Annotated in this window: 55 protein-coding genes, 1 pseudogene and 1 riboswitch (1 of these 57 running past the window's edge); of the genes and pseudogenes, 24 read left to right on the top strand and 32 right to left on the bottom strand. The window is 38.8% G+C overall.

What is annotated here, in order from left to right; translation table 11 throughout:
* On the top strand, positions 1–732 hold the 3' portion of the coding sequence (locus WAA15_RS04365; RefSeq protein ID WP_337041258.1) for a CHC2 zinc finger domain-containing protein. The gene continues 312 nt to the left of window position 1, outside the view; the window shows 732 of its 1,044 coding nt (coding positions 313–1,044); the start codon falls outside the window, past its left edge; its stop codon occupies positions 730–732.
* Between the two features lie 93 nt (positions 733–825).
* Positions 826–943: riboswitch (SAM riboswitch) on the top strand.
* Between the two features lie 127 nt (positions 944–1,070).
* Positions 1,071–2,105: a homoserine O-acetyltransferase family protein gene (locus WAA15_RS04360; protein ID WP_337041257.1), complete on the top strand. Its 1,035-nt coding sequence runs from the start codon at positions 1,071–1,073 to the stop codon at positions 2,103–2,105.
* On the opposite strand, the gene WAA15_RS04355 is transcribed toward WAA15_RS04360, so the two are convergent.
* Entirely contained in the window at positions 2,102–2,692 is a 591-nt protein-coding gene (locus tag WAA15_RS04355; RefSeq protein WP_337041256.1) for a hypothetical protein, read from the bottom strand. The two genes, WAA15_RS04360 and WAA15_RS04355, sit on opposite strands and share 4 nt — an antisense overlap.
* A 19-nt stretch (positions 2,693–2,711) precedes the next feature.
* Positions 2,712–3,308 carry a DUF502 domain-containing protein gene (locus WAA15_RS04350; protein WP_337041254.1) on the bottom strand — a complete coding sequence of 199 codons (597 nt, stop codon included), beginning with the start codon at positions 3,306–3,308 and terminating at the stop codon, positions 2,712–2,714.
* Positions 3,309–3,658: 350 nt separating this feature from the next.
* Here WAA15_RS04350 and WAA15_RS04345 point away from each other — a divergent pair, with 350 nt between their 5' ends.
* Entirely contained in the window at positions 3,659–6,460 is a 2,802-nt protein-coding gene (locus tag WAA15_RS04345; RefSeq protein ID WP_337041253.1) for a M16 family metallopeptidase, read from the top strand.
* A 53-nt stretch (positions 6,461–6,513) separates the two neighbouring features.
* Here the strand turns inward: WAA15_RS04345 and WAA15_RS04340 are convergent, their stop codons facing one another.
* The 5 genes from WAA15_RS04340 to WAA15_RS04320 all read right to left on the bottom strand — a co-directional run bounded on the left by WAA15_RS04340 (position 6,514) and on the right by WAA15_RS04320 (position 10,575).
* Positions 6,514–7,704 carry a lipoprotein N-acyltransferase Lnb domain-containing protein gene (locus tag WAA15_RS04340; protein ID WP_337041252.1) on the bottom strand — a complete coding sequence of 397 codons (1,191 nt, stop codon included), beginning with the start codon at positions 7,702–7,704 and terminating at the stop codon, positions 6,514–6,516.
* 72 nt (positions 7,705–7,776) lie between these two features.
* Entirely contained in the window at positions 7,777–8,790 is a 1,014-nt protein-coding gene (locus tag WAA15_RS04335) for a LiaI-LiaF-like domain-containing protein (RefSeq protein ID WP_337041251.1), read from the bottom strand.
* 108 nt (positions 8,791–8,898) lie between these two features.
* Complete coding sequence (locus WAA15_RS04330; protein ID WP_337041250.1) at positions 8,899–9,375, bottom strand: PspC domain-containing protein; 477 nt, start codon at positions 9,373–9,375, stop codon at positions 8,899–8,901.
* 82 nt (positions 9,376–9,457) lie between these two features.
* Positions 9,458–9,676: a PspC domain-containing protein gene (locus tag WAA15_RS04325; protein WP_337041249.1), complete on the bottom strand. Its 219-nt coding sequence runs from the start codon at positions 9,674–9,676 to the stop codon at positions 9,458–9,460.
* Between the two features lie 296 nt (positions 9,677–9,972).
* Positions 9,973–10,575, bottom strand: a complete 603-nt coding sequence (locus WAA15_RS04320; RefSeq protein WP_337041248.1) for an N-(5'-phosphoribosyl)anthranilate isomerase — start codon at positions 10,573–10,575, stop codon at positions 9,973–9,975.
* 127 nt (positions 10,576–10,702) lie between these two features.
* Between WAA15_RS04320 and mnmA the strand changes: the two genes are divergently transcribed.
* Both mnmA and WAA15_RS04310 read left to right on the top strand, forming a co-directional pair.
* Positions 10,703–11,809 carry a tRNA 2-thiouridine(34) synthase MnmA gene (mnmA, locus tag WAA15_RS04315; protein ID WP_337041246.1) on the top strand — a complete coding sequence of 369 codons (1,107 nt, stop codon included), beginning with the start codon at positions 10,703–10,705 and terminating at the stop codon, positions 11,807–11,809.
* 126 nt (positions 11,810–11,935) lie between these two features.
* The gene (locus tag WAA15_RS04310) at positions 11,936–13,573 is read left to right on the top strand and encodes a S8 family serine peptidase (RefSeq protein ID WP_337041244.1); all 1,638 of its coding nucleotides are present in this window, start codon (positions 11,936–11,938) and stop codon (positions 13,571–13,573) included.
* Here the strand turns inward: WAA15_RS04310 and WAA15_RS04305 are convergent.
* On the bottom strand, positions 13,570–14,442 hold the full coding sequence (locus WAA15_RS04305; RefSeq protein ID WP_337041243.1) for a glycosyltransferase family 2 protein: 873 nt from the start codon (positions 14,440–14,442) through the stop codon (positions 13,570–13,572). The genes WAA15_RS04310 and WAA15_RS04305 overlap by 4 nt on opposite strands.
* Positions 14,439–14,981, bottom strand: a complete 543-nt coding sequence (locus WAA15_RS04300) for an NUDIX hydrolase (RefSeq protein ID WP_337041242.1) — start codon at positions 14,979–14,981, stop codon at positions 14,439–14,441. Before WAA15_RS04300 ends, WAA15_RS04305 begins: the two co-directional genes overlap by 4 nt.
* A 67-nt stretch (positions 14,982–15,048) precedes the next feature.
* On the opposite strand from WAA15_RS04300, the gene WAA15_RS04295 reads away from it, so the two are divergent.
* Entirely contained in the window at positions 15,049–15,930 is an 882-nt protein-coding gene (locus WAA15_RS04295; protein ID WP_337041241.1) for a DUF2911 domain-containing protein, read from the top strand.
* Between the two features lie 295 nt (positions 15,931–16,225).
* A complete protein-coding gene (locus WAA15_RS04290; RefSeq protein ID WP_337041240.1) occupies positions 16,226–17,011 on the top strand; it encodes a queuosine precursor transporter in 786 nt (261 codons plus the stop codon).
* Positions 17,012–17,022: 11 nt separating this feature from the next.
* On the opposite strand, the gene WAA15_RS04285 is transcribed toward WAA15_RS04290, so the two are convergent.
* The 4 genes from WAA15_RS04285 to WAA15_RS04270 are packed head-to-tail and all read right to left on the bottom strand — an operon-like array spanning position 17,023 to position 20,205.
* Positions 17,023–17,184 carry a FeoB-associated Cys-rich membrane protein gene (locus WAA15_RS04285; protein ID WP_337041239.1) on the bottom strand — a complete coding sequence of 54 codons (162 nt, stop codon included), beginning with the start codon at positions 17,182–17,184 and terminating at the stop codon, positions 17,023–17,025.
* Entirely contained in the window at positions 17,181–17,705 is a 525-nt protein-coding gene (locus WAA15_RS04280; RefSeq protein WP_337041238.1) for a YfiT family bacillithiol transferase, read from the bottom strand. The genes WAA15_RS04285 and WAA15_RS04280 overlap by 4 nt, the downstream gene beginning before the upstream one ends.
* A 50-nt stretch (positions 17,706–17,755) precedes the next feature.
* Positions 17,756–18,550, bottom strand: coding sequence for an inositol monophosphatase family protein (locus WAA15_RS04275; RefSeq protein ID WP_337041322.1), 795 nt, complete (start codon positions 18,548–18,550; stop codon positions 17,756–17,758).
* A gap of 29 nt (positions 18,551–18,579) precedes the next feature.
* The gene (locus WAA15_RS04270) at positions 18,580–20,205 is read right to left on the bottom strand and encodes a DUF4139 domain-containing protein (RefSeq protein ID WP_337041237.1); all 1,626 of its coding nucleotides are present in this window, start codon (positions 20,203–20,205) and stop codon (positions 18,580–18,582) included.
* A 215-nt stretch (positions 20,206–20,420) separates the two neighbouring features.
* Between WAA15_RS04270 and WAA15_RS04265 the strand changes: the two genes are divergently transcribed.
* Positions 20,421–21,494: an Ldh family oxidoreductase gene (locus tag WAA15_RS04265; protein WP_337041236.1), complete on the top strand. Its 1,074-nt coding sequence runs from the start codon at positions 20,421–20,423 to the stop codon at positions 21,492–21,494.
* A 4-nt stretch (positions 21,495–21,498) separates the two neighbouring features.
* On the opposite strand, the gene WAA15_RS04260 is transcribed toward WAA15_RS04265, so the two are convergent.
* Complete coding sequence (locus WAA15_RS04260; protein ID WP_337041235.1) at positions 21,499–23,241, bottom strand: gliding motility-associated C-terminal domain-containing protein; 1,743 nt, start codon at positions 23,239–23,241, stop codon at positions 21,499–21,501.
* 329 nt (positions 23,242–23,570) lie between these two features.
* Between WAA15_RS04260 and WAA15_RS04255 the strand changes: the two genes are divergently transcribed.
* Together WAA15_RS04255 and WAA15_RS04250 are read left to right on the top strand one after the other, a co-directional pair.
* On the top strand, positions 23,571–24,437 hold the full coding sequence (locus WAA15_RS04255; RefSeq protein WP_337041233.1) for a carbon-nitrogen hydrolase: 867 nt from the start codon (positions 23,571–23,573) through the stop codon (positions 24,435–24,437).
* A gap of 58 nt (positions 24,438–24,495) precedes the next feature.
* Complete coding sequence (locus WAA15_RS04250) at positions 24,496–26,394, top strand: ABC-F family ATP-binding cassette domain-containing protein (RefSeq protein WP_337041232.1); 1,899 nt, start codon at positions 24,496–24,498, stop codon at positions 26,392–26,394.
* A gap of 89 nt (positions 26,395–26,483) precedes the next feature.
* On the opposite strand, the gene WAA15_RS04245 is transcribed toward WAA15_RS04250, so the two are convergent.
* The 11 genes and pseudogenes from WAA15_RS04245 to WAA15_RS04195 form a co-directional block, all read right to left on the bottom strand.
* Entirely contained in the window at positions 26,484–26,834 is a 351-nt protein-coding gene (locus WAA15_RS04245; RefSeq protein WP_337041231.1) for a heavy-metal-associated domain-containing protein, read from the bottom strand.
* Positions 26,835–26,858: 24 nt separating this feature from the next.
* The gene (locus tag WAA15_RS04240; protein WP_337041230.1) at positions 26,859–27,899 is read right to left on the bottom strand and encodes a YncE family protein; all 1,041 of its coding nucleotides are present in this window, start codon (positions 27,897–27,899) and stop codon (positions 26,859–26,861) included.
* Positions 27,900–27,958: 59 nt separating this feature from the next.
* Positions 27,959–30,214: a TonB-dependent receptor gene (locus WAA15_RS04235; protein ID WP_337041229.1), complete on the bottom strand. Its 2,256-nt coding sequence runs from the start codon at positions 30,212–30,214 to the stop codon at positions 27,959–27,961.
* A gap of 64 nt (positions 30,215–30,278) precedes the next feature.
* Positions 30,279–31,028, bottom strand: coding sequence for a heavy metal translocating P-type ATPase (locus WAA15_RS04230; RefSeq protein WP_337041228.1), 750 nt, complete (start codon positions 31,026–31,028; stop codon positions 30,279–30,281).
* Between the two features lie 61 nt (positions 31,029–31,089).
* Positions 31,090–31,677 carry an AraC family transcriptional regulator gene (locus WAA15_RS04225; RefSeq protein ID WP_337041226.1) on the bottom strand — a complete coding sequence of 196 codons (588 nt, stop codon included), beginning with the start codon at positions 31,675–31,677 and terminating at the stop codon, positions 31,090–31,092.
* 114 nt (positions 31,678–31,791) lie between these two features.
* A pseudogene (locus WAA15_RS04220) lies at positions 31,792–32,259 on the bottom strand (HYC_CC_PP family protein); the annotation flags it as partial.
* 46 nt (positions 32,260–32,305) lie between these two features.
* Positions 32,306–32,650, bottom strand: a complete 345-nt coding sequence (locus tag WAA15_RS04215; RefSeq protein ID WP_337041223.1) for a tRNA-binding protein — start codon at positions 32,648–32,650, stop codon at positions 32,306–32,308.
* Between the two features lie 14 nt (positions 32,651–32,664).
* Complete coding sequence (locus WAA15_RS04210) at positions 32,665–33,267, bottom strand: M949_RS01915 family surface polysaccharide biosynthesis protein (RefSeq protein ID WP_337041222.1); 603 nt, start codon at positions 33,265–33,267, stop codon at positions 32,665–32,667.
* Between the two features lie 27 nt (positions 33,268–33,294).
* The gene (locus tag WAA15_RS04205) at positions 33,295–34,140 is read right to left on the bottom strand and encodes an HAD-IIA family hydrolase (protein WP_337041220.1); all 846 of its coding nucleotides are present in this window, start codon (positions 34,138–34,140) and stop codon (positions 33,295–33,297) included.
* Positions 34,141–34,161: 21 nt separating this feature from the next.
* The gene (locus WAA15_RS04200) at positions 34,162–35,205 is read right to left on the bottom strand and encodes a hypothetical protein (RefSeq protein ID WP_337041219.1); all 1,044 of its coding nucleotides are present in this window, start codon (positions 35,203–35,205) and stop codon (positions 34,162–34,164) included.
* 7 nt (positions 35,206–35,212) lie between these two features.
* Complete coding sequence (locus tag WAA15_RS04195; RefSeq protein ID WP_337041218.1) at positions 35,213–35,560, bottom strand: MmcQ/YjbR family DNA-binding protein; 348 nt, start codon at positions 35,558–35,560, stop codon at positions 35,213–35,215.
* Between the two features lie 165 nt (positions 35,561–35,725).
* Between WAA15_RS04195 and WAA15_RS04190 the strand changes: the two genes are divergently transcribed.
* Together WAA15_RS04190 and WAA15_RS04185 are read left to right on the top strand one after the other, a co-directional pair.
* Positions 35,726–38,467 (top strand): DUF1553 domain-containing protein, encoded by a 2,742-nt coding sequence (locus WAA15_RS04190; RefSeq protein WP_337041217.1) that lies wholly within the window; start codon positions 35,726–35,728, stop codon positions 38,465–38,467.
* Entirely contained in the window at positions 38,464–39,954 is a 1,491-nt protein-coding gene (locus WAA15_RS04185; RefSeq protein ID WP_337041216.1) for a DUF1501 domain-containing protein, read from the top strand. The genes WAA15_RS04190 and WAA15_RS04185 overlap by 4 nt, the downstream gene beginning before the upstream one ends.
* A gap of 52 nt (positions 39,955–40,006) precedes the next feature.
* Here WAA15_RS04185 and fumC read toward each other — a convergent pair whose 3' ends face one another.
* Positions 40,007–41,407 carry a class II fumarate hydratase gene (gene fumC, locus WAA15_RS04180; RefSeq protein WP_337041215.1) on the bottom strand — a complete coding sequence of 467 codons (1,401 nt, stop codon included), beginning with the start codon at positions 41,405–41,407 and terminating at the stop codon, positions 40,007–40,009.
* Between the two features lie 159 nt (positions 41,408–41,566).
* Positions 41,567–41,959, bottom strand: a complete 393-nt coding sequence (apaG, locus tag WAA15_RS04175) for a Co2+/Mg2+ efflux protein ApaG (protein ID WP_337041213.1) — start codon at positions 41,957–41,959, stop codon at positions 41,567–41,569.
* Between the two features lie 201 nt (positions 41,960–42,160).
* On the opposite strand from apaG, the gene ung reads away from it, so the two are divergent.
* Together ung and WAA15_RS04165 are read left to right on the top strand one after the other, a co-directional pair.
* Positions 42,161–42,826: a uracil-DNA glycosylase gene (ung, locus tag WAA15_RS04170; RefSeq protein WP_337041211.1), complete on the top strand. Its 666-nt coding sequence runs from the start codon at positions 42,161–42,163 to the stop codon at positions 42,824–42,826.
* A 106-nt stretch (positions 42,827–42,932) separates the two neighbouring features.
* Positions 42,933–43,334, top strand: coding sequence for a hypothetical protein (locus WAA15_RS04165; RefSeq protein WP_337041210.1), 402 nt, complete (start codon positions 42,933–42,935; stop codon positions 43,332–43,334).
* Between the two features lie 138 nt (positions 43,335–43,472).
* Here the strand turns inward: WAA15_RS04165 and WAA15_RS04160 are convergent, their stop codons facing one another.
* Positions 43,473–44,711 carry a dicarboxylate/amino acid:cation symporter gene (locus WAA15_RS04160; protein ID WP_337041209.1) on the bottom strand — a complete coding sequence of 413 codons (1,239 nt, stop codon included), beginning with the start codon at positions 44,709–44,711 and terminating at the stop codon, positions 43,473–43,475.
* Positions 44,712–45,708: 997 nt separating this feature from the next.
* Here WAA15_RS04160 and WAA15_RS04155 point away from each other — a divergent pair.
* A complete protein-coding gene (locus tag WAA15_RS04155; RefSeq protein WP_337041208.1) occupies positions 45,709–46,989 on the top strand; it encodes a DUF6515 family protein in 1,281 nt (426 codons plus the stop codon).
* Positions 46,990–47,031: 42 nt separating this feature from the next.
* Here the strand turns inward: WAA15_RS04155 and WAA15_RS04150 are convergent, their stop codons facing one another.
* Positions 47,032–47,814, bottom strand: a complete 783-nt coding sequence (locus WAA15_RS04150) for a DUF4344 domain-containing metallopeptidase (RefSeq protein WP_337041207.1) — start codon at positions 47,812–47,814, stop codon at positions 47,032–47,034.
* A 334-nt stretch (positions 47,815–48,148) separates the two neighbouring features.
* Here WAA15_RS04150 and msrB point away from each other — a divergent pair, with 334 nt between their 5' ends.
* The 4 genes from msrB (at position 48,149) to WAA15_RS04130 (ending at position 51,815) form a co-directional block, all read left to right on the top strand.
* Positions 48,149–48,715, top strand: a complete 567-nt coding sequence (gene msrB / locus WAA15_RS04145; protein WP_337041206.1) for a peptide-methionine (R)-S-oxide reductase MsrB — start codon at positions 48,149–48,151, stop codon at positions 48,713–48,715.
* Between the two features lie 78 nt (positions 48,716–48,793).
* Entirely contained in the window at positions 48,794–49,618 is an 825-nt protein-coding gene (locus WAA15_RS04140) for a helix-turn-helix domain-containing protein (protein ID WP_337041204.1), read from the top strand.
* 58 nt (positions 49,619–49,676) lie between these two features.
* Complete coding sequence (locus tag WAA15_RS04135; protein WP_337041202.1) at positions 49,677–51,326, top strand: serine hydrolase domain-containing protein; 1,650 nt, start codon at positions 49,677–49,679, stop codon at positions 51,324–51,326.
* Positions 51,327–51,392: 66 nt separating this feature from the next.
* Positions 51,393–51,815 carry a thioredoxin family protein gene (locus WAA15_RS04130; RefSeq protein WP_337041201.1) on the top strand — a complete coding sequence of 141 codons (423 nt, stop codon included), beginning with the start codon at positions 51,393–51,395 and terminating at the stop codon, positions 51,813–51,815.
* Here the strand turns inward: WAA15_RS04130 and WAA15_RS04125 are convergent.
* From WAA15_RS04125 to WAA15_RS04115, 3 genes are all read right to left on the bottom strand, one after another.
* The gene (locus tag WAA15_RS04125) at positions 51,812–52,189 is read right to left on the bottom strand and encodes a co-chaperone GroES (protein ID WP_337041200.1); all 378 of its coding nucleotides are present in this window, start codon (positions 52,187–52,189) and stop codon (positions 51,812–51,814) included. The two genes, WAA15_RS04130 and WAA15_RS04125, sit on opposite strands and share 4 nt — an antisense overlap.
* 149 nt (positions 52,190–52,338) lie before the next feature.
* On the bottom strand, positions 52,339–54,447 hold the full coding sequence (gene feoB, locus WAA15_RS04120; protein WP_337041199.1) for a ferrous iron transport protein B: 2,109 nt from the start codon (positions 54,445–54,447) through the stop codon (positions 52,339–52,341).
* A gap of 36 nt (positions 54,448–54,483) precedes the next feature.
* On the bottom strand, positions 54,484–54,729 hold the full coding sequence (locus WAA15_RS04115) for a FeoA family protein (RefSeq protein WP_337041198.1): 246 nt from the start codon (positions 54,727–54,729) through the stop codon (positions 54,484–54,486).
* 244 nt (positions 54,730–54,973) lie between these two features.
* On the opposite strand from WAA15_RS04115, the gene WAA15_RS04110 reads away from it, so the two are divergent.
* From WAA15_RS04110 to WAA15_RS04090, 5 genes are read left to right on the top strand one after another with little or no spacing between them, the layout of a single operon-like run.
* Positions 54,974–55,633, top strand: a complete 660-nt coding sequence (locus tag WAA15_RS04110; protein ID WP_337041197.1) for a heme exporter protein CcmB — start codon at positions 54,974–54,976, stop codon at positions 55,631–55,633.
* Between the two features lie 27 nt (positions 55,634–55,660).
* Positions 55,661–56,320, top strand: coding sequence for a cytochrome c biogenesis protein CcsA (ccsA, locus tag WAA15_RS04105; RefSeq protein ID WP_337041196.1), 660 nt, complete (start codon positions 55,661–55,663; stop codon positions 56,318–56,320).
* Positions 56,321–56,360: 40 nt separating this feature from the next.
* Positions 56,361–56,678, top strand: coding sequence for a CcmD family protein (locus WAA15_RS04100; RefSeq protein ID WP_337041195.1), 318 nt, complete (start codon positions 56,361–56,363; stop codon positions 56,676–56,678).
* Entirely contained in the window at positions 56,675–57,127 is a 453-nt protein-coding gene (locus WAA15_RS04095; RefSeq protein WP_337041194.1) for a cytochrome c maturation protein CcmE domain-containing protein, read from the top strand. Before WAA15_RS04100 ends, WAA15_RS04095 begins: the two co-directional genes overlap by 4 nt.
* A 5-nt stretch (positions 57,128–57,132) precedes the next feature.
* Positions 57,133–57,522 (top strand): thiol-disulfide oxidoreductase DCC family protein, encoded by a 390-nt coding sequence (locus tag WAA15_RS04090; RefSeq protein WP_337041193.1) that lies wholly within the window; start codon positions 57,133–57,135, stop codon positions 57,520–57,522.
* The last annotated feature ends 149 nt before the right edge of the window (positions 57,523–57,671 follow it).

Below are 57,671 nucleotides of genomic sequence, written 5' to 3'. Positions count from 1 at the left end.
AGTATCTATACGCAAAAACCAGTTGAAGAGAAACCATTTGTATTCAAAGAAATATATAGCCAAATATACGAAGATTTCCAACGCTTTTGTCTGAGTCAGCCAGCAACTGATTCGGCACGAAAAGCCGCCGACTATTTAAGAGGAAGAGGAATAGATGACTGGACAATCAAATATTTCAAGCTCTTTGTACTGAAAAATTATGGACAAGCCAATGATTACCTCAAAGAAAAATACGCCATTACTGACCTGAAAGAAAGTGGTATTGTTAATGAGAGAGGAAATCTGGTTTTCTTTATGCATCCTATTATTATTCCTTATTACAAAGACGGCCGTATTGTCTACCTGCAAGGCCGAGGTATTGGCCCCCCTCAGGATGGCTCAAGCAAATACCAGTTTTTAACGGGTATCCCCCGAACAATTTTTAATATTGATTCGCTCAAGAACCTTCGTAGTAATGCCGAGATTTATATTACCGAGGGTGCATTCGACTGCATGACCCTCGTCAGACATGGAATGGTGGCTGTGAGCTTGGGTAGTGCCAAAACATTCAAGAAAGAGTGGATAAAGTATTTCAGACGTTTCAGGGTCTGGATTTGGTTTGATAATGATGCTACCGGGCAGTCAGGCACGCGTGACCTGATGGAGGAACTGCATCTGGCAGGAATATCCGTCGGCAGGAAATACCTACCCGATGGTATCAAAGATATAAACGATTATTTTCTTAAGCGTTAAATAAAAAAGGAAATCAAAGTCTTGTTTTCTTAGAAATCTAGATTGATATTTGCACCGTCAATTCAATTATATACTTCACGTAATTAATGGATTGATTTATACAGACGAGAGGAGAGAATAGGCTCTATGAATCTCGGGCAACCTGTCCCGCTCTTTGCGATAAGGTGCCAAAACCTACCGGAAGGGTCAAAACCATTCGGACTTATAAACCAATCATAGACAAATCGTTTTAAAATTGGTTTTGTTTGCCGTATTACCGGAGGGTATGCGTTGTTGTATGGTTTGTTTTACTGCTTGCCAGTAAATGAACCCTAGATTTTGTTAAGTACTCTTTTAAAATGGAAAACCAAAAAATATTTCGCTACGACGAACCATTTAAGTTAGAATCAGGGCAGTGGCTTCCCGAATTTGAATTGGCGTATACAACCTTTGGCCAGTTAAATCCGGCTATGGATAATGTAATATGGGTTTGCCACGCTTTTACAGGAAATGCAAACCCGACTGACTGGTGGAATGGCCTCATTGGTGAAAAACGTCTTTATAACCCATCCGAACATTTTATTGTTTGTGCTAATATTTTGGGGTCACATTATGGCTCTACTAATGCCTTGAGTAAGAACCCTATTACAGGCGAGCCTTATTATCATGATTTTCCGTTTGTAACCATCCGTGACGTAGTCAGGTCTTTAGATATCCTACGGCAGCATTTGGGTATTTACAAAATAAATACACTCCTGGGGGGGTCGTTAGGCGGGCAACAGGCCCTTGAATGGGCAATTATACAGCCCGATTTAATCGAGAACCTTATTTTGTTTTCTACTAATGCGATTCACTCTCCGTGGGGTATTGCCTTCAACGAGTCACAGAGAATGGCAATTGCTGCTGACCCAAGCTGGACAGAACGCCATGCAAAAGCTGGTATGAACGGAATGAAGGTAGCTCGTTCGATAGCCCTCTTATCATACCGTAATTATGGTACGTATAATCGTACGCAATCAAGAGACGAAGGGCAGGTCGATTTTTTTCGGGCAAATACTTACCAGAACTACCAAGGCGAAAAACTAGGCAAACGTTTTAATGCCTTCTCTTACTGGACACTCTCAAAAATGTTCGACTCTCATGATTTAGGTCGTGGTCGAGGAAAAGTAGAGGACGTACTGGCAGGTATCCGTGCTAAAACGCTCGTTATTGGTATTTCATCAGATGTACTGTTCCCACCCGAAGAGCAAGCCTTTATAGCTAAGCATATCCCTGAAGCACATTACGCATTAATAGAATCATTATACGGGCACGATGGCTTCCTGATAGAGTTTGAAGCCATGACCGAAACCATTACTAACTGGAGTAAAACAAAGGTCTATAAAGAAAACTAAAAACTCTGAAAGACTCTCAACCGATAGTTTTCACGTAATTTTTTACTTCGTAGGGAATTCTGTAAAACAGTAAACAAGGGGCTAGCTGCGGTTAGCCCTGCGGCTAGTATAAGTTTTGAATTTTGCAAAGGATTTACATTCCATGCAGCCCATTCAATGAGCACATACCCAAACGGCGAAAAATTAGCTAGTCCAAAATGAAACTTCTTTTTTGGGTATTTATAAACACGCGTTACATCTTTTATTTTAATCTCGACGTACTCGTATCGGTTCATAACCTCATTCAGCGACGTAATTACAAACGATGAGTCGGTTATTTCATATAAATCATCTTCGTAATAAGTATCATCTTTTGTTTTAAACCTGAACACATCCCCCTTATAAAACCTTGTTCTTTTACCTGTTCTTAAGTTTTCAAGTACCAGAAATCTGTCTTTGGCAAACATACTTTTAGCTCTGGTGGGGTCTTTTTGGTAAAGAAGTTCTTCAACAGGTTTTGCTTCACGTTGATGAAAATCTTGTGTGTAGGCAAGCGTTGTTGCTACAAACAAAAGTGCAGATGATAAAAAAAGTCTTAGTAGCGTCATGAGGGCAAATAGTTTATTATTAATCTTTAATTGACACCCCCCCCGAAACAACCATTTTCATGATTTCGGCACTAGGTATGTCGAGCATCTGAATATTTTCTTTCGGTACAAGCACAAGCTCACCCGAAAACGCATAACTATGCGGAAAATACACAGCCACTAAATTATTAACGCCTAAATTACTCAAATCATTTTGAGTAATAAAGCCAATTTTATAAACCTGCGCTTCTTTGTTTATCAGTACAATTGCCCCTTGTGTAAACTTTCGTTTATCACCCACAAATGCCGATATCAGGTCTTTAAAGGCGAAGTAAAAAATTCTTACCAAAGGCAAATGCCTGATGGCGTTTTCTATGATATTCTGGATGGTTTGCGGTAAAATAACCGAAAAAATAAAGCCGATAAAAATAGTACCTGTAACAATAATGAGCGAACCTAAGCCCGGAATAATCAGGTCTCTGGAAGGGTCAGAAGTAGGAATCCTGATTCGAATAATGTTATCAATAAAATCGAACGCCCCCAGCAGAATAAAATAAGTAAAGCCGATAGGTGCTACAAACAGTAAGCCTCGAACAAAATAAGAAAATAAACGACGAATAATAGGCTTCAAATACATACAAAAGAAAAATAGAAGTGGTATAAGTAAGACGTAGCTTATTAAGGAAACGTTAATGGCCGCTTAAAAGTTTTCTGCTTTTATAAATATGCACACAACTCCAAGTTATTGGCTAAGGTGCGCCCGTTAATAAATAAACAAACCCATGTAATATTTTTATAAAGTTTGCAGTTTATGCTACATAATGACTAGCTTTTGTTTGATTTAGCCAAGAAATATTTTGAGACTCAACTGAAAATCTTTACTCTTGTAGAAAATAAGGCGCATATTGCTTAGCCAATAAACTTATTTGCTGCCATTAATGATAGTTATCACTAAACACAATACATTTTAATTTTCAAGAATTACTTATGAAAAAGATTCCCAGTATACTTCTGCTCTTACTTGTTGGTATACAAACTTTTGCGCAGAACCTGAACATCCCGATTCCGAATAACCCTGCTGTAAAAACGGGTACACTTAAAAATGGAATAAAATATTATATACTGCCCAATACTGAACCCAAAAATAGAATGGAACTCAGATTGGTAGTAAATGCGGGGTCAATTCTGGAAACCGACGAGCAACAAGGGCTGGCTCATTTCATGGAACACATGAACTTTAATGGCACCAAATCATTTCCAAAGAATGAATTAGTCGATTTTCTGCAAAAATCAGGGATGAAGTTTGGCGCAGACCTGAACGCTTCTACCAGTTTTGATGAGACCGTTTACCAATTGCAGGTGCCTACCGATTCGGCCAGATTATTTGAGCGTGCGTTCCAGATATTGGCAGACTGGGCGCATAATGCTACTTTAGACCCTACCGAAATTGATAAAGAACGTGGAATTGTACTAGAAGAAGAGCGCGCCAGATTCAAAAATGCACAAGGGCGTGTTCAGCAAAAACTATTGCCTTTGTTATTGAACAACTCGCGTTATGCCCAAAGAATACCTATTGGCAAAGTTGATATTCTGAATTCGTTTAAACCAGAGCAGATTATCAAGTTTTATAAGGATTGGTACCGCCCTGACCTGATGGCAGTAGTAGCCGTAGGTGATTTTGACGAAGCAAAGGTCGAAAACCTGATTAAGGAGAAGTTTTCGGATATTCCGGCAGCAAAAAATGCACCTAAACGCGTAAAATATGAAATTCCGTCAGAGAAAGGAACAAAAGTAGCCTTGCTCGTAGACAAAGAAATTCCGCAGAGTAGTTTTCAGTTATTAACAAAACTACCGCGCGAAAAAACAAAAACTCAGGCCGATTACCGTACAGATATTGCTGAAAATCTGTTTAATCAGATGATAAGTACCCGCTTGCAGGAAGCCTCTAAAAAGCCTAATGCTCCTTTTGTTTTTGCTATTATGGGGTATAGCCCATTTCTGGCAGGGCTTGATGCCTTTCAGGCTGTTGTTGTGCCTAAAAACGCAGAAGGGCTAGAGAACGCCATCAAGGCTATTATTGACGAACAGGAGCGTGTGAAGCGTTTTGGTTTTACCAAAGGCGAGTTGGAGCGCGCCAAAAAAGAATACTTTATAAGTGTTGAAAAATCGTTTAAAGAAAAAGATAAAACCAAGTCTACGGCTTTTGTAAACGGGCTTATCCAGAATTATCTGCAAGGGTCTGCATACACAAATGCCGATTTCAGATATGATTTTGCAAAAAAATACCTCGACGGCATCACGTTGCAGGATGTAAACGCCATAGCTGCCAAAGTAATAAAAGAAGATAACCGACTTGGCCTTGTAATTGGGTCTGAAAAGGATAAAGATAAACTTCCTACCGAAGATAAAATTCTGGCTCTGATTAATACCAAAAATCCTGACCTGAAACCTTATGAAGACGAAACCGTGGCGAATGCTATCTTAGAGCAGATTCCGGCAGGTACTAAAGTTGTATCAGAAAAGAAAATCGATGAGTTAGGTATTACCGAACTTACCTTTGGTAACGGCGTAAAGGTTGCCTTAAAGCCAACCAATTTCAAAAACGACCAGATTCTGTTTTCGGGCGTAAGTAAAGGAGGAACGTCTTTGTATAATGACACCGATTATTACTCGGCTGAGCTGGCTTCAACAGCCGTGTCTCAAGGGGGAATTGGCAAAATGTCGGATACTCAGCTAGATAAATTTCTGGCTGGAAAAATAGTGAATGTCTATACCTATATTGATGAATTAAACGAAGGTATTTCGGGAAGTACAAGCCCTAATGACCTCGAAACGGCTTTGCAACTGATGTATGGCTATGTAACACAGCCACGTAGAGACGATGAAGTAGTAAAAAGTTTCCTGAAAAACCAGAAAGAACTCATTGCCAATTCATTGAAAACCCTCACACCGGAAAAAGTTTTTAGCGATACGATTACTACAACCTTGTATCAGAAGAATTTCCGACGGTCACCAATAAAGCCAGAAGATATTGACAAAGTAAGCCTTGACCGTGCATTGGAAATATATAAAGACCGGTTCAGCGATTTCAGCGACTTTACATTTGTTTTTGTAGGTAACTTTGAGGTAGATAAAATCAAGCCTTTGCTAGAAAAATACATCGGGGGCTTACCTTCAAGTAAGCGTGTTGAGAGCTTTAAAGATTTGCATATTGATAAAGTAAAAGGCAAGGTTGAAAAAACAGTATATAAAGGGTTGGAAGATAAAGCCTCGGTTAACCTACAATTTAATGGTAATTTTAGTTTTTCAGAGGAAGACAGAACTAATCTGGATGCGTTGGCAGAAGTATTGGATATTAAACTGACTGAAAAACTCAGAGAAGAAGCCGCAGGTGTGTACTCGCCTAGTATTGAGGCATCTTACAGCAAACTTCCAACGCCTACCTATAACCTTACTATTTCGTTTGGTTGTTCGCCGGCAAATGTAGAAAAACTGATAAAAATATCGTTGGATGAAATTCAGAAAATAAAAACTAGTGGCCCCGAACTAATAGATATTGAAAAAGTAAAAGCCGAAGAAAAACGTTCGGTAGAATTGCAACTGAAAGAAAACGGTTTCTGGAATTCGTATTTGTCTGACCAGTATTTTTATGGTGAAGACCTGAATTATATTAATCGTTTCAATAAAGAATTGATTGATAAAGTAAGTGTTGAAAGCGTGAAAAAGGCGGCAAACCAGTTTTGTGGTGATAATTTTGCAAGATTCGTTCTGTTACCAGAAAAAAAATAAATGACTACTAACAACAATCGGCCAAATCTGTAAGAGATTTGGCCGATTGTTGTTTAGAATGACCTAAGTTTATTCCTTAACCGCCACCATACAAAAAAAGACCTTATGGCTAAAATGAGAACTACCGGAATAAGCGAATAGTTGATTTCCTGAGGTAGAAATTTCCAGCTCAATAATAAAAGAAGCTGAATAATACCGTATGCCAGAAAATGTTTAGATAACCATTGGCGCGAAGTGTCTTTTTTGAGGTACAAAGCAATAGGGAAAAGCAAAGGGTAAGCCCATATAATATTGAGGTTATATTCTGTTACGCCATGATTAGTGAAAAACCATAGAAAAACAATAACCCATCCGGCAATACCAGTTACACTGAAAAATATTTTATCAAATATAAAATTGGCACTATTACGTTTTAGCTGAGCGAAAGTCAGCAAGCTAACCGCAACGAACAAACTCCAGAATAACATATTGGGGCTAACAGGTTCATCTTCTTTTACTACTCCTTGCAATACATGGGGGTTTAGGTCCATTTTACGATACACCAGAGGCTGCCAGCTTCCATTACGTTTAATTTGTGCTTTATCGAAAGCATCTTTCAGGTTATCAGGTAAAAACATCGCTCCATTTGCGCCGGTAAGAGCATCAGACGGTGTGCCTATGGCTAAGTCCATACCAAAGTCGGCCCATAGTTTATGATTCAGGCGTGCATATTTATCAATCCACTGCCTGTAACTACTATCAGCATGCACATTGGTTTGTAAACGTAAGCTATCGCTACAAACTTTGGTCAGCACATCGCGCAAGCGGCTTGAACAATTGTCATAAAAAAACTTATAGGCATATTGGCGATTCTCGGGCAGGTAATTATTTAATAAAAAATTATAGACTCCCTGCTTTTGCTCGCGTGAAAGGTTTAGTACTTGTTCGGTTACGAGGCGTTTTTGATAGCTCCAAACATAAATTTCATCATCGAAATAGTTCATGCTTATCTGGTAAGGCAAAGTACCCCTCAGGAATTTCAGGTAAAAACCTTTGGTTCTGAAATCAAAAGCTCCATAGTTGTAAACAATATCAAGGGCCTGCATAGGGTCTTTTATTCTTATACCACTATGCCCGAATGTCGAATAAAGCTCGTCGCCCGGTGCAATAGTTAGCAGGCTTACCGTAGCATAAGGAGAAAGTGTCTGAGCAGTAGAAAGGTAAGAAGCAAAAATGAAAAACAGAACAGAAAGGTATTTTTTCATGCAGGATAATGTTTTCCTGCAAATTTAAAGTAAAACCTCACAGGTTTCAACAGCCTGTGAGGTTTATTTGAATTAGTATCTGATAATTTTTATAGAAGAAAGACCCGTATCGGCATCAATCTTGATTTTCTTGCTGGCTTTTTCATAGCCAGGGGTTTGCCATACGCCACTTTTTACTTTTTCAAAGCCATCAAGGTCTTTGGCATTAAAGGCGCCATCCATCCGAAACTCACAACCCACGCTTTCAGGTACACTTATTTTTACACTCGTAACACCCGAGTTAATATCTACCTGTACGTCGTCAAGTTTATCACCCAGTTTTACATCAATAGCGGTAGCACCAGTATTCATGTTAAGTTTTTTGACTTTGTAATCGCTAAAATCGAAGTCAACCTCGCCTGCACCTATACCCATGTCAATATTCCAGATAGGGGTTTTATTAAGTTTAATTAACACATCGTTATCGAAGTTGTCTCCGTCGTCGAAATGAATATCAAAGCCTTTTCCTTTTTTATTTTTGCTTTCAAACTCAATGGTTTTTACACCGTTTTCAAGTTTTTCATTTAGCTCATAGTCGCCTTTATATTGTAGCAGAGTAGTTGCTTCAAAAAGTCGTGTTGGAGCTTCTTCCAAGTCAAATTCTGCTGCCCCTCCACCTATTTTCAGGTTAGCTTCTTTTATTTCAGGATTCATTTCTACGGCAAAGTAGTTTTTGTGGCGGTCTCCTTTGGTGGTGTCCGATGCTGACCTATTGTTGTCGTCACTATCATCATTGTCATTATCATTGTCGTAATGAATGTTTACATCATCAAATTCATCTCGCCAGTTTTCAACTCCATCATGCACACAGGTAAAGATACCAAGCGGAATAGCAAAGGCAATAAGCAGGGCAGAAGTAGCATTGTAAATACTACGTCTTTGGTTGAAGAATACAGCAACACCCGCCAGAATAAGAAGCAGTGGCCAGAAACGTGCGATGCCTTCGAATGACCAGTTTAGACTAAACCAATTTAGATTAGTTCCGAGAAAGAGGATACCCACTACAACGAGTACCGCACCCCAGAAAATATTACTTTTTCTGTCCATTGTTTTAAAGATTTAATATCCCCATACTGTCAGTTAGTTTATTGAAGTATATGCCCTTTCCCATGTTGGGCGTTGCCTTTCATGAAAAAGGGTAGGGAAGTGGGGTTATTAAAGATTTGTGTCAAAATCGTTTTTAGGTGTAGGAGGGAAGGTATCATCTTTGCGGTCTCTAACAATTAACCATACACCCAAGCCTACCAGAATCAAAGGCCACATCTGACCTATGTATCTCCACAGGTTAATATGAAAGAAAGTTTTGAAAGAAAAAATAACACCTAGAATAATGAGGACGGCTCCTCCAACCAAATTGTTGTTTTGATTGCGACTGCTCATGGTAGTAAAATTTGAGGTTTCAGAATTAATAGTTTCGTTAAAATTAGCTGTACTAACATACCCGTATGCATCTTTTACTGGTAAAACTATCCACAAAAGCACGTAGGTAAATATCGACGGAAACGGAGTAAAAAACAATAGTACAAAAACTACCCGAATTAATGTTACATCCAGATTAAAATATTCGGCTAAACCTTGTGCTACTCCTCCGAGCGTCTGGTTTTGTCTGATTCTATAAAGTCTCTTTTCCATTTTTTTGTCTTTTGTGGGGTAAGCTACTCGCTTACCCCGTTTATATGTGTTAAATTAGGTTCTGGTGTTGCGCACTCAATTACTAATTTACGATGATGTTATTATTCGACGTTAATGATTCTTTTGTTGGCATTATTGCCCAAAGAACAATATAAGGAATAACCGCAGGGATAGGAGCAAAAAAAGCTACTACAAATAATACCCTTACAAGAGTTACATCAATATTGAAATATTCAGCAAGGCCGGCAGCTACACCACCTAACATTTTGCTACTTTTAATTCTATACAATCGCTTTTCCATTTTCTTAAATATTTATTGTTGTTTAGTTTTTTTTCTGTTTTCAACCACTTCTGTGTGATTGATGAAACAAAGATATAGGCAAAAGACGGTACTATGTATAGCAAACTACACGAATGGAAAAATTTGATGTCAAAGGGAAAAATTATAGGACGGCTCCTGTCAGCAGGAGGCTATATTTTTCTATTTAACTACTTTGGAGTTACCTTTTGTATAACAAAGATACTATAAAATTTGGGGTTTAAAATATTAAAAACCTGACTATCAGTAGGTTAATAATGCTGTATTTGTGTTGCCAGCTATTCTGTTTCAATGGCTTCGAGTATTTCGCTCAGTTCATCGTAATCTTTATAACCCGGGCGTAATTCCTGCGAGCCTTTTAAAGCTATACCCTGAATAGGAGTTTCGCCAAGAAGCTGATGAATATTATGGGCGTTAATGCCAAAACCTAAAATAACAGGATAATCGGCAGCGTATTCTTTTAGATGATATAAAAAGAAGTCGGTTAATTCCTGACCTTCAATTAAAAAATAGCTTACAAACTGGCTATATAATTTAAGGCTTTCTTCCAGATAGGCACTATCGGCATCGAGTTTCAAAATAATAGGTTTACCTAAATGGCTGATTGCTGGTAAAAGTGATGCCTCTGAAATTTGAAGTATATCAATTTCGTAAGATTGCAAGAGGGTTGCTATTTCGTCATAATCTGCCGACTGGGTTTCGCCAACTATCTGAACTCCGGCAAGCCATGATTGAATTTCCTTGAGTTTTTCCGAGGGTATATAGTCATCAGAAAACTTATCTATCACAAAACCCACTAAATCAACGCCCATGCCAGCACAATATCTGGCATCCGATAAATTCGTAATATTTCCTACCTTAACAAGTGTTTGTAGCGCCATGCTATAAAATTATATTCAGTTTTGGCTTCAAAATTAGTTCAGAACTATTCAGAATCAAATTCTGTTCACTAATTTTGTATTTTAATTCACTAAAACGGTAGACTTTGAATCTACGGCGGTTACAAAAATGAGCAAACACGGACGTATTTTAGTCGCCATGAGTGGCGGCATCGACAGCTCTCTTGCGGCTGTTCTTCTTCACGAGCAAGGATATGAAGTAATTGGCATGACCATGAAAACATGGGATTATGCTTCATCAGGCGGAAATAAAAAAGAAACAGGCTGTTGTAGTCTTGACTCTATCAACGACGCCCGAAACATTGCAGTTAGTTTGGGTTTCCCTCATTACATTCTGGATATAAGGGCTGAATTTGGAGATTATGTGATTGACCACTTTACTGGCGAGTATCTGGCAGGGCGTACCCCAAACCCTTGTGTATTGTGTAATACACATATCAAGTGGGACGCGCTGCTACGTAGGGCCGATAAACTGGACTGTGAGTACATAGCTACTGGGCATTATGCCAATATCAGGCAAGAAAATAACCGCCACATTATTTCTAAAGGAGTAGATACTTGGAAAGACCAGAGTTATGTGCTGTGGGGTGTATCACAAGAAAGTTTATCACGCACTAAATTACCATTGGGGCATCTGAAAAAAACAGAAATACGTGAAATGGCTACCAAAAAAGGCTTTTTCGATTTAGTAAATAAATCAGAGTCGTATGAAATTTGTTTTGTGCCTGATAACGATTATCGCGGATTCCTGAAACGTAGAGTAGAAGGGCTGGAAGAAAGTGTGAAGGGTGGAAATTTTGTAATGCAGGATGGCAAAGTAGTTGGTACACATGAAGGATACCCTTTCTATACAATAGGTCAGAGAAAAGGCTTGGGCATTGCTTTGGGCAAACCTGTATTTGTTACTGAAATCAGGAAAGAGACAAACGAGGTTGTATTAGGGGAAGAAAAAGATTTGGAAAGAGACGGAATGATGGTAGGCAAACTGGTAATGCAGAAATATGAAAACCTGATTGACCGCCCCCTTGAAACTGTTACTAAAGTTCGTTACAAACATGAAGGTACACCCGCAGAAATTGTGCAAGAAGGCGATAAAATGAAAGTAATCTTTCATGAGCCAGTAAGCGGTATTGCACCCGGACAGGCTGCTGTATTTTATGAAGGTGACGATGTAGTAGGAGGTGGCTGGATTCTGAAAAGTTTCAAACAAAATTAAGCCAATACAAAATGTCAGATATTCAAAGGTGTGCTGGTTGTAAAGAACAGCACACTTTTTTTGTCAGAAAATAACATTTCAGAAAGCATATCGTTATATTTGGTGTAGGTAAAAAAGCGGTAATCAATGAAGAAGAATTTACTAGTATTTTTATTTTTTTTGTTAGAACTAACGGCGTATTCTCAGAGCGAATATCTGGTCGTATTTAAAGATAAGGCCAATTCTACTTATTCGGTTAATCGTCCGCAGGAATTTCTCAGCGAGCGTTCCATTCAAAGAAGAGCTAGGCAGAATATTACTATCACAGAACGTGATTTACCTCCAAACGTAAACTACCTGAACGAAATCAGAAAAACAGGAGCCAAAATCTTGTATAAATCTCGTTGGCTAAATGCAGTACTGATACAGACAGATGCCAATACCTTGAGTAAAATACTACAATTGCCTTTTGTTAAGGGCCTTGAAGGCACAGGCGATTTAAGATATGCCCGTACTAATGGTACGGAGGCAACAGGTAAAACCCGTAATAAATTTGCTACTGAAGAAAATGTTAACAACGGTCTTTCTCAAACTCAGTTAGAAATGTTGGGGGCAGATAAAATGCACCAGAAAGGGTTTCATGGAGAAGGAATGCTTATTGGTGTGTTGGACGGAGGCTTTGAAAAAGCAAACCAATTGAGCTTTTTTAAAACGCTATTTAATGAAAACAGAGTTGTTGGTACTTTTGATTTTGTTGCTAATGAAAAAAATGTATACAACGATCATTATCATGGCACCAACGTGTTATCATGTATGGCTGCTTTTGAGGAGGGTAGCATTGTAGGTACAGCATATAAGGCCAGTTACTTATTACTACGCACCGAAGATGTCAATTCTGAAACCAGAAGAGAAGAAGCTAACTGGCTTTTTGGTGTAGAAATGGCTGATAGCGTTGGCGTTGATGTCATTAATACGTCACTAGGGTATACCACATTTGATAATCCTGCACAAAATTATAAATACTCAGATATGAACGGTGACCGCGCCTTGGCTACACGCGCCGCTGACTGGGCTGCTCAGGTGGGTATTCTGGTTGTGGCTTCGGCAGGTAATGAAGGAGACGACCCCTGGAAATATATTGGAGCCCCAGCCGATGCTGACTCTATTATTGCAGTAGGAGCCGTAGATGCCAGTAGAAACGTAATGAATTTTAGTTCCTTTGGCCCTTCGGCCGATGGTAGAGTAAAGCCCGAATTAGCCGCGCAAGGTGGTGCTACGGTAGTTGGGTATCCGAGTAATTTCGTGGGTACAAACAACGGAACCTCTTTTGCATCGCCTTTACTGGCCGGATTTTCCGCTGCTTTCTGGCAGGCATTTCCCGAGCTAACTAATATGCAGGTAAGATCTTACCTGATTCGTTCGGCAAGCCGCTATGAAAGCCCGAATGACAGGGTAGGATTTGGAATTCCGAATTTTGACAAAGCCTATGAAATGGCTGAACTAGACCGCCTAGTTGCTTCGCTAAAAAAACAAGGTAAAGATGTAGTGGCATTTCCTAATCCTTTTAACGAGGCACAGGCCATGAAGGTATGGGTATTGAAAGATGATGCCGGACAAAATTTCGATTACAAACTCATTGACATGACAGGAAAAGTAGTGTGGTCGTTAACTACAACCGAACGAAACATTACTTTACCCGCTCAGGTAGACTACTGGCAAAGTAATTATATACTAAAAGTATCCGCTGAAAATTTGAAGTTTACTACCAAAGTAGCTCGGAATTAAAGAATCTTATAATTCTTATATTCACCAATGCGCCAGCCTGTAAGGTTTTCTATTAAAAACAGAATTTTGTTTTTAATAGAATAATGTTTTTCGACTACATTAAAACTAAAATTCCAGAAAGCCTCTGCAATTCGTTTTTGCATTACTTGCGGATGCGTTCCGGTAAATACTTTCAGAGAGTCTATTTTTGAATAGTCGAACTCAGTATCTTGTGGTAACATTTTTTCTATTTCTTCCGGTGTGTGCCATAAAGCACTAAAATCGCGAATTTTCTCAGCCATAGTTTTGGGAGGTCTTACCCAGCCGTAATGGTATATGTGTGCTTCAATTGGTTTTACAAATAGTTTTGTATTATCTTTCTTCCTGAAACCTTGTGCATCTCTGTACGAAACTACCTGCTGGGTATGCCTGAAAATCCTTATTTCGTTTCTGTACCATTTCCTTGAGTCTGCTACATAATTGAAAGAGCCATAAAAATGGGTATATTTGAAAAGTAAACCCTCAACAGCCGGTGTATTTTCGTACTGTTTCATGGCTTGTCTGATTACCTCATGGTATTTTTCATGAACTACTTCATCGCACTGTATATAAAACGCCCAAGTGGTATCAGCACTAATGGCTGCAATAGCTTTATCTGTTTCAACGGCTAGTACCCTTCCTCCTGTTCTGAGAGTTTCATCCCATACGGTTTCAATAATCCGTATTTTATCCGATTTAATTGATTGAATCAGGGCTAAAGTATCATCTTCTGACTTACCTACTGCCACCACAAATTCGTCACATAAAGGTAAAACCGAAGTAATGGCTTCTACGGCTGGATAATCATATTTAATAGCATTACGGACGATGGTGAATCCTGTTACTTTCATGAAGGTATAAGTGTTTTTCTAACCATTCTCATAATTGAGTCCGAATTGTTAAGTTTTTCTACCTCAGAGAGCGCAACCCAAGCTAAATCGTTCGACTCATCAGTAATTTGTAAAGGTAGGTTCTTATCAGCTTTCAATAAAAAACGTATGTCATAATGCAAATGAGCCGGAACACCCTTACGCTCCGGTATTGGGTGAACATCAACATCAAAAATAGTATCGCTTACAACTTCAATCCGTTCAAGACCTGTTTCTTCCAACGCCTCTTTTAGAGCCACGTTTAGCACATCGCTATCGCCGTCACAATGCCCACCGGGCTGAAACCACTTATCTAGCTTCCGGTGATGTGTCAGTAACACATACTGCCCTGAATTGTCAAGAATCCATGCCGAACCTGTTACATGGCCAATCAGTAGTTCTCTGTCAAAGCAATTCGTATAGGTATTTACAAAGTCGATGGTTTGTTGAGCCATATTTACCTCATTGGTATCAACTCCGTTATGTTTATTTAGCAGGTCTAGTAATTTTTTTCGGTGCATACTTCAACAATTATTATTAATTTGCGACGAAAATTAGTTTATTAAAACAACGAAATATCACAATTAAATGAAAAAAATTACATGTCTTATTGTAAGTTGTTTACTGTCAACAACTTATACTTTTGCTCAGGTTGCTCCAGCACCAAGCCCAGCAGCAACAGTTACACAAGTGGTAGGTACAACTAAAATTACTATTGACTATTCACGTCCGGCATTGAGAGGTCGTGAGATTTTCGGAAAATTAATTCCTTTTGATAAAGTGTACCGCACGGGTGCCAATGCTTCAACCAAGATTGAAACAACTGGCGATATTACAGTTCAGGGTAAAACATTGAAAGCAGGTAAATATGCTATTATGTCTATTCCTACAACTACTAACTGGACAATCATTTTCAGCAAAGACCTTAACGTAACTGAGCAAAATTACAGCCAGTCGAACGATGTATTGAGAGTAACTGCGCGTCCGCAGGATGTGCCAACCGTTGAATCATTTACAATTGATTTTTCAGATATAAAGGATGATGCCGCTACTTTGAATATCTCATGGGAGAAAACCAAAGTTTCATTAGCTATTGGAGTAGATAATATTTCAGCAATGGAAACAGCATTGGCGCAGAAGAACAACGATGCTTCAGGGGCGTTTCAACAAGCGGCTGAATATATGCTTGCCAAAGGACTTGACCTTAACAAGGCTTTGTCGTTAGTAGATAAATCGTTGGCTTTGCGTGAGAACTTCCGTAATAACTGGATTAAAGCACAAATTCTTGATAAATTAGGCAAACCGTCAGAGGCTCTAGGTTTTGCTTTGAAAGCACAAACATTAGGCGATGGCGACGGTGTTTATCCGTTCTTTAAAGATGCTATCGAGAAAGGAATCAGTGATTTGAAAGCTAAACTTCCTGCGGCTGCCCCTGCTACAACAGCACCAGCCAAGAAAAAGAAATCATAAAATTTATAGCTTTTTGCTAAACAAAAATCCCAGATAGATTGTATTTCTATTTGGGATTTTTGTTTTTCAGCGAGATTAAAAAACGTGTTTTACCTTACGAAAATTCTTTAATTATTTGAAAATACCCATATTAACGTTTAATTTTAAATAAAATAGCACCTTTATGCACCAGCATCAAACCTAAAACAGTAATCATGAAATTTTGCAGATAAATAATTAATCATCAGATTGGTGTATCTGGAAACTTTATTATCTGACATGATTTGTCTATCACTTTAATCACTAAATACTATCCATGGCGACAGATTCCATCAGTTCAAAAAAACAAACACTTTACCTCATTTTGTGTGGCATTTTTCTGACAAATGCCATTATTGCAGAAATAATTGGCTCGAAGATTTTTTCTGTGGAACAAACACTGGGCATTGCACCTATGCAACTACCTCTTTTCGGGCAAAAATTTGACTTTAATATGTCGGCAGGGGTATTAAACTGGCCTTTCGTGTTTATTACTTCTGATATTATTAATGAGTATTTCGGAAAAAGCGGTGTCAGGAAAATCTCATACCTGACAGCTATCCTGATAGCCTATGCCTTTATTATTATTTATATTTCAACCATAGTTACACCAGCAGATTTCTGGGTAAACCATAATAATAAAGATTTTTCGGGAAAATCGTTGAATATCAACGATGCCTATAAAATTATCTTTCGTCAGGGGTTAGGTATTATCTTAGGCTCAATTACAGCCTTTTTAGTAGGGCAGATTCTCGACGCTACGGTTTTTCATTGGTTACGTAGATATACCAATAACAAGATGATTTGGCTACGGGCTACGGGTTCAACTTTGGTTTCGCAGTTGATAGATAGCTATGTAGTTGTATTTATTGCCTTTTATGTATTTAACAACTGGACAATAACCGAAGTTTTTACCACAGGTACCAATAACTATATTTATAAGTTTGTAGTAGCAGTATTACTGACACCAGTAATTTATCTGGCACATAACCTGATTGACAAATATCTAGGTAAAGAGCACGCCCACAAAATTATTGATGAGGCTACCTTTACCCCTATGTAAAAGAGCAATAATTATTGCTCTTTTACTGTTGGGAACTTCGACATATCAACCTGACATGTACCACAGCCTTTGGCGCAACCTGCGCTTTTGGCTGTGAATTGTTTTCTTACCATGTTGCCGAGGTAAACCAAGGCTCCAAGAAATACAACACCGATTATAATATTTTCTATCATCTTTTCCCTAAGGCTTGTAAAATGTGTTGATAATGATGCTCCGAATGCCAAGCATATAGCGCAATAACTTCCTGAATCTCAAACGATTTCTGATACCCGTTATGATAATAAGTCTTTTTTAAGGCTTGCTTGTCGAGACTTTTAAACAAATATACCATTCGCTTATGTACGCCTTCAATAATTTGTAAAGAAGGCTTTACGGGCATTTGGTGGTCGGGTAATTGTGCCCATGCTCCTTCATCATAACCTTTTATTGGCGGATTTTGTTCAGTTAAAGCAAACCTGATACGTGTAAACATATTAATGTGGCTATCGGCTATATGATGTACAACCTGACGGACCGTCCAGCCCTCAGGGCGGTACGGAGTATCAAGTTCGGTATCATTTAAGTTTGATGTGAGTGCTTTCAGCCTTTGAGGTAGCTTTTCAAGAGTTTTAATATGAGCTTTGGTATCACGTATTGAATATTTCTTGCCATATTCAAAATCACCTATGGGGTATTTCAGTTGTTCGAGATTCATTTCTGTTGGGTAATGATAGTGAATAATTAATAAAATGTGATGTGCATGGCTTATGCGTACCAGTAACGTTGTATTTCGGCCAACAGTTCTGCATGAACAGCCGAACCTGCCACTACGTCGCCCCTGAAAAGGTGTTCGTCAGTTCCTGAAAAATCTGATACCACTCCGCCTGCCTCTGTAATCAGAAGTATTCCAGCCGCCATATCCCACGCATTCAGGTTGTATTCATAAAATCCATCAAAATATCCACAGGCAACATAAGCCAAATCAATGGCAGCCGACCCCATACGTCGTAAGCCATGCGTTTTTTGCATGAGTGATTCCAGTATTTTTAAATATTTGTCCTGATTATCGAATTTGTAGTAAGGAAACCCCGTAGCTAGTAAACTTTCGCCTAAGTGTTTATTAGCCGAAACACGCATCCGTTCGCCGTTTCTGAAAGCTCCTCCGCCTTTTGTAGCCGAGAAGGTTTCTTGCGTACATACATTATAAACTACCCCAGCCAGTGCATCTTTGCCTCTTGCTAATGCAAGGCTTACCGAATAGTTAGGTAGGCCATGTATAAAATTGGCGGTGCCATCCAAAGGGTCAATAATCCAGTTAAGGCCTTCTACGTCGTTGGTTTCGGCGGTTCCTTCTTCGGTAATGAAACCAGCGTCCGGCAAAATCTGTGCTAGTTTATTTACAATAAGTTTTTCAGTTTCTTTGTCAACATACGAAACAACGTTATTTACCGCTTTGTATTCGACCGATGCTGTGCTGAATTTCTTTGCTTCGGTAGCTATAAACTGCCCTGCTTCTTGTGCTACCAGTATAAGTTCCTGACAGATTTTCTCTAGGTTCATCATTTCTTTGGTATAATCAATTATGTGCTTTATAAGCCCTGTATATTTGTCCCTTTTGGGTATTTTACGCTGTATTTTACCGTAATTTCTTTGTTTTCGAGTGGTTGTAAGGTTAATCGCCAAGTAAGTTTCCCCGTTTCTTTATTCAGTTCTGCTCCTTGTAGGTCTTCGGCTTCAACACTAATTCGGCTATCCTGAGAGACAGGAATCAGGTCTTCAACAATAATATCAATAGGTTCATTTTTGGTATTTCTCAAACTTATTCGATTCCCAAACGATTCCTTGATATTAGAACCTATGTTGCGTCTTGATTTAAAAGCCTCTATGGTTTCTCGTTTGGTAATTATTTTTTTGTCCCTACCTAACGAAACCAGCAAAGAATCTTTTGCATTGTTATCAATATTTGTAGTGCCTATAAAAGTGCTTTCAAAGTATACGTTGGCCGTGCCCGGTAGCAAATTATATTTTTCCCAGTTTGTAATAATAGCCGTTAAAAAAGCATCTTTGTCGTATGCCGGAACAACATAATATTTATAAGTAGCAGGTATTGAATGATTTTGGATGTCGACTAACTCAGGGTTACCGCCAGAAATAATAGTATATGGAACAGAAATATCGAAACTTACAGATAAAGTTGTTTGAACAGTATTGACAAAATTGGCTGTTGAAGCAAAATTATCAGCCTCAAGAAAAGTAACAGCCGTACTATCTGGTGCTATTTCTTCCATTGATGATAGTACTTCTTTTACATTTATATTGTTACGTCTGTTCGATTTTAAAGATGCTCTTGGTTCAAAAATACTCAAAAAGTTAGGGTATATATCTGGTTTATTTCCACCTTCGGCAGGGTTAAGCGTTGATAAACTTAACTTTACGTTTTTCCAATCAATGCCCGTGCTCTGAAATACATTGGCACGGTAAGCCCAAGCTAAATCGCCTCGTGCCTCTTTGGCGCGTATGTCATAAACAGGAGTCCAGCCTGCTTCATTTGCTACATAACTCAGGTTAATATCAACGGTAGTGTTTGCTTTGGCTGCAACAGTAAGTTCTATTTCGCCAGCAGGTTGATTAATATTTGCACCTTGTGTAATGAGTTGTTTTTGTAAGCTGGTGAGTTTGTCCTGCGATTCTTTTAACTGGCGCGACAATTGTAATTGTCTGGTGCCGATTTCCGTTAGTTTAGTACGGAAAAAATCAAGCATTTCTTTTAAATCTTCTGGTGTTACACCATCTTTTTCACTTTTAACGTTCGAGTTCGCCATTAGCATATTGCGTTCGTTATCAGCTACTTTTAGAAGCATTTCAATGGTTTCTACCTCGGTTTTTGTTATTCTGATTGAGTCTTCAAGAACATGCTTTTTTTTATTGCCCAGATAATTCTGCTTGAATTTTACACCCATAATAGTTGCATCACCCTTGCCACCTACCTGAATACTGTTCGGGTCAGTGGTTGAAGCCACATTCGTAATAATTATTTTAGTGTTTCCGGCTTGCACGTTGGCTTTTGCTTTGGCGTCAATCTGCGCACGGTTCAGAAACACAGTAATATGCTGATTGCTAGCTTCTGTCCGAATCTGATTCTGAGAAAATACCGAGATATGCAATCCAAATAATAGGCTAAATACTTGAATGCCACAGAAAAATATTTTTTTCATGGTGATTTTTTGATTAAATATTGTAGTTGAACTTTTGTTATTAACGCAAACGCTTAACTGAAAATTTAAGCGTTTGTGATGACAATTTTAAGAAAAAATATTTGCTTTGCCGTAGTTTTATTTTCCTTTGCCAAAAAATAATTCTGTTACAGTATGTAGGTGAAATTAGTAATGGAAAGAGAAAGGCTTATTAATGATTGATTGATTTGAGAAAAATGAAAATTAAAGAAAAAAGATTAAGAAACTTTACTGAAAAAATATTTAAAGCACTAGGATGCTCACCTAAAGATGCCCGACTAGCAGCTGACGTTCTTATATCGGCAGATCTCCGTGGGGTTGATTCTCATGGAACAGCCCGACTGGCTGGCTATGTACGCCTGTACGATAACGGGCGGCTGAACCCAACTCCGCAAATAAAAATTGTGCATGAAACACCTTCAACGGCTGTTATTGATGGCGATAAAGGCTTAGGGCTGGTAGTAGCTCCGTTTGCTATGCAAGTGGCTATGAAAAAGGCCAAAAAGTATGGTTCGGGCTGGATTTCCGTACAAAACTCTAACCATTTTGGTATTGCGGGGTATCATTCAATGCTGGCGTTGCAAAATGATATGATAGGTTGGGCCATGACCAATGCCGCACCGCTGGTTGTACCTACCTTTGCTACCGAGAAAATGCTAGGAACCAACCCGATTGCGGTTTCGGTCCCTGCCGGAAAACAACCGCCTTTTGTTGCTGATTTTGCTACCACTGCGGTAGCTTACGGAAAACTTGAGATATTGCAGCGCAAAGGCTTACCCGCACCAATTGGGTGGGTTCAGGATGCACAAGGGCAAGCAACTGACGATTCGAATGCTATCAAGAATGGGGGTGGTTTATTACCCTTAGGAGGCGACAGGGAACACGGCAGCCATAAAGGCTATGGACTTGGGGCTGTGGTCGATATTTTTTCGGGTGTTTTGTCTGGTGCTAACTTTGGGCCGTGGGTGCCGCCATTTGCTACGGCGGGGTTTCATGGGGTGGCAGCCGAGCAGGTAGGCAAAGGTACAGGGCATTTTTTGGGAGCGATGCGAATTGATGGTTTCCGGCCTAAAGAGGAGTTTAAAGCAAGTATGGATACATGGATTGAGCGGTTCAGAGCTGCCAAACATATTGACGGGCATCCTGTATTAATACCGGGAGACCCCGAACGTGAATTGGAGCAAATCAGACGTTCGGAGGGTATACCTTTGAATGACAAAGTAGTGGAAGATTTAAAAGGCTTAGGCGAAAGATTTGGTGTAAAATTTTAAATATTTATCGTAACAGCGTTACTGTGCCCAGATTTTCGTTTATTGTTCCATCGCTTAACTGAATAAGTACTTTATAGGTATAAATTCCGGCAGGTGCTTTTTCAGAGGCATAGGTGCCATCCCACCCATGAGTTACGTCAGAGGGTGGGATGTTCTTTTTAGAAAACATAATCTCTCCCCAACGATTATAGATATGCAATTCTGTTATTTCTCGCACACACCGCGCGCCATAGATAAAAAATATGTCATTTACATGGTCTTCGTTAGGCGAAAAAGCCTGTGGTGCATAAATGGTGCTGCAAGTATTTACCATTATCCGAAAAGCATCTTCTTTTTTGCATAAATCGTCGGTTACCATCACTTTATAAGTAGTGTTGTCGAGGGGTTTAACCCATGTTCGGGCGCAGGTGTAGCAATTAACGGTATTGTTATCTGGCAGCCACTCATACGTGTAATTACCAACCGGACTAGCCGCGGCATTGAGTTCAATGCTGTCGCCAAGCATCAGGGTAAAGTCATGGGGTTGTATAGGTAAATCGAAATTTCTGATACTGAGATGCGTTGTAACGATGCTGTCGCATACCGACGGGTGCGACACACGCGTGGTATAGGTTCCGGCCACCGAATAGTTCATGGTGCCTACTTTATACATATCGCCCTTACATATTGTAATATCCTCTGTGTGTCGGGTTAGGGGCTTTATCGAAAGGTTTAAGGTAACGGTGCTGTCACAAAGTCCGTAGCGGTTAATGTTCTTGACATACTGCCCCGCGGCGGTATAATCTTCGTCTTCTACCCTGAATTTCTCACCTTCACAAACAGAAATGTGTAATTCACTGCTTCCACGCTGATATTTGATTGTATAATCGAGCCGTAACTGGCAGTCATCGCTGATACTTCCCAAAGGCACAACTTTTACATAGTACGGGTCGCCTAATTTAGCTTTTACTTTAATAGTAGGGCCTGTTTCGCCAGTATTCCATGTGTATTTTTTAAAACCATCGGGTGCTTTCAGGGTAAGATACCCGTCAGGGTCGGGGCATATTGAAGTAGCCGTAATTTCAGATTTCAGACATTGCGCATCAAAGTAAGCATAGCCCTCATGTGAACGTTCGGTACAACCATGAGCCGTTACCTCAACCGTGATGGTTTGCCCCATATAATCTCTTAAATCAATTGCTCCGGTTGTCCAGTTTTTATATTGGTAAAGTCCTTGAGACTTGAATCCGTCAGCACTGCCATCAGATAATAACTGTACATCGAATGAGTTACAGACTAGTTCCTGATTACGTTCATTTTTTACAATAATAGTAAAGCCCGGTTTCTGGTAGGCGGTATGCCCCGACTGGTCGTTTTCAAGAACAATCGCAAATTTATATTGGAATAATGTATTGTCAGGATTCACAACAAAAGAGGTGCGGATACGAGCAAAACGGCTTCCTGTTTCGGTATTTCCTATTCTGATGGAGTGTGTACTGCCCGGAGCAACCATCGGAATAGCTTCATTTTTAATTTTAGGGTCGTTTCCATCACTAAGGCTTGTAACGTAATGGTCTTTATCACGGGTACCCGGGTTCTCAAACCCATAATAAAATTTTTGATTCAAGTCATACACCGTTCCATACGATAAGCCCCAGCCTTCAGAAGTGCCTGTTTCAAAACCGATATTTGAGCAATTAGCTATTTGTGCGTAGCCTGCCCATAGCCTACAAAACAGAAAGAATAAAACGGGTACTATTCTTTTCATGGCAATATATAGGTTTGAGTAAAAATCTAATTCATACTGGTTTTTTATGGGTGTAGATAAGGAGCGTGTTTTGCCTTGAAAGCATACTGGTTATATAGACGAAGAATTGTTATAATTCGTTGGCTATAAGTTGCTTTGTAAAAATAATAATTTTTTAAAATAGTAAACACGCTTACAGTAAATGCAAAAGATAGCTAGCCAGTACAGAATTGGCCAATTGAAAGCACATAGAAATCATTTCCAATAAGTTTCAGCATTAGCTGCCTTATATATCACTGAAATAATATGATATTTTTTTGTAATTTTGCAGTTCACAGAATACAAAATACATGAAGAAAATCAAAGTTGGCTTAGTACAGATGTCTTGTACGGCCGATGTTGCAGGAAATATAAATAAAGCCATTGAAGGAATAAAAAAAGCGGCTGAGAAAGGTGCAAATATTGTTTGTCTGCAAGAGTTGTTTACCTCGCTTTATTTTTGTGACGTAGAAGACCACAACAACTTTAATCTGGCAGAGGCTATTCCGGGGCCTACTACCAGTACGTTGGCAGAAGTAGCCAAAGAACACAACGTTGTAATTATAGCTTCTTTATTCGAAAAAAGAGCTGCAGGCTTGTACCATAACACCACAGCCGTAATTGATGCCGATGGGAGTTATCTGGGTAAATACCGCAAAATGCACATACCCGACGACCCGGGCTATTACGAAAAATTCTACTTTACTCCGGGTGACTTAGGCTATAAGGTTTTTGATACAAAGTTTGCTAAAATAGGTGTACTTATCTGCTGGGACCAGTGGTATCCTGAGGCTTCGCGTATTACAGCATTAATGGGTGCTGAAGTTTTGTTTTATCCGACAGCTATTGGCTGGGACGTAAACGAGGGTGAAAGCGAAGTGAACCTTGAGCAATATAATGCATGGCAGACTATCCAACGGAGCCATGCCGTAGCTAATGGCGTGCATGTGGTATCGGTTAACAGGGTAGGGCGTGAAGCTGAACAGCAATTCTGGGGTGGTAGTTTTGTGGCAAATCCTTTCGGCAGTTTGCTATATCTGGCATCGCACGATAAAGAGGAGGTACATGTTCAGGAGATTGATTTAGGGCTAACAGAAAAATATCGTACAACATGGCCTTATCTAAGAGACAGAAGAATTGACAGCTACGAGCCAATTTTAAAGAGGTTTATAGATTAATAACACTATCCAGAGAAAAAAAAACATCGGTTTGCCGATGTGTTAATAAAACCGTTAAATGCTTACAATTAATAATTTATCGTTCTTTTTTGGCGGAAGAGCCATTTTTGATGGAGCGAACTTACAAATAAAACCAAAAGATAAAATTGGGCTGATTGGTCTGAACGGGATGGGAAAATCTACGTTATTAAGACTAATCGTTGGGGAATATCAGGCTGATGGTGGAAGCATCACAAAAGCTGGTGATTGTACCATTGGTTTCCTGAATCAGGATTTACTTTCTTACCAAACCTCAGATTCTATTCTGGCGGTAGCCATGCAGGCTTTTGAGCGTGAGAACTATCTCCAGACTGAAATTGATAAGATATTGCACGAGATGGAAGTTAACTACCGTGATGAACTGGTTGATAAACTGGGGCATTTGCAGGAAGAGTTCGACCACCTCGGAGGGTATACTATTCAATCGAAAGCAGAAGAAATCCTTGAAGGGTTGGGTTTCAGAACAGAAGAACTACACAAACCCCTAAAAGAATTTTCGGGTGGGTGGCGTATGCGCGTTATGCTGGCTAAATTGCTGTTGCAAAAACCCGCATTGTTATTGCTCGATGAGCCTACCAACCACCTTGACTTACCTTCGATTCAGTGGGTTGAAAAATATATTGTTAACTATGAAAACGCTGTAATAGTTGTTTCGCACGACCGTGAGTTTCTTGATAATGTCTGTAACACAACCGTAGAAGTAACACAGAACAAACTGTGGTCTTACTCGGGTAATTATTCGTTCTTTATTGAAGAAAAAGCTCTTAGAAACGAAATTCAGAAGAGTGCCTTTGAGAACCAGCAGGCACAAATACGCCAGACAGAACGCTTTATTGAACGCTTTAAAGCAAAAGCGTCAAAGTCACGGCAGGTACAGTCAAGGGTGAAAGCACTCAATAAACTCGAACTGATTGACGACGTAATTGATGCAACCGCCCGCGTACATTTCAAGTTTAAGTTTAGCGTTAATCCGGGGCGTCATGTAATGGCACTAGAGCATATTAATAAGGCTTACGGCGACAAAGTTATTCTGAAAGACTCAACCATAAGCATCGAAAGAGGCGATAAAATTGCTTTGATTGGGGCCAATGGTAAGGGTAAATCAACCTTATTAAGAATTATTGCCGGAACTGAACCAATAGATGGGACCAGAAAACTAGGCCATAACGTAAACTTCTCATTCTTTGCCCAGCACCAGTTAGAGTCGTTGCATCTGGATGAAACCATTCTGGAAGAGCTTAAATATGCCGATTCAAGTAAAACTGAGGCAGAGTTACGCTTGGTATTAGGATGTTTTCTATTTCAGGGAGAAGATGTATTCAAAAAGATTAAGGTACTTTCAGGAGGTGAAAAATCTCGCGTAGCATTAGCTAAGGTGTTAATTTCTGAAGCAAACTTCCTGCTACTCGATGAGCCTACCAACCACTTGGATATGCAGTCGGTAAATATTCTGATTCAGGCCCTTGACCAATACGAAGGTACTTACGTAGTTGTTTCTCACGACCGTCACTTTGTAAGTCAGGTTGCTAACAAAATCTGGTATATTGAAGACTATCAAATTAAAGAATATCCGGGTACTTATGACGAATATGAAACATGGGTGGAAGAAAACAAGGCTAATCGCCAGTCGGCTCCTGTTGCACTACCCGTAAAGAAAGAGGAAAAAACTGTTCAGGTTGTTGAGAATACAAAAAATCAGAACCAGCAAAAAAAACTAGAACGTGAAATTGAAGAAATAGAGGCAAAAGTTACTGAACTGGAAAAGCAAAAATCACTTCTGGAAGAAAAAATGGCTGACCCTACTATTTTCGGAGATAATGCAGCTTTACAAAAAGCAAATGCCGAATACGAGCAAACCAAAGCAGAATTAGTAAAGCAGAACCAGCTTTGGGAAAGCAAAATGATGGAAATAGCTTAAAAACTATCTAGTCTTTTAATAAAACAAAACCTTCTGTAAGTACAAAAGCTAACAGAAGGTTTTTGTTTGTATATATTCCTAAAATACTATCAGTCTTTGTGTGCTTCAGCAGTTTTTTGACAGCAGCTTGGCAGCGCATCGTGCGACTTCTGGTCTGCCACAACTTCATCGGCATCATAGCCAATTTTTGAAATGGCTTTTTTGATTTTCTCAGGATTTGTCTTTTTCGGATTATAAGTAACAGTCACCACCTTGTCGTCCAGATTAAGGTTTGAGTTAACAATTCCTTTGGTTAAGCCGAGGTCACGTTCGATACGTTTTTTGCACATCCCACATATAGCCGAAGTCTTGATTTTAACTTCTGCCGAGCCGGGAGGGTTTGCAAAGGCTAATCCGTTGATAATTAAAGCGAAAAATAAGATTAAAATGGAGTTTTTCATTGTATGTACTATTTAGTTGTATAATTATTCTTCTTTTAAAACAATTCCATTAGGATTTAGCCCTACTGGTATATCTTTGATTTTTTGGTGTGTACTGGTATTGATAACTGAAACCGTATTACCCTGTTGATTTACTACATAAGCAGTTTTTTCATTTTTTGAAAAAGCCACTGCATGGGCATCAGCATTGGTAACGATGGTATATTTTAATACCCATTTGTTCGATTTACGCTCAAAGCAAGCTACTTTGTCTTCTCCAGCCTGACAAATCCAGAGTTCATTCAAAGACTTGTTATATGCCATTTGACCGGGTTTGAAATTCAAATCAATAAACTCTTCAACATTTAGGGTTTCAGCATCTACGATACTTACTGTTTTCAGGTTTTTATTTTCTACATATATTTTACCATCGCTTAAAGCCCATACATTAGTCGGGAAGGGGTCTACCTTAACATATTTTTCAATTTGTTTTACTTTGGTGTTTACTGCTACTATAAAACTACTTTCACCCAAAGCTACTATGGCGTATTTACCATCTTTTGTAAAAACTACCTCGGTGGGGTCAGCACCTAAAGCGATAACAGATTTTTGCTCCCCTGTATTAGCATCAAAAACATGTATTTCGCCTGAATGATTGGTTAAAGCCGTCCAGATTTCAGAATTATCAGCCGAAAAAACTGCATTAAAATTTACCCTGTTGAGCGGTATTTTAAGTAACGATTTGCCATTCAGGGCATCAATAACTGCAATTCCACCCTTCTTATCATTAGACTGGTGCAGTATGTCATGATTTTGTGTAAAGTCAAATTCTGGCAAAGCTACTGATAACTTTTTGCCATCGGGCGACAAATGAATATGATGAGGAAATCTTCCTAAATCAGTTAACTGAATGCTTTTCTTCACAACATTTTCATTCAAATCAATCACCGAAATGGTGTTACTTGCCCCATTCACCACATAAGCTGCCGGAAAATTAATATTTGCTTCAACGAACTTCTTCTGTTCTTTGCACGCAGTAGTTAATAACAGCAATAAAGAATAGCCAAGTGCTAAATAAATTTTCATTATTCAAAATTTGTTTTCAATTGTAACGCTCAAAGAATGTACCGAGTATGTTTGTGGTACTAAATCCTTCCCCCAAGTTTGTACCTTGTACCGAAATAAATAATGCGTCCAACAATTGGTCCCCAGGCACTTCCGGCATCAAACCGAGAGCCAAATGGAGTTTCTGGTGTTACAATCGGATCTTTCTGAGTAAAGTTATTCAGATTTTCTCCGCCCAGATATAAGTCCCAACGCCGAAACGAGCGTGATACCTGTGCATTAATATTCACAAATGCCGGAGCGTATTGTATCGGCATACTTTCATAACTCGTATGCTGGTAGCTTGGCGATAAATTAGGTACACGCCTTGTGCCATTATATTGTATGGTTAAATCCCATTTCCATTTTTCATAGGGTAGGGCATAGCCCACATTAAATAGCACTCTATCTCTTGGAATAAACATCTTCCTGATGGTAATATCTTGTTTATAAGGCTTACCTAAAGTTTGCCATACATCGGTGTAACGATAAGCAATTTTAAATTCAAGTCGGTTTGCTGGCACCAGATTTAGCTCAATCTGGGCTGAGGTTGCATAATTCCGTTTGGTATTCCAACTGCCCTCTGAATTGTAAAAATATAAAAACTGAGGATGCTCGGTATCTGCAATTAACTGATTTACAAAATGTGTTCGGTACACATCAAGAATTACATTCGATTTGCCAAAGTGTCTTGTATAGCTAAGGCCAAAGTTCCAACTGATTTCGGGTTTTATTTTATCTAGGAACCTGACCGTTCTCGAACTTACAAGGTTTCCAAAGTATTCGGCAAATGGGTTAGGAGTTCTGAATCCTTTCCCTGCCGAAACCCGAAGTGCATTATCTGGATTTATATTATATAAAACATGGAGTCGTGGTGTAAAAATGGTTCCGTACATATTATGGAAATCAGTTCTGGCACCTGCTACTGCTGTAAATTTATCCAGATACTTATAGGTATATTCAAAAAATGCTCCCGGCACTATTTCGGTTCGGGTCATGAGTGTATCGGCAAATCTTTCTCTGAAATCATCATACAAAAAGCTAATACCTGTTTTATAAGTATGATTCGTATTACCTATGATGTCCTGATAAATCAGATTTCCATAGACCGTGTTTTGCCTGCCGTCATAAGGTCGGAACCCAAATTGTGATTTTGAATCATGAATAACGCCGTTTAGTATGACTCCTAAACCACGGTATGGTTTGTTCGGATACAGTTTGGCAGTTTTAGAGAAAAACTCCACACGATTTGTATTATTGGTAAAACGATAGATGATGCTGTTGAGGTACAATGGATTTTGGGTAATTTGACCTCCCAGTCGGTCTTCATGCAAAAACTTAACCCCAAACTGCGCCATCATTTTATCGGATTCGTACTTCCAGCGATTGATAAAATTTGCTTGCGTATATTTAGGCAAATCATAAAAATTATCGTTGTTTTTATCGATACTCGTCTGCAAGGTAGAGCCATGCGTTAACAGACCAACCGACCATTTGGGTTTACCTTTGTCAGACTTCAATATTTTAGCCAGATTGAGGTTTACTTCTCCACGGCCGAGGCTGTTTACGTAAGTATTCAGATAAACTTTTTCGGCTAAATCAGGTTTTTGTAATTCTACATTTATCTGACCTGTCATCGACTCATAACCATTAATAACCGACCCTGCTCCTTTGCCTATATCAATTGATTGTACCCACGTGCCGGGTATATAATTCAGCCCGAATGTTGTAGCCAGACCCCTAAGCGAAGGTACGTTTTCTACATTCATTTGCACATAAGTACCCGCCAGCCCTAGCAATTGTATTTGTTTGGCACCAGTAACTGCATCGGAATAACTTACCGAAACTGAGGCATTGGTTTCAAAACTTTCAGATAAATTACAACAAGCTGCTTTGGCTAACGCTTTTGTGGTAATAATTTCTGTCTGATGCGGCAATAATCGGTCAATGGCGGTTGACCCACTCTTTACGACTACTTCCTGCAATTGGTTTTCTGATTTCAGATAGACTTTCAGGTCAGTTTCATTCGTGATAGTCAACGTATCGGTTTTATAGCCTACAAAACTGATAATAAGCTGCGTTGATTTAGTGCGCGGAATACTAAATTTACCTTCTACATCTGTTTGAGTAGCTACTTTAGTACCTGCCCAATGCACTGTGGCCCCTATAATAGCCTCTTCTTTTCCGTTGCTGTTATCAAGCACTATACCGGTTACGTTTTGCGCAAAACCAGTAAATGTCAATAGCACTAATACGAAACAGAAAACAATATTTTTTATTTCTTTTAAATGGTTCATGTGGTAATATTTTCAGGGGCTGCGCCCTTTACTTTTATCACTGGCCGAAGCCTGACTTTATTATTTATATTGCTAACATTGCAGCTGCCATAGCTACCATTAATAAATCTTCAATAATTGTTACGGTGCTCATAGGCAAGTTAAAAACGGCTCCGAGGCACGCACAACGGATTTTTTTATTATCTAATACGCTCATGATAACGCCAATGGAGCTAAAACCCATGACTACAATTGTAGCTATGTTGGTTGTAACAGGCTGAAAATTTACCAGATAGGCTATTCCCAAAGCCAACTCAATAAATGGGTAAACATAACCGTAGGATGGTACTTTCATTGCCAGTAAATCATACATGGCGTAGCTTTCAGCAAACCCTTTGAGGTTAAGCAATTTAAAGAATGAGAAAACCAGAAAAAAGCCAGCCATAAAGTGGTTCATGAAGTGCATGGCACTAAAATGAGCTATCTCGAAAATACCTGCATGGAAAGCTGTAATGACTGACACCCCCGTTATAAAAGTAAAAATCAATAGCAAAGGCTTGTAAGTAGCTAGCCAACTTTTAGGTGCTTCCTCTTCAAATGCCATTGTGTGTGTAGCGGGTAGATCAACTTTTTCACTAATTGTATATTTCGGATATGGCTTTAATGCCTCCTGAAATCTGGAAGTTGGAATGTGCTTATCCATTTCAATAGTGGCAGCATTATTAGTTCTGTCTGGCGTAACTGATTTTACCCCTTCAACATTCGATAATACATGTTGTATTTTATATTCGCAGGCTTCACATGTCATGCCTGTAACTTCATAAGTATGTGTCATTTTGGTAATTATTTAATGATACAAAGGTAATAGCTGTATTTGGGTACAGTATTACAGAATTTTACAGAACAGTTACATGATTTTTGACTGAGTCGATAGAGACGCGTGTATTCTGGTTGAGCCGTTTGAACTCGCTGGGAGTTATCCCTTCAATCTGCTTAAACTGATTAGAAAGGTGCGCTACACTGCTGTAACCAAGTAGCCAAGCAATTTCAGAAAGACTGGTTTCACCATTAAGCAACAAGGCTTTTGTACGCTCAATTTTCTGAGCTATAATATACTTTTCAATAGTGATTTTTTCGGCAGATGAAAACAGACTACTCAGATATGAGTAGTCGTAACCTAATTTTTTGACAAGAAAATCGGAGAAATTCTGTGAACTTAATTTATTTCCTTTATTATGATGAATTTCATCAATAATCAGGTGCTTGATGTTCTCAATAATACCAGCTCGGTGGTCTTGTATAAGTTCAAAGCCTTCTTTTTCAAGAGTATATTGAATGAGCTTGTATTGACCATTATCAGGCGACAAACTGATGGTTGCTATTCCTAATTCTACTTTAGAAACACTAATGCCGATTTTTTCTAGTTCTTCACGTACAACACGAACACATCGGCTGCAAACCATATTTTTGATTAATAGTTGCATAAAACCTTATTTGATATGAATAGAATAAAGTCATGGCTTATTTACCGATACCGGAAATAAACGCAAAAGCCACAAATCACTAAATAATTTGCGGTTAGTTATTCTACAACAATATCAAATAAGGAATGATTGCTTGGCAGTAATGATTTCTCGCCCATCATGAGCGGGTGGAGAAGCGGTAAGAGCCAATGAAGATTGCTGACTTTCAAAGATTGTCTCGATGATAGTCCTCACAAGTTCACGGACGGTAGACTTAAACCAATCTAAAGCGTTTTGTGTGAATTTGGCTACAAGTTGAGAGACAGACGAAGAGTATTCAACATTTTCATATTTTTCTTCTTCGGTGCAGCATGATGCTTTTTTGAGCGTTGCATCTTTACTGCTTAGCGGGAAACGCTTAGTATCTTTGGATGCGCAACACAACTCACCTTTTTTGTGAAGAGATTTACTTCTTCCTTTAACAATACATGAATGCTCAACAAATCCAAATCCAGTGCTACTTAGCAATACTACTACTGCCATCATAACATTAAATAATTTGAACAATGTATTTTTCATTACCGTTTTCAGTGAATTATGTACAAATGTAAATAATTAAAACCAGATTACCAAAATATTTCTGTATTATTTAAGCTAGCTTGCTGCCATTAGGCACTTTTCTTTCAGATTGTGCCAGTACCACCTCCCCATCTTCCAGAATGAAACCCGTCGTTAAAACCTCCGACATAAAATCGGCAATTTGTCGGGGTGGAAAATTAGTTACACAAATAACCTGTTTGCCAAGTAATTCTTCTTTTGAGTACAACTTCGTAAGCTGTGCCGATGAGCGTTTAATGCCTATTTCTGCGCCTAAGTCAATCAGAAGTTTATAGGCAGGTTTACGTGCTTTCGGGAAATCGTCTACCTGAATAATAGTGCCAGCCCTTAGCTCGACTTTTTCAAATTCCTCCCAACTGATAATACTTTGTTCCATACATGAATGGGTGTTTAATATTCTTGTTCAAATTTGCTCCACAAACTTTGGGCTTTATTTTGTACAATTGCAGGCAGCTTTCGGAAAGCCGAATCCATATCTTTATCCTGAGGGAAATTAAACCCTTTAATCACAGTTTTGCCTCTTATTGCCGCTTTGTTGCCGTTTTCAAGCACCATGAGTTTAAGCCCTGAAGGGCTTACATCTCCTTTACAACCCGTTGTATACAAAAAAATAATTTCGTTATAACCGTTTTTATCCAAATCGCCTATTGTCAACGAATTTTCAAGCAGATTTAACTGGTTATCAACTGGGCAATCTCTTTCAAAATCAATAATTTGCCTGATAAGTATTGGTTGTTTATTTGGCCCATCCTTGAAATGTTGCACCAGAAGCGTTTTAGAATGATAATCGTCTTTACTCGCTTCTTCCATCGTGATAAGCAAATAATTTGTACCGTTTTTATCAGCGAACTGCACGCTTTTTAGCACTGTTGTACCGAAGGTGTTGAATTGCTTCATTGTTTCTTCGGGAATGTTTTTTATTATTGTTTTCTGGCCCGAAACTGTAAAAACAAAAACAAGTTGTATCAGAAAAATAGTCAGTGAATCCTTCATCCTAAAGGTGTTTGAGTATAATTTTGCCTATTCAATAACGGCCGATTCGCAAAGATAAGTAGGAATAATACCTGTACTTTTGATGTTTACCTCTACATCTTCGGCTTGTGTATTGCCACTCAGAACTAGTACAGTGTCAAGTCCGAACTTATTACCCCCGAGAATATCAGTGTGTAAAGTATCGCCAACCATCAGAATATCTTTTTTTTCGATAGACTGGCTCTTGATATGTTCATAAGCGAATATAAACATCTGAGAGTCTGGTTTGCCAAAGCCAACAAATTGTTTGCCCACAATGGCTTCTATCATTTCAGACAAACCTCCCATAGCAATGGCTATTTCTTTCTTTGACACCGGATAGGTGGCATCGGTATTGGCTACAATAACAGGTATATTTTTGCGCCGTAAAAGATTGATAGTTTTATTAAGGTCGGTTTTCCAGTCGAAACCCTCATCATCCAGAAAAGCCAGCGCATTTACATCAGCAATATTATTGAGGTTAAGGTTGCTGATAGGCACAGCTTCCAACCCAAGTGTTTCAATGTAATAGGCAGAGTCTTCGGTACCTAAAAAAACAACCTGCCCGCCTTTAACTTTTTGTTTAAGATAGTCCATTGCCAGCATTCCCGAAGAAATGATGTTCGATGGCACAACATCTGCTATACCAAGTTTATGGTACGAATCAGCCAGTTGTTGGGGTTTTCTTGAGGCATCGTTAGTTAAAATATAAAACTCCTTATGGTTTTCTTTCAGGTATTTAAATGTTTTTTCTATACCGGGAATCAACCCGTTATAATTTTTAAGCACTCCATAGGCATCGAAAAAAATAACTTTGTATTGGTCAACTACTGCTTTGAAATCGTGAATCTGCATGTGTAAAGGTTTGGGTTAAGATTAAATATTTAAAGCACTCAGAATTTTGTCTGCATCAAATTCTTTTTCGATTGACGGAAAATAGATTTCGTAGGCTTCTCTCTGAAGTTTGGTTGCGTAGGTTCTATGAAAGAAATACCGGCCATACTTGATTACATAATTCAGTATAAAAAAACGATAGGCTTCTTTCATGAAAAGCACCTCGTTTTCGCTGAGCGGATACACCTTGTGGTATTCCTGTAAAAACATAATAAAACGGTCTTCCATGAGTGGCCCTATATAGTAGCTAAATACGGTTCTATCGCCAATGTCCGAAACTACACGGCTAAAGAAATAAAAATCCATCACCCGATAGCTTATTCGGAACCAGTCATAGTCCCAACGTGAATATAATTCAAGATTTTTAGTAACCGAAAAATTGCCTATGTTCCAATCCATAAATACAGGCATGGTTTCTACACTTTTTGCCACAAGTTTCTGACGGTTTTCCAGAAAAATCTCGCATTGTTCTCGCAGGTCATCAATGTGCATTCGGTGTTCAAACTGTCCCACTTCTGTATCCAGAATACCCAGTAGGTCCTGAATGTCAGAGCGTAAGGTTTTAGAGGCTTTCGGCAAAACTGTGCTTACTCTGGCACAGGCTTTATGAAATTTGGCTATTTCGCTACCTAGTTTTCGGATATGTTCTTCATCCAGCCGTCGGGGTAACCTGTGCAAACTCCTGATAGGATTATAAAATACTACCCAAGCATCTATTGTACCATCGTTGTACCGATACGTGTATACTTCATTGTCTTTTACCAAAGACTTCGCCAGCACGTTCTCGAAAGGATATAGCAAATTATTAGAAAGAGCATGAATAATCTGGTGGTCTTCCTTGAAATGCTCATACGTGCCGAAGTAAGATAACTTGGCAATAATCATATCGTCATTATCAAATTTAACCCTGAAAACATGGTTGGTTGACACCTTTGCGCTAATATCTTCGATTGACTCGATGCTCTTGGAGGCATCGAAGTTAGCCCATGCTATTTTTATTATACTAGGATAATCTATTATTCTCATGATATACTTATTTCGGGCTTGAGTTACGCTTACGGTAATTAGTCTTTTTTACTACTTCCTGATAAGCCGTGCTGAGTGCATCCTGAATCAGGTCTTTATCAATCTCTGCCAAAGCAAAAAGCGTCCAGCCTTGTTTTCCCCATTTATTGGCAACAGGGTATATAACAGACTGCTTAAAGCTGCAAAACACCGATTGGTCAATTACCGAGAGTTTCAGACAGGCACGCTGCTCGTAAGTAGATAAAGTAGCAAAAATTTTGCCTCTGATTCGAAAAGATTTTTTTTCAAAATGAGGTTCTTCAACCACTTCTGGAAACGAAAGAGCTATTTCTCTGAAAGTTGCTTCATTTACCATATAAGCGAGTTTTATATAAGACTTTCAAATATACTCAACAGTCATAAATATAAAAGTGTATAATAATGGTAGTTTTTTTGACTCCTGCCGTATAATGATAAAAAAACTTGTATTCGTACTATTTTTTGATGAAATTACAAAAGATTTTTCAAGTAAAGTGAAATAATGAGTTATCAGAAATTAACCTGGATAAGCCTGAGTATAGCTGTTATTATTGCGGCAGTATCTGTTTTTCGTTTTAGCCGTGAAAAAATCAGCTATAATGAAGAAATACGGCCTATTTTTAATAAAAAATGTATTGTTTGCCACGGTGGAGTAAAAAAAAGCGGAGGTTTCAGTTTGCTTTTCAGAGAAGAGGCATTAGCAAAAGCTAAATCGGGTAAGTTTGCCATTATCCCTTATGATGCCGATAATTCAGAGCTGGTTAAACGCCTGAAAACCCATGATAAAGAAGCTCGAATGCCACTGGATGCAGACCCCCTCAGCAGCGACGAAATAAGCAAGATAGAAAGATGGATTAATGAAGGTGCAAACTGGGAAGAACATTGGGCCTATATTAAACCTGATAAATCTATCAGGCCGCCTGAGCTAAACGACAAATGGGTTGTGAATGACATAGATAAGTTTGTTCTGCAAAAACTAAAGCAGGAAGGTCTAAGCCATTCAGCCGAAACAGATAAAGCCGCTCTCTTACGCCGTTTAAGTCTGGATTTGATAGGGTTACCACCTACAATCGAAGAAACGCAGGCTTTTCTGAGAGATAATAGCCCTAATGCCTACGAAAAACAGGTTGATAGGCTGCTCAAATCATCTCACTTTGGCGAGCGTTGGGCAGTAATGTGGCTTGATTTAGCCCGATATGCCGACTCTAAAGGCTATGAAAAAGACCTTGACCGGAGTATCTGGCAATACCGCGACTGGGTAATCAGAGCCTTTAATAACAATATGCCTTTCAACCAGTTTACGATTCATCAACTGGCAGGCGATTTACTGCCTAAACCAACAAACCTGACTGCCAGAGAGCTGGAAAACCGGCTAATAGCTACGGCTTTCCATCGGAATACAATGGCTAATGATGAGGGCGGAACCAACGATGAAGAATTCAGAAACATGGCTTTGTTTGATAGGGTTTCTACCACATGGGAAGTATGGCAGGGAACCACCATGGCTTGTGTACAATGCCACAGCCACCCATACGACCCATTCAGGCAAAAAGATTTTTATCAGTCATTTGCTTTTTTTAATAATACACAAGACCGTGACCTTTATAACGATAAGCCCTTGCTCAGAACGTATTCGGCTGAAAAAGAGCAGGAACTAAAAAAACTACTTGGCTGGCTGAAAAGCTTTGAAAAAAAGCAATTGCCAGTAGCGGCTGATATTCCTTTAGATATACAAAAACAGGATTATCTGAGGCGTATGGGTATTTACCGAATTGAGGCAGAAGACTTTGATAGCACCAGTAGGCATATTGAGCTATGGAATAACCAAAAAACAATTATGCAAACTACTGAGGGTGCTTATACTGTTTATGAAGATGTTGATTTAACTAATATTACTCAGGTAACTTACCGGTATCAGAGTGGAGCAGCAAATTCATTTATTGAGATGCGTCTGGGTAGTTCGGACGGAGAGTTAATTAGTAGAGTTGAAACCAAGTGTAGTGAAACCGAAGTTAATGAACGTTGGTATAGTTGGAAAGACTACACCACTTCAACTGGAAGTGTGAAGCCTACAAAAGGAGTGCATGATGTGTATCTGGTGTATAGGAAAGGAAAAAATTTCTGGACTGACCTCATACATCTAGACTGGATGGCACTGGAATCGAAAAATCCTTTAAAAAATACATTTTCTAAGGCGTTTAACGATTCTCTCACAAAACTAGCCAGCATTGAAAGTATTACTACTCCTGTTACACTCGAACGGCCACAAAGTCGTGCCCGCAAAACACATTTGTTCATCAGAGGTAACTGGATGCTACATGGAGAAGAAGTAAAAGCGGCTGTGCCAGCTTCGTTAGCTACTTCAAAAAACATACCTGCCAACCGTTTGGGGCTAGCCCAGTGGTTGGTTAGTGAAGACAACCCCCTGACGGCCCGTGTGATGGTAAATCGTTTTTGGGAACAATTATTTGGCAATGGCATTGTAGAATCATTGGAAGATTTTGGTACGATGGGGAGCAAACCAACCCACCCGCAATTGCTCGACTGGCTGGCGGTTCAGTTTATGTATCAGCAGAACTGGCAGGTAAAAGATTTACTCAAACTTATGGTAATGTCGGCCACTTACAGGCAATCGAATAATGTAAGCAAAGAATTGCTCGAAAAAGACCCACGTAATTTGCTTCTGGCCAGAGGGCCACGGGTAAGGCTGTCGGCAGAACAAATCAGAGACCAGGCATTATTTGTTAGTCATTTGCTTAATGAAGAAATGTATGGCCCTAGTGTTCGTCCACCAAACCCTACTGACGATAGTTGGCGAAGAGAGCCAAAGAAAAATCAGTTCAGACGCGCCGTTTATACCTATTGGCGACGTACGAATCCGTACCCGTCCATGATAACTTTCGACAGCCCGCAGCGCAATGTCTGTACCTCTCGCCGAATCCGTACTAATACACCACTTCAGGCATTAACAACTTTGAACGATACCGTATTTTATGCAGCTGCACAGAATATAGCCCTCAGAATAAAAATGGCAAGGGTAAAAAGTGTTGACGAGCAGTTAAAACTGGGGTATCAGTATATGTTTCAAAAGTTGCCGTCGGCTCCTAAAACAAAGCTACTAGACCAGTTGTACCAGCAAGCACTAATTAGCCTGAGAAGAAAGAAGAATAATGACCCAGAGCTAACAGCCCTGACCCTTACGGCTAATGCAATGATGAACCTTGATGAATTCCTGACCAAATGAAAAGAACTTCAGTAATACAAGAAGCCTTTGTTGATAAGGCCTTATTTAATACCAGACGCCATTTCCTGAAACAATGTACATCGGGTTTAGGTGGTTTGGCTATTTCTTCCCTGTTGGGTGGTTGTTTGGGTGAAACATCGGCCAAACTGCTAACCGGAATCGACGAAAACCCTTTGGCTGTAAGGCCACCACATTTTGCACCTAAAGCCAAACGCATTATTTTTATGCACATGGAGGGAGCGCCGTCACAATTAGAGCTATTCGACTATAAGCCTGAACTCGCAAAACTGGATGGCCAGCTTTGCCCACCTTCTTTATTAGAAGGCAAACGGTTTGCCTTTATTAAAGGGGTGCCTAAAATGTTGGGGCCACAATCAACATTTCAGCAATTCGGACAGTCAGGAGCGTGGTTTTCTGATTACTTTAATTATCTGCCTAAACTCGCCGATGAGCTTACTTTCCTGAAAGCTATGCATACCGATGAGTTTAATCATGCGCCAGCGCAATTATTTATGCACACAGGAAGTGCCAGAGTAGGCAGGCCAAGTTTAGGGTCGTGGATAACCTATGGGCTAGGCTCTGAAAATCAGAATATGCCCGGTTATGTAGTGTTGGTTTCGGGGTCTGAGCCTAGTGCAGGTAAATATTTATGGGGGAATGGCTTTCTGCCGTCAGTATATCAGGGTGTGCAATGTCGTTCAAAAGGTGACCCTGTATTATATATCAATAACCCCGGCGAAGTAGATAGTACCCTAAGAAAACAATCTATCGAAACAATTAACAAAATCAACGAACTGACATATCAGGAAATAGGTGACCCTGAAATATTAACCAGAATTTCGCAATATGAGCTAGCATACAGAATGCAGGCAGAAGTACCAGGCACAATGGATATTTCGGGTGAGCCAGCTTATATTCATGAAATGTACGGTACCGAAATCGGGAAATCCAGTTTCGCCAATAATTGCCTACTTGCGAGGAAACTACTTGAAAAAGGGGTAAGAGTAGTGCAGTTATTTGACCGCCGCTGGGATAACCATGGAACTGATGCAGGTAGCGGGGTAGATATTGGCCTCCGCCGGAACATTGAATATGTTGATAAACCTATTTCGGCTTTGATTCTTGACTTGAAACAAAGAGGCTTATTAGAAGATACACTTATTGTTTGGGGAGGCGAATTTGGCCGTACACCCATGATGGAAAACAGGGCTGGTGATAACAATACACCCTATAAAGGTCGTGACCACCATGTAGATGCCTTTACCATGTTTATGGTAGGAGCAGGGCTTAAAAAAGGATATTCACACGGGGAAACCGACGAGATAGGTTATTATGGTATTAATGGCAGAACTCACATTCATGATTTACAAGCAACTATCTTGCATCTGATGGGTTTTAATCATGAAAAGCTGATTTTTCCATTTCAGGGTAGAAATTTCCGGCTGACAGATGTGGCCGGAAAAGTAATTAATGAAGTTCTGGCATAAAAAAATGCCCTTTCTCTGTAACTATTTGCCAGAGAAAGGGCAAAGAATGTATTTATTTTAAACTACCGACCATATCTTCCGGTTTTACCCACTCGTCAAATTCTTCCGCAGTAAGGTAACCAAGTCTGATTGCTGTTTCTTTTAATGTACTTCCGGTTTTGTGGGCCGTTTGCGCAATTTCAGCCGCTTTATAATATCCGATTTTTGTATTTAAGGCAGTAACAAGCATCAACGAGTTATCTACGTGTTTTTTGATATTTTCTCTTAATGGTTCAATACCTACTGCACATTTATCGTTGAACGATACACAACCTTCTCCAATTAATCTGGCAGAGTGCAGGAAGTTGTAAATCATAACAGGTTTAAATACATTCAACTCAAAATGACCCATGGCACCACCTACGTTAATGGCAACATCATTCCCCATAACCTGTGCGGCAATCATGGTTAGCGCTTCGCATTGAGTTGGATTTACTTTACCGGGCATAATAGATGAACCCGGCTCGTTGTCAGGAATAAAAATTTCACCAATACCTGAGCGTGGGCCTGATGAAAGCATTCTAATGTCGTTAGCAATTTTCATTAAACTTACGGCTACTGTTTTTAATGCTCCGTGAGCTTCTACAACAGCATCATGTGCGGCTAATGCTTCAAATTTATTTTCTGCTGTTACAAATGGTAGCCCTGTTAAGTTGGCAATGTGTTTAGCAACTAGTTCGGAATATCCTGTTGGAGTATTAATTCCTGTACCTACGGCTGTTCCGCCAAGGGCAAGTTCAGACAAGTGTGCCAATGAGTTTTTGATAGCTTTCAGACCGTGGTCTAATTGAGATACATATCCCGAAAACTCCTGCCCTAAAGTAAGAGGCGTAGCATCCATAAAGTGTGTACGACCAATTTTTACCACTTCTTTAAAAGCGGCTGATTTTTCGGCAAGTGTATCACGAAGTTTCTCGATTCCCGGAATCGTTACTTCAATTAGCATTTTATAGGCCGCAATGTGCATGGCCGTAGGGAAGGTATCGTTCGATGACTGCGATTTATTTACATCATCGTTTGGGTGCAAGAACTTGGTTTTATCTGTTAGTTCGCCACCTTGTAGTACATGCCCACGATACGCAATTACTTCATTGCAGTTCATGTTCGACTGTGTACCTGAGCCTGTTTGCCATACTACTAGTGGAAATTGGTCGTCAAGTTTGCCGTCAAGAATTTCCTGACATACAGTACCTATTAAATCGGCTTTTTCTTTGGGTAAAACACCTAACTCAAAATTGGTCAAAGCTGCACCATGTTTCAGGTAGGCAAAAGCCTTGATAATTTCTTTAGGCATTTTATTAATATCTTGAGCAATCTTAAAGTTTTCAATAGAACGCTGGGTTTGTGCTCCCCAATAAACATCAGCAGGCACCTGAACTTCGCCCATCGTATCTTTTTCTATTCTGTATTGCATAATAATCTATGAATTAGAAATAAGTGATTTGAAAATAAATGTCGGTGCAAAAGTAAATCAGAAAAATAAAGGCTGGTAGCTTTTTAATATTTTTTTCTCAATTGAAGGCACAAAAAAAGCACGACATTTTGCCGTGCTTCAAAGAATTTTCAATGCGTATTAATTTAGGCGGAATGGAGCAATAAGACTAAATTCAGGAATTTTGACCTTGAATTTTTTACCATCCACCAGACGTTCCATAACATAAGACCCAACCATTTTTCCGATGGAAGATTTAAGGCTGCATCCTGATATATACTCATGGCTTTCTCCGGGTTCCAGAATGGGTGTCAGCCCCACAACACCTTCACCTTCGATTTCTCTGACGGTAGCGTTAGAGTCAAAAATTATCCATTTCCTGCGTTGGAGCTGAACAGTGTTATCACTGTGGTTTTCGATGCGTATGCGGTAGCTAAAAACAAAATGTAATTGATAGGGGCTTGAATATTCAGGTTGATATTCAGTTAGTACGCTAACCTTTACGCCCTCAGTTGATGCCGTAATCGTGGTCATAATTTATAGTAGATTCATCAATAGTAATCAGAGATTACTTGTGTATTTTTTAACAATTTGGGAATTCGTTTTGTAAAGTAACATATTTTTAATATAAAACACTATTTTTTTTAAAAAAAGTTGTTTAGCGGCGGCATGGCACCATAATTTGCTGTACTTTAGGGGATAAATAAGCAAAACATAACTTTAATCTGAATAAATATGGATGTTAAAATTGAAGAAAGCTGGAAGGCACGGCTTCATGAAGAGTTTGAAAAAGAGTATTTCGGCAACCTGATTGAATTTGTACGGAATGAATATAAAAATGGAGTTTGTTACCCGCCGGGGAAATTAATTTTTAATGCTTTTGATAAATGTAGTTTTGATAGCACCCGCGTGGTAATTCTTGGGCAAGACCCTTATCATGGGCCGGGTCAGGCCAATGGTTTGTGTTTTTCTGTCAATGACGGTGTGCCTTCGCCACCTTCGCTAGTGAATATTTTTAAGGAAATTCATGATGATTTAGGAAAACCTATTCCGAAAACAGGAAATCTGGAAAGATGGGCCAAGCAAGGGGTGTTACTTCTAAACGCTACTCTTACAGTTAGGGCTGGTGCGGCTGGCTCGCATCAGGGGAAAGGCTGGGAGGTATTTACTGATGCCGTAATTAAATGCCTGAACGATGAAAAAGAAGGAATTGTATTTATGCTATGGGGCAAATATGCGCAAGATAAAGGCAAAGTTATCGACTCGAATAAACATTTTGTACTAAAAGCCAAGCATCCGTCGCCCATGTCGGCTAATTATGGTGGGTGGTTCGGAAACAAGCATTTTAGTCAGGCCAATAATTATTTGCAGAGCAAAGGTTTACCAACTGTTGAATGGTAAAACATGAGTCAGTCATCCCGACTTTAAGAATGCTAATTAAAAAAAGAACCTTCTGGTTAAATTTGTGAATCACTGCAAACACAATTTTTACCAGAAGGTCTTTTTTATGTTTACAGTAATATCAAAAACTAAGCATACAAGTAATAAGACAGGTGACTTTCTTCTAACACAATCTGTTCAATATCTTCAAAGTGTTCTAACAATCCGTGCTAATCAGATAGATACACGTCTAAGCCATACATTTTTTGATTTATTTATGGCTATACTGGTGTTTTGTAATCAGAAAATGGGCTTATTATTAAGTGAGCTAGTATCTTATATGTGTGGTTTGGCCCATACTCCAGCAGGAGCTAAACGCATCAGCAATCTACTTCGGAGTAAAAAATGGGAAAGTAGACGTAAACTAATGGCTACTGTTACCTTGGTTTACGATTTTCTACTCTTGGTGATTCGAAATAGGAGTAGTTTCATTGCTAAGTTACTCAAAAGTGTTGTTATAGAACAGTAAATCGGTACCGAATGGCTCCGATACCGATTTACTGACTAAGATTAGCCATCTTTAATTGCTGGGATGCCTTAATTCATTTAAGGATCATCCAAAATTCGGGATGACTCATGTTTATTATGCGTATTTGTAAGGTCTTAATTATTGTTTTATTTCCTTTAATTCTCCTTCCCATTTAGCTACGATTGCTGTGGCAACGGCGTTACCAGCCACAGAAGTCGCCGAACGCCCCATATCAAGCAGCCAGTCAACAGCCAATAATAAGATTAGCCCTTGTGAGGGTAAATCAAATAATGACATTGTTCCTGCAATTACCACCAGCGAAGCACGCGGCACGCCTGCAATACCTTTGCTGGTAATCAATAATGTAAGCAGCATGGTAATTTGTTGGCCTATCGATAATTCAATGCCATAGGCTTGAGCAATAAAGCCCGTTGCAAAGGTCATGTACATCATGGAACCATCCAGATTGAAAGAGTATCCAAGTGGCAATACAAAGCTCACAATTCGTTCAGAAATACCAAATTCTTTTAGTTTCTCAATTTGTAGTGGCATCGAGGCTTCTGAACTAGCCGTACTGAACGAAAGAAATAGCGCGTCTTTTACATAAGACATGAGCTTCCAGTAAGGTACCTTTACAAAGAAACAAATAATTGGTAAAATAACGAGTATAAAAAATGCCAGCGTAGCAAAGAAACAAATAATGAGGTATAAGTAACCACTCAGAATGCCAAGCCCTTTCTGGGCAATAACAGCAGCTACCGAGCCAAAAACAGCGTATGGAGCAAAGCCCATCACATAGCCTACTATCTTGAACATCACCTCTGCTACGGCGTCAAGCCCTTTAATGATAACTTTTCCGTGGTCGCCAATAGCAGCAGTAGCAATACCAAAAAATACCGAGAAAATAACTATTTGTAGAATTTCATTATGTGCCAATGCCTCGAAAAAACTTTGCGGAAAAAGATGGGTAATAAAATTTTCCAGAGTCATTTTCTTGGCTTCAATATCGGTTTTAGCTCCTGACACAGGCAGGGCAATATCCATAATTTTACCCGGGCGTAGCACATTTACCGCTACTAAACCTGTCAGAAGCGATAAAATAGTGGCAAAATAAAAATATCCTAATGTTTTGGCCCCAATTCTTCCTACTGTTTTGAAATCTCCTAACTTAGCAATACCAACTGCCAGAATCGAGAAAACCAAAGGCCCGATAATCATTTTAATCAGCCGCAGAAAGATAGTACTTAATATATTCAGGTATTTGCTCCACGATTCGAGGGCATTGGGGTCAAAAATTAAATAGACATTCAGAAGGTAGCCCATAAGGATACCTAATATCATACCAATAAAAATTTTCCAGGTAATATTTAGTTTCATAATGAAGTGGTAAGCCCTTTCCCTTCAGGGTAATATTTGTTTAGGTTATGGCTCTGAATATATTGCTCTTAAGGGACAGAGCTACACTATTCAGAATTTTATTATACAATAATGGCTAAAAAATATAAGTAGTCAAAATCCTTACAGCCCGAATATTGATTTATTTATTCATTTTGCTACAAAAAAAATATTTTAGGGTTATAATCTATACAGTTTTTTACTAATTCAGACCTTTTACATATATAAACCGCCGTACAATAAAAAAATAAATTTTTCCGTGACATTTAGTAATAATTTTACGTCTTAATAATAGTAATTTTACGATAAGAAATAGGAAAAAACATTCCTGTTATCTTTTGTGTTTAGGTGTTCTGTGCTAACCTATTTATTATTCACTTGCCTTTAGTGTAGAGTTACTAAAAAATACCGTACAGTACGTATAACATAACAGGGGTTTTTACGCTAAAAAATATCATAATAGTTTCGGAATTTTGCATTGTTCATTACAACTTATAAAAAAATGTTGACACAGTTAGAAATAGGAAAAAATCTCAACAGAGTAGTTATGATTTACCCGCTACAAATCCTCCTTATTGGAGTATTGTCATTGCTAGGTCTGTACGTATTGTATCATTCAACTAATACAAACAAAGATTTTAATCAGAGAAATAATAAATTTTTAAAGTAGATTTTGTTTCATCATAGTGGTTAGGGTTGTAGCAAAAAGCCATCTCATCTTGAGGTGGCTTTTTTGTTAGTATTAGCTCGCCTTGAAATAAGTTAACATAAAATCGACTTATCATGGAAAATACACAAAAACAATATCAAAAGCACAATGAAATAGATTATGCCATAGGCTTTAAAATGCTTATATATAAAGAGTTATGGCAGAATAAAACAACATAAAGAGCGTTATAATGTTAATGATTGTTAATGATTAGGGTTTCATTAAACCATTTAACTAATATTTGCATCTATAAGCTATAAAACGAAAAAAATGAAAGAGAATAAAAATATCACCGGCGCATCTGGTCTCCTTTCTAGTATGAGAGGCGGGCTTACTGCATCATTAATTTTGATAGCAGGTATGAGTATTGGTACTATTGCTCAGGACGGAAGGCATAGAGGCGAGCGAGATGGAGGGAATAGCAATAGAGGTCGCGGCGAAAGTAGGGGGCAGCGTATGCAGAACGACAGAGGTTCTTTTGATAGAGGAAACGACAGAGTTGCCGTAAATAGAGAAAGAGGAGGCGACCGTGGTGGTTTCGGAGATAGAACAAGAGGTGAAAGCAGAGAAACCCGAATGGAAACGCCAAGATACGAAAGCCGTGGGTCTTTCCCTGATAGAAGTGGTAGTGATAGAATGCCTAGCGATAACCGTACTGATAACAGACGACCAGAAATGGACAGACCAAATGGTGAGCGAAGTGGTAGTGATAGAATGCCTAGCGACAACCGTACTGATAACAGACGACCAGAAATGGACAGACCAAATGGTGAGCGAAGTGGTAGTGATAGAATGCCTAACGATAACCGTATTGATAACAGACGACCAGAAATGGACAGACCAAATGGTGAGCGAAGTGGTAGTGATAGAATGCCTAACGATAACCGTATTGATAACAGACGACCAGAAATGGACAGACCAAATGGCGATAGGGGTGGAAGACCAGATAATAACGATAGAAACGGAGTTTATAACAGCAGGGGAGGTAGAGATAACGCTGTAATTTACGGTGATAGAAACCGTGGTTATGATAGAGGCAGATATGATGGTAGAAGATATGATAACAGGGCTTATGATAGCCGTAGATATGATAACAGATACGGTAACAGAAATAGCCCAAGCTGGAGATACTGGAATTTACCCCGCCATAATTCAGTAATAAGAGTATTGCCAACATCTTGTGTACCAGTTTATTATGGAGGCATTAACTATCGTTATTATAATGGTATTTATTATCGTCCTTATCGTGATACCTATGTAGTGGCATATCCTCCAATTGGATTAAGAATAAGAATCTTGCCATTCGATTGCCAAGTATATACTTTCTTTGGGCGGCCATACCATTATTATAATGGGTCTTATTACAGACCTATCGGCGACGAATACGAAGTAGTACCGCCGCCAGTGGGTGCTCTTGTAGAAAGTATTCCTGATGGATACGAGCAGTTAATTATTGACGGAGAAACCTATTACATAGTTGATGGAGTTCAATATCGGGCCGTAATTCAGGATGGAGAAATCTGGTATGAGGTAATAAAAATTAACTATTAATATTGAGCCTTACAGAATAGGGGTATATCAGCCGATATATCCCTATTTTTTTATCCATGGGGCCAGCACAGTTAACCAACCTTTTTTAATTTTCCGATAATCTTCAATGCAGCGGTAGGTTATTTCATCAGGTAACATTTTCTTGCGTATCAACGCATTATGTTGGTCAGGATTAGAGCCATAGAGCATACACAAAATATGATAAAATCTTTGATGGTCGAGCGAGTGTTCATCCCAAAGGTCAAGATTTTTTAATTGTGTATTCTGGAACGACTCACCCATTAAATAAAAAGCAATTGCTCCATCCAGCACAGCTAATGCCCCTTTTTTGCTGCCATCAGCCAGCAGGAAAATCGAAAAATTATCAACCGTATCTTCTTCTTTCCCAGTTACAGGCAAGTCCATTAAATCAATGAGGGCATGACCCATTTCATGATAAAAAATAAAAAGTGTTGAGTTAATAACCATTTCTCTTAACTGTGCCGGATTCTGCGTTTTAGCTTTAAATAATGTGTACAAATAAGTAACCATCTCATAGCAAATGGTAACCTTCTTGGTATGGGCATCATAAAAAGCATTATTTCTATGGCACTCGTCAAAAGTAATGTAGAGGTCTTCAGGTAAAGCCAGATACCCGTTTACATCTTTCGCAATAGCTTCAAGAATACCGGTATTCTTGATAGCTTCCTGAAAATCTCGGAAACTTGAATCTTTAATGTTGTTATTCCAAACCACCTTAACATCTCCGTAATCAGGCATTTGTGCCTGTTGCGCATAGTTGAGGCAATAACAGCAACATAAAAAACTGATAATCAAATATCGCATAAACATATTTTTAGCCTTATTCTATTAGGCTTATATTTTATATTCATTGGAGGTAATACTGTAAATGGTTTAAAAAATTGTTCATGATAACACATACTTATTATTACCCAATGGTTTTGCTAATATAATGTTTAATACAAAACGTAAAATTGACCCAAACTTGTCATTTGAATAATACTACACTGGAACAATAAAAAAGCCATTGAAAAGGTTCTTGATAAACATGAAATTTAAGATTAATTAAGAAACTGGAAAATAGCCTAAGGGAATTTTTTTCCTGAAAGAAAATGTTTTAAAGAAGAAGTATGGCTTATATAAAACTTTTATCAAATCAATGAATGGAACAAAGCTAATAAAGGTATCAGCTATTATTAAGCTATTTTTAGTAGTGGCAGTTTTTATGATGGGATGCCAGAACAAATCCAAACAAAAAAATACAACTATGCAAGCCGAAGAAATTAAAAAGGAGAATCCCTATTATTCATTAACAGACACCACCCCATTGCACGTGAGCGATGCAGAATGGAAAAAAGTATTAACGCCCGATGTCTACGCCATTATGCGCGAAAAAGACACCGAACGTGCTTTTACTGGTAAATACTGGAACTTTAAAGGTATTGGTACTTATCATTGTGCTTCGTGTGGAAACAAACTTTTTCGTTCTGATGCTAAATTTGCCAGTATGTGTGGTTGGCCGAGCTTTTTTGAACAGGAAAATAAAAATAGTGTAGTGTATCAGGAAGACCACTCGCACGGAATGCACCGGATTGAAGCCCTATGTGGGCGTTGTGGGGGGCATTTGGGGCATCTGTTCGACGATGGCCCTGCACCAACTCATAAACGTTACTGCATGAACTCCATTGCCCTTGATTTTATTCCTGATGATAAAACACAATTGTAATAGTTCTTGATGGAATAACAGTAGTATCCAACATACAAAGGCTTTTCTGTAAGGAAAGCCTTTATTATATTTACCTGCATGAGGCATTTACAAACAGGGCAATTTCATGGGCAAACTAACCAGACGGTTCAGCTAGACGGGCTGACCCTTACTGATACTGAATACACCCAGCCTAAGGTTGATTGGCATTATCATGAAAATGCTTACTTTACTTTTATTTTACAGGGGAAAGTAATTGAAGGCAATAAAAAAGAAGTATATAGTTGCCAAGCCGGAAGCCTGCTGTTTCATAACTGGCAGGAACCTCATTATAATATTAAACCCGAAGGCTTTACCCGTGGGTTTCATCTTGAATTGCATCCCGATTGGTTTCATCAACAGGATTTCGACTTACGAAATCTTACAGGTAGTATTAACATTGCTAACCCTGAACCCAAGTTTCTTTTATATAAAATTTTCAGAGAAACCAAGCTGAACGATAGCACCACTAATTTATCAGTACAAAGTATTCTGCTGCAGCTTCTGAATAAAATGTTGTATGAAGAAAAAAGCAAGCTATACAACAAACCCGTTTGGGTAAAAGAAATTAAAGAACTGCTTCATGAAAAGTTTACCGAGAAAATAAGCCTAACTGAATTGTCTGTTGAATTAGGCATTCATCCAGTTCACCTTTCAAGAGATTTTCCAAGATACTTTAACTGTACTCTGGGCGAATACATCAGAAAATTAAAAGTTGAAAAAGCACTCTCACTTTTGGCTCAAACGCAGAAATCGTTATCCGATATTACATTTGAATGTGGATTTTCCGACCAAAGTCATTTTATACGGTGTTTCAGGGCCGTTAATGCAATAAGCCCTTTGCAGCATCGAAGAATTATTTTCAAACAAAATCTCGAATGTTAATTCTATTCTATTTTTAAATTTTCTGGATTCTTAATTTTGAGCTTTTAAATGAAAAATAATGAAAAAGCTCATTCAAATTCTCACTTTAGCTAGTATAGGCTATTATACGCCTGCTTATGGTCAGGTTAATGACTTGGTCCAAACCGATGGTATCACCAGCCCTTTGCATCAGGCAAATGTAGGGCGTATTACTTTTATGAATGGAAATATACCTCTGGCACAATACAAAGAGAGCGACTTCCTGACAAGTTTTGAGTTAAAGCCTGTTTCTGATTTGAATATCAGACCTTTCATGGCCAATTCTATTACAAATTACCTACACGCACTTGCCCCCGACCTAACAGCCACAGAGCTTACGAAAAAAGGCAATTACCAGTTTGCTTTCTATGTAGATGGTAAGTTTATTTATAAAGAAAACGTGCATCCGGGTGCTGGGCTTAACAAAAATACTACCACAACTTTTCGGGTGCCATTTACTAACTCGACGGGTGAAGACTGGTGGGCGATTTATCTCTGGAACAGATTTATGCTTAATGGAGGAGAAACAGCCCTAAATGAAGGAACACACATGCTGAAAGTGGAGATGAGGCCCTATTTGCAACTGCAAGATTTAAGAATAGGCGACATCATAGCACAGGGAGAAATAAAACTGATTATTAAAAAGCCTGAAATTAAGCCAGAGCAAATAAATGTACAGCCAATTTTGTCTGGTTCGGGGTGGGAAGTTTCTAAAGCAACGTTTGATATAAATAAAATCGAAGAACTAAATAAACTAATAGCACTTAATAAGTTTAAAGAGATTACTAGTATTGTGGTAATCAAAGATGGTAAACTGTTGCTGGAAGAATATTTTAATAACACAAATAGAAACACCTTGCTCGATACACGTTCCGTAGGGAAATCTTTTACGTCGGCAATGATGGGTATCGCCATTAAAGAAGGGTATATAAAAAATGAAAACCAAACCCTTGAAGAGTTTTACGACCTGCAACAATTTGCGCATGATAGCCCCGCAAAGCACACTATTAAAATAAAAGACCTGATGACGATGAGTTCGGCTTTTAATGGCTCTGATGATGACAGTGATTCTCCGGGTAATGAAGAAAATATGTACCCTACAAGCAACTGGGTAAAATTTACTTTGGATTTACCAGTCGATTCCACAAAAACGAATGGCCGGAAATGGAATTACTTTACAGCTGGGGTAATGTTATTAGGCGATGTGCTGAATAAATCAGTACCTGAAAGTCTGGAAAAATACGCAACCAAAAAACTATTTACCCCTCTAGGCATTACTAAATATGAGTGGCAGTATACACCTCAGAAAGTAGTAAGTACTGCCGGAGGGCTGCGGATGTCGGCATTAGACTTTGCTAAATTCGGGCAACTCTATCAGAATAAAGGTATATGGCAGAATCAGCAGATTTTACCCGCTAGCTGGGTACAGAAAACATTTACTAAATATTTGCCTATTCCTGGCCGTAACAATGAGTTTTATGGTTACTTATTTTGGAATAAAACCTTTATTGTAGACAATAAAGCCTATGAAACATTTTATTGCGCAGGTAATGGCGGAAACAAAATATATATCTTTAAAGATATTCCGTTAACTGTGGTTGTTACAGCAAAAGCCTATAACAGACCTTACGCACACCCACAGGTAGATAAAATCATGCAGGAGTATATATTGCCAGCAGTAATAAAATAACATTTTGTAACTGTTTTGTCAAGCTCCAGAAAGATTGATTAGCTTTGTGTGTTTTCCAGAAAACCTATGAAAAAAATAATCTTTTGTATGTTAGTCGCCATGGGAGGGTATACAACTACACTGGCACAGATAAACTTTGTTAAAGGCAGTAGTATGTCGCAAGTACTGGCAGAAGCACAGAAAAACAAAAAAATAATATTTATTGATGTGTACGCTACTTGGTGTGGGCCTTGTAAATGGATGGATGAGCATACTTTTCTGGACAAGAAAGTAGCCGAAGTTTACAATAAACGTTTCATTAATTTCAAAGTCGATGGAGATACCGCCGAAGGGGGCGTGGTACGAAACCTATATAAAGTAGGAGCGTATCCAACCTATTTGTTCGTTACGCCTGACGGGAAGGCTCTCCATCGAATTGAAGGCATCATGATGCCTGAAACGTTTATTGATGAAGCAAACTTTGTATTAAAAAAGGCCGATGAGCACTAAACTAAATCTTCAAAACGCTCAAGCATAAGAATAGAGGCTTGAGGTAAGATAACGTATTTCTCATCTTCATACATTACCTCAATGGCGTGTCGTTGTAAATATATAGCCAAGTCGCCTTCTTGTGCCTGTAAGGGCATATATTTTACTTTTTCTTCCGTTTCTTTCCATGGTTCGTCTTCGGTTTGTTGCGGAAGCGGATACCCCGGCCCAACTTTTATAATATAACCGCTTTGTACTTCTTCTTTTTCGGTTACGGTAGGCGGTAGGTATAAACCGGTAGTTGTTTTATCTGAGGGGTTTTTAGGCTTTATTAATACTTTGTCGCCTACTATAATAAGTCTTTTAAGTTTATTATCTGCTGTTACACCGAGCATAACTAAAAAATATGGATTACAAAATTATTGGAAAATACTACCAATCACTTGCTTAATAGCAAATAATGCAAGGACATTTACTAAATGCCCTTGCATTATAAATAAATTTAAGTGTCTATTAGTTCAATCAGAACAACGCTTTTATATTTTTATTTAAGAAACTGATACACCATAAAAGCTGCAACATAAGCAAGAACCGACATATAAGCCAACTGAATAACTGGCCATTTCCATCCTTTGGTTTCGCGGTAAACAGTAGCTATGGTACTCATGCACATCATGGCAAATACATAAAAAATCAATAATGAAAAAGATGTAGCTACCGAAAACGTCGGCTTACCAGTTTGTGCATTTATTTCATTCCTCAGGCGTTGTTTGATAGTTGTTTCATCTTCAGGGTCAGCACCAATGCTATAAATGGTAGATACAGTTCCTACAAATACTTCACGGGCTGCAAATGAAGTAATAAGCGCAATACCAATTTTCCAGTCATATCCTAAAGGTTCAATTACAGGCTCAATAAATTTGCCAAAATGCCCTGCGTACGAATGTTCAAGTTTTACGGAGGCAATTTTTGAGGCTAATTCTTCTTTTGTCGCTGTCGGATTCGTTCTTGTTACTTGCTTTTCAGCTTCATCCATTTCATTACCGGGCCCATAAGAAGCCAACACCCATAGCACTATTGAAATAGCCACAATTACTTTTCCGGCTTCAAAAACAAATGTTTTTACTTTTTCCAGAATCATGAAACCTACTTGTTTCCAGCGGGGCATTTTATAAGTAGGAAGCTCCATAATAAAATAACTGCGCTCTTTCGATTTCAGGATAAGTTTCATTAACCAGCCTGCTATCAGAGCTGAGAAAAAACCTAAGAGATAAAGCCCCATCAAGGCAATTCCTTGCATATTGAAAATACCCAACACTTTTGAGTCAGGTACAACCAATGCTATCAGAATGGTATAAATAGGAAGCCTTGCCGAGCAACTCATTAAGGGGGTAACCATTATTGTAATGAGGCGGTCTTTCCAGCTACCAATAGTACGTGCCGACATGATAGCGGGTACAGCACAAGCCATGCTCGAAATTAACGGCACTACCGATTTACCACTCATTCCAAAACGCCTGATTAGTTTATCCATTAACACAACTACGCGTGCCATATATCCTGACTCTTCCAGAATAGATATAAAAGCAAATAAGAACGCAATCTGAGGAATAAATATAATAACACCACCGATTCCGGCTATAAGCCCATCGGTAAGCAGGCTTACTAACGCACTTTCGGGAAGAACCGACTTTAACCAGTCATTCAGGCTGGCTACCGACTGGTCAATCAGGTCCATCGGATATTCTGCAAAAGAAAAAACAGACTGGAATATTAAAAACAGAATACCCAAAAAAATGGCATAGCCCCATATCCGATGTAACAGAATTTTATCGAGTTTTTCAGAAATGGTTTCTTTTTTTATACCCGTTTCATGAACTACTTGTGTGAGTGTATCGCTGATATCATGGTAGCGGCTGATAGTTTCAGAAGACTGAAACGAATCAGGGTTGAAATCATATTTTTCAATAATGGCCTGTAAATCTTTCTGAGCAGCATCTCCCAGAAACGTCATTTTGTGCGATTGCGCCGCATACTGCAATGCCAGATACCGGTTTGAAATATTATATTTCTTGCGTACTTCTGAGGCTATGGTTTCTGAGGTATTATCAAAAATAGTGGGGTTAATGTGTGTCTTTTTTAAATCAAGCTGATTCAGAATAGTATATTTCAGCCCTTCGATACCAATACCCTCGCGGGCATTTAGTTCTACTACGGGTACGCCTAAAATCTTTGATAGCTTACCACTATTAATCGAAAGCCCCATTTCTTCCGCTACATCGAGCATATTCAAGGCCAGAATGGTCGGAATCCCCAAATCGCTTACCTGCTCAAAAAGAAGCATATTCCGTTTAAGGTTTGAGGCATCTGCCACAACAACGGCTAGGTCGGGGTATTCGGGGTTTTGAGGGTTTGCCAATACTTCTAACACTACTTGTTCGTCTAACGAATTAGGGTATATGCTGTAAGTACCGGGCAAATCAAGGATTTCGATATCAGTTTTAGCATCTAGTCGACAAAAACCCACTTTTTTATCAACAGTAACACCGGGGAAATTACCAATTTTCTGTCTGAGTCCGGTTAATTGGTTAAACAGAGAAGACTTGCCTGCATTAGGGTTGCCAAGAAGTGCTATTATTTTTTTTTCTTTCACTTTACTATCCAGAATTTAATCAATCGGGTTTGTTTACTAAACCTGACTGGGCTTTAACACAATAGTTGCTGCTTCTCTTTTCCGTAAAGAGAGATGATAACCTGCCACTGTTATTCCAACAGGGCAACCTAATGGAGCAATAAAATCTAATGTGACTTCGGTTCCTGGTAAACAACCCATTTCTAATAATTTCAAAGACATTGATACATCTTTAAAATTATTTATGATTCCTTTTTCTCCAATGTTTAGGTCTGCTACGGTCTTTTCGGGAAATTTTACCACGCTTATTTAGAATAGTTTTAAATAGAACGCAAGTTTAACAGTTTTTGTTCGTAAATAAAAAAGATTTTCTTACTAACTTCTTTTTATAAAAATAAAACCTGCATTTAAGCCCAATAACAAGAATATTTTGTGATTTGCAGAAAGTAAAATCGATGAAAAAAAGAATCAAAATCATAAAATCCTAAACATTTGCATACTACCTTTGTAGCACGATAGTAAGTCTTTTAATTATCGGAGGTAGTACATGCAAGAAATCAGAGCACTTATTGAAAAGGAAATCCGGTTGGAGTGGCGACAGAAATATGCCTTAAATGGTATGCTTCTTTATATCATTAGTACGGTCTTTGTATGTTACATGAGTTTCCTTAAAGTTAAAACTATTGACCCCATTACTTGGAATACGTTATTCTGGATAATTCTGCTTTTTACGGCTGTTAATTCTATTACCAAAAGTTTCACGCAGGAAGGGGCAGGGCGTCAGTTGTATTATTATACATTGGCAAGCCCGCAGGGAATTATCTTGTCGAAGATAATTTACAATACCATTCTGATGATTGTGCTGGCACTGGTTGGTTTTCTGATTTATGTTACAATGTTGGGCAACCCCGTAAGTAACATGGGTATGTATATTGTCAGTATTATATTAGGGGCGATAGGTTTTGCTACAACCCTAACAATGGTGGCAGGCATTGCTTCTAAAGCCGAAAACACGTCAACTTTGATGGCAATTCTGAGCTTCCCGATTATTTTACCAATGTTACTAATGGTAATAAAGTTATCTAAAAATGCTATGGATGGCTTAGGCTGGAATACCAGTACCGACGAAATAGCAACCTTGTTGGGTATTGACGCTATCGTGCTAAGTATTAGTTATCTGCTTTTTCCTTATTTATGGAGGAGTTAAGCTATTGAAAAACTGTTTTTTATAAATATGAAACAAACTTGGTGGAAAATTCTTTGTGTAGTAATTTTACTTTACACAATTATACAAGGGTTAGCAGGCGTAATTCCTCGCCAGCCTATCCTGAACGAAACCCTACGTAATGTGTATTTTCATGTGCCTTTGTGGTTTGGTATGATGACACTCATGATTGCTTCTGCATGGTTTGCTATCAAGTACCTCAGAGAAGGAAAAGCAGAGTATGATGAGTATTCATCCGAATTTGCCAATACTGCTATGCTTTATGGCGTATTAGGTTTTGTAACGGGTGCTGTATGGGGTAAATATACTTGGGGTGACCCTCTACCGAAAGACCCTAAGTTAATAGCCGTAGAGGTAGGCTTATTAATTTATGCGGCCTATTTTATTTTGCGTAGTTCGTTCGAAGACGAGCAAAAGAAAGGCCGTTTGTCGGCTGTGTACAATATTTTTGCCTTTGCTGCCTTTATGCCTTTAGTATGGATTTTACCACGCCTGACAGACTCGCTGCATCCGGGTAATGGCGGTAACCCTGCTTTTGGTAAATACGATATGGATAACCATGTAAGAATGGTATTTTACCCTGCTATTATCGGCTGGACGCTTCTGGGGGTTTGGATAACGAGCTTAAGAATCAGATTGAGAATTATAAAACGTTTGAAAGCACAATAAAACAAAGTATTATTTGAAATTTAGTTAAAACATAGCATATATGAAGAAAATATTATATCTGGTAATAGTAAACTTGCTGTTGATTTCAACCAATATTTATGCACAAAAAGACCAAGAAACAGCAGATACTACACTCTCAAAAGTAGCAGGTAATGATAAAGCAGCAACAGATACAACTAATAAAAATGAAGTTGTAGCAATGAAAGCTGATAGTGATTATGTAGAAATGGCCGATAAAATGCGTACCGATGGTAAAATATGGGTAGTTATAGCTGTAATTACAGTAGTTTTTGTGGGAATCATTGCATATTTAGTTTTGTTAGATAGAAAGATTAGTAAAATAGAAAAAGGTTTATGAAAAAATCACATATTATAGCATTGGGAGTAATTGCCATAGCCGTAGGAATCATTATCTCAACGGTTGGAGATGCCAGTACGTATGTTAGCTTTAGCGAGGCTGAAGAAATAGCGAAAGAAGGTAGCAGCAAATCGATTCACGTAGTAGGTTCACTGAAAAAGGATAATCAGGGTAATATTGTAGGCATGATTTATGACCCAGTAACTGACCCTAACAGTTTTCAGTTTACAATGATTGACTCTTTGCACCGCGAAGAACGCGTTATTTATAACCAGCCCAAACCGCAAGATTTAGATAAGTCAGAAAAAGTGGTAGTTGTGGGTAGTATGGATTTGAAAAATAAAGTTTTTCGGGCAGAACAAATTCTGTTGAAATGTCCATCAAAATACAATAACAATAATCTTGAAGCTGAAGAAAGCAAACCAGCAGTTTCGATGAAAAATCAGTAATAACAATGATTATCTTATTTGATGGTGTTTGTAACTTCTGTAATGCCACTATCAATTTTCTGATTGACAGAGATAAAAAAGGCGTTTTTAAATTTGCTGCTTTGCAGTCAGAGGCAGGAAAAACAGTTTTGACGAAACATAACATAGTATCGCTGACTGATTTTGATAGTGTGATGCTAGAAAAAGATGGAAAGTTGTATCAGAAATCGGATGCTGCGCTCGAAATAGCACGCCAGATGGACGGCCTCTGGAAAATCTTATACGTGTTCAGGATAGTGCCGAAATTTATCCGCGATTTTTTCTATGATTTAGTCGCTAAAAACCGTTACAGGTTTATGGGTAAAAGAGATGCCTGCCGAATACCAACACCAGAGTTAAGAGCGAGGTTTTTATAAATATGAGTCATCCCGACTTTAAGGATGCTAATTAAAAAAAGAGCCTTCTGGTTAAATTTGTGAATCACTGCAAACACAATTTTACCAGAAGGTCTTTTTTATGTTTACAGTAATATCAAAAACTAAGCATACAAGTAATAACACTGGTG

Source organism: Emticicia sp. 17c, assembly GCF_037153985.1.
In the GTDB taxonomy this organism is placed as follows: domain Bacteria; phylum Bacteroidota; class Bacteroidia; order Cytophagales; family Spirosomataceae; genus Emticicia.
Note: the sequence above shows the minus strand (reverse complement) of the source record. Positions and strands in the feature narration are given on the sequence as shown.

Coding starts and splice junctions, on each gene's coding strand:
- WAA15_RS04360 (WP_337041257.1), top strand. CDS start 1,071: ATGGAAAACCAAAAAATATTTCGCTACGACGAACCATTTAAGTTAGAA.
- WAA15_RS04355 (WP_337041256.1), bottom strand. CDS start 2,692: ATGACGCTACTAAGACTTTTTTTATCATCTGCACTTTTGTTTGTAGCA.
- WAA15_RS04350 (WP_337041254.1), bottom strand. CDS start 3,308: ATGTATTTGAAGCCTATTATTCGTCGTTTATTTTCTTATTTTGTTCGA.
- WAA15_RS04345 (WP_337041253.1), top strand. CDS start 3,659: ATGAAAAAGATTCCCAGTATACTTCTGCTCTTACTTGTTGGTATACAA.
- WAA15_RS04340 (WP_337041252.1), bottom strand. CDS start 7,704: ATGAAAAAATACCTTTCTGTTCTGTTTTTCATTTTTGCTTCTTACCTT.
- WAA15_RS04335 (WP_337041251.1), bottom strand. CDS start 8,790: ATGGACAGAAAAAGTAATATTTTCTGGGGTGCGGTACTCGTTGTAGTG.
- WAA15_RS04330 (WP_337041250.1), bottom strand. CDS start 9,375: ATGGAAAAGAGACTTTATAGAATCAGACAAAACCAGACGCTCGGAGGA.
- WAA15_RS04325 (WP_337041249.1), bottom strand. CDS start 9,676: ATGGAAAAGCGATTGTATAGAATTAAAAGTAGCAAAATGTTAGGTGGT.
- WAA15_RS04320 (WP_337041248.1), bottom strand. CDS start 10,575: ATGGCGCTACAAACACTTGTTAAGGTAGGAAATATTACGAATTTATCG.
- mnmA (WP_337041246.1), top strand. CDS start 10,703: ATGAGCAAACACGGACGTATTTTAGTCGCCATGAGTGGCGGCATCGAC.
- WAA15_RS04310 (WP_337041244.1), top strand. CDS start 11,936: ATGAAGAAGAATTTACTAGTATTTTTATTTTTTTTGTTAGAACTAACG.
- WAA15_RS04305 (WP_337041243.1), bottom strand. CDS start 14,442: ATGAAAGTAACAGGATTCACCATCGTCCGTAATGCTATTAAATATGAT.
- WAA15_RS04300 (WP_337041242.1), bottom strand. CDS start 14,981: ATGCACCGAAAAAAATTACTAGACCTGCTAAATAAACATAACGGAGTT.
- WAA15_RS04295 (WP_337041241.1), top strand. CDS start 15,049: ATGAAAAAAATTACATGTCTTATTGTAAGTTGTTTACTGTCAACAACT.
- WAA15_RS04290 (WP_337041240.1), top strand. CDS start 16,226: ATGGCGACAGATTCCATCAGTTCAAAAAAACAAACACTTTACCTCATT.
- WAA15_RS04285 (WP_337041239.1), bottom strand. CDS start 17,184: ATGATAGAAAATATTATAATCGGTGTTGTATTTCTTGGAGCCTTGGTT.
- WAA15_RS04280 (WP_337041238.1), bottom strand. CDS start 17,705: ATGAATCTCGAACAACTGAAATACCCCATAGGTGATTTTGAATATGGC.
- WAA15_RS04275 (WP_337041322.1), bottom strand. CDS start 18,550: ATGAACCTAGAGAAAATCTGTCAGGAACTTATACTGGTAGCACAAGAA.
- WAA15_RS04270 (WP_337041237.1), bottom strand. CDS start 20,205: ATGAAAAAAATATTTTTCTGTGGCATTCAAGTATTTAGCCTATTATTT.
- WAA15_RS04265 (WP_337041236.1), top strand. CDS start 20,421: ATGAAAATTAAAGAAAAAAGATTAAGAAACTTTACTGAAAAAATATTT.
- WAA15_RS04260 (WP_337041235.1), bottom strand. CDS start 23,241: ATGAAAAGAATAGTACCCGTTTTATTCTTTCTGTTTTGTAGGCTATGG.
- WAA15_RS04255 (WP_337041233.1), top strand. CDS start 23,571: ATGAAGAAAATCAAAGTTGGCTTAGTACAGATGTCTTGTACGGCCGAT.
- WAA15_RS04250 (WP_337041232.1), top strand. CDS start 24,496: ATGCTTACAATTAATAATTTATCGTTCTTTTTTGGCGGAAGAGCCATT.
- WAA15_RS04245 (WP_337041231.1), bottom strand. CDS start 26,834: ATGAAAAACTCCATTTTAATCTTATTTTTCGCTTTAATTATCAACGGA.
- WAA15_RS04240 (WP_337041230.1), bottom strand. CDS start 27,899: ATGAAAATTTATTTAGCACTTGGCTATTCTTTATTGCTGTTATTAACT.
- WAA15_RS04235 (WP_337041229.1), bottom strand. CDS start 30,214: ATGAACCATTTAAAAGAAATAAAAAATATTGTTTTCTGTTTCGTATTA.
- WAA15_RS04230 (WP_337041228.1), bottom strand. CDS start 31,028: ATGACACATACTTATGAAGTTACAGGCATGACATGTGAAGCCTGCGAA.
- WAA15_RS04225 (WP_337041226.1), bottom strand. CDS start 31,677: ATGCAACTATTAATCAAAAATATGGTTTGCAGCCGATGTGTTCGTGTT.
- WAA15_RS04215 (WP_337041223.1), bottom strand. CDS start 32,650: ATGGAACAAAGTATTATCAGTTGGGAGGAATTTGAAAAAGTCGAGCTA.
- WAA15_RS04210 (WP_337041222.1), bottom strand. CDS start 33,267: ATGAAGGATTCACTGACTATTTTTCTGATACAACTTGTTTTTGTTTTT.
- WAA15_RS04205 (WP_337041220.1), bottom strand. CDS start 34,140: ATGCAGATTCACGATTTCAAAGCAGTAGTTGACCAATACAAAGTTATT.
- WAA15_RS04200 (WP_337041219.1), bottom strand. CDS start 35,205: ATGAGAATAATAGATTATCCTAGTATAATAAAAATAGCATGGGCTAAC.
- WAA15_RS04195 (WP_337041218.1), bottom strand. CDS start 35,560: ATGGTAAATGAAGCAACTTTCAGAGAAATAGCTCTTTCGTTTCCAGAA.
- WAA15_RS04190 (WP_337041217.1), top strand. CDS start 35,726: ATGAGTTATCAGAAATTAACCTGGATAAGCCTGAGTATAGCTGTTATT.
- WAA15_RS04185 (WP_337041216.1), top strand. CDS start 38,464: ATGAAAAGAACTTCAGTAATACAAGAAGCCTTTGTTGATAAGGCCTTA.
- fumC (WP_337041215.1), bottom strand. CDS start 41,407: ATGCAATACAGAATAGAAAAAGATACGATGGGCGAAGTTCAGGTGCCT.
- apaG (WP_337041213.1), bottom strand. CDS start 41,959: ATGACCACGATTACGGCATCAACTGAGGGCGTAAAGGTTAGCGTACTA.
- ung (WP_337041211.1), top strand. CDS start 42,161: ATGGATGTTAAAATTGAAGAAAGCTGGAAGGCACGGCTTCATGAAGAG.
- WAA15_RS04165 (WP_337041210.1), top strand. CDS start 42,933: ATGTTTACAGTAATATCAAAAACTAAGCATACAAGTAATAAGACAGGT.
- WAA15_RS04160 (WP_337041209.1), bottom strand. CDS start 44,711: ATGAAACTAAATATTACCTGGAAAATTTTTATTGGTATGATATTAGGT.
- WAA15_RS04155 (WP_337041208.1), top strand. CDS start 45,709: ATGAAAGAGAATAAAAATATCACCGGCGCATCTGGTCTCCTTTCTAGT.
- WAA15_RS04150 (WP_337041207.1), bottom strand. CDS start 47,814: ATGCGATATTTGATTATCAGTTTTTTATGTTGCTGTTATTGCCTCAAC.
- msrB (WP_337041206.1), top strand. CDS start 48,149: ATGAATGGAACAAAGCTAATAAAGGTATCAGCTATTATTAAGCTATTT.
- WAA15_RS04140 (WP_337041204.1), top strand. CDS start 48,794: ATGAGGCATTTACAAACAGGGCAATTTCATGGGCAAACTAACCAGACG.
- WAA15_RS04135 (WP_337041202.1), top strand. CDS start 49,677: ATGAAAAAGCTCATTCAAATTCTCACTTTAGCTAGTATAGGCTATTAT.
- WAA15_RS04130 (WP_337041201.1), top strand. CDS start 51,393: ATGAAAAAAATAATCTTTTGTATGTTAGTCGCCATGGGAGGGTATACA.
- WAA15_RS04125 (WP_337041200.1), bottom strand. CDS start 52,189: ATGCTCGGTGTAACAGCAGATAATAAACTTAAAAGACTTATTATAGTA.
- WAA15_RS04110 (WP_337041197.1), top strand. CDS start 54,974: ATGCAAGAAATCAGAGCACTTATTGAAAAGGAAATCCGGTTGGAGTGG.
- ccsA (WP_337041196.1), top strand. CDS start 55,661: ATGAAACAAACTTGGTGGAAAATTCTTTGTGTAGTAATTTTACTTTAC.
- WAA15_RS04100 (WP_337041195.1), top strand. CDS start 56,361: ATGAAGAAAATATTATATCTGGTAATAGTAAACTTGCTGTTGATTTCA.
- WAA15_RS04095 (WP_337041194.1), top strand. CDS start 56,675: ATGAAAAAATCACATATTATAGCATTGGGAGTAATTGCCATAGCCGTA.
- WAA15_RS04090 (WP_337041193.1), top strand. CDS start 57,133: ATGATTATCTTATTTGATGGTGTTTGTAACTTCTGTAATGCCACTATC.